The sequence below is a fragment of the Streptomyces sp. NPDC051738 genome (genome assembly GCF_044453205.1).
Classification (GTDB): Bacteria; Actinomycetota; Actinomycetes; order Streptomycetales; family Streptomycetaceae; genus Streptomyces.
On sequence record NZ_JBITCM010000001.1, the window covers coordinates 510562 to 564864 of the forward strand.

The window sequence follows — 54303 nt, forward strand, 5'->3', positions numbered from 1 at the left end:
GCGGTGCCGGGTTCATCGGGTCCCATGTCGTCGAGGCGCTCACGGCGCACGGGCACGAGCCGGTCGTGTACGACGTCCGGGCGGATCCCGCCGCCGATGTGCGGGACCCGGTGGCGGTCGCCCGCGCGCTGGCCGGTGTCGACGCCGTCTGCCACCAGGCGGCGATGGTCGGGCTCGGCAACGGGGTCGCCGACGCGGCGGAGTACGTCTCGCGCAACGACCTCGGCACCGCCGTGCTGCTCTCCGCGATGGCCGACGCCGGGGTACGGCGTCTCGTGCTGGCCGGGTCGATGGTCGTGTACGGGGAGGGACGGTACGAATGCCGGCGGCACGGGGTGGTGCGGCCGGGGCCGCGGACGGTCGCCGATCTGGACGCTGGGCGGTTCGAGCCGCCGTGTCCGGTGTGCGGGGAGGCGCTGGCTCCCGGGCTGGTCGGGGAGGACGCGCCGGTCGATCCGCGGAACGTGTACGCCACGACCAAGCTCGCGCAGGAACACCTGGCCGCCGCGTGGGCCCGGTCGACGGGCTGCTCGGCGGTGTCGCTGCGCTACCACAACGTGTACGGGCCCCGGATGCCCCGCGACACCCCGTACGCAGGGGTCGCCTCCTTCTTCCGGTCCGCACTCGCCCGGGGCGAGGCGCCGCGTGTCTTCGAGGACGGCCGTCAGCGGCGGGACTTCGTGCACGTGCGGGACGTGGCCGCCGCCAACGTGGCCGCGCTGGAGGGGGCCGGGGCGCCGAGCGGGGCGCTGACGGCGTACAACACGGGCAGCGGTGAGCCGCACACCGTGGGCGAGATGGCCCGTGCACTGGCCTCGGCGTGCGAGGGACCCGAGCCCGTCGTCACCGGCGAGTACCGGCTGGGGGACGTCCGGCACATCACCGCGGACTCCTCACGGCTGCGAGCCGAGTTCGGCTGGAAGCCGCAGGTCGGGTTCGCGGAGGGCATGGGGGAGTTCGCGCGTGCCGGGATGCGGCGGGCGTAGGACCGGTGGTGCTGCCCGTGTTCAGGAAGCGGCGGCGGGCAGCACCACCTCGAAGCGGCAGCCGCCCGGGATGTTGCGTACGGTGGCCCGCCCGTGGTGGGCCTCCACGATCCCGCGGACGATGGCCAGCCCCAGCCCCGCGCCCGCCGGTGGGGTCCGGGCGTGCGTGCCGCGCCAGCCGGTGTCGAAGACCCGGGGCAGGTCCTCCTCGGGGATGCCGCCGCAGCCGTCCGTCACGGACACGACCACACCGTCGGGCGAGCGCTCGGCGGCCACCGCGACCGTGCCGTCGGCGGGGGTGCGGCGGATGGCGTTGACCAGGAGGTTGCCCAGGACGCGGCTCATCTCCTTGCCGTCGACCTCGACCGGGACGGCGGCGGCATCCACGTCAACGCCGACCAGTCGTACACCGTGCTCGCGGGCGAGCGGGTCCGCGCCCGCGAGGGCGTCGCCGATCAGGTCGTACAGGGAGATCCTGGCGGGGTTCAGGGGCAGGGTTCCGGCGTGGATGCGGGAGAGTTCGAAGAGGTCGCCGACCATGCCGTTGAGGCGTTCGACCTCGGTGCGGATCTGCCTCAGGTAGCGGTCGGGGTCGGCGGCGACTCCGTCCTCCAGCGCCTCGGACATGGCGCGCAGGCCGGCCAGCGGGGTGCGCAGGTCGTGGGAGATCCAGGCGACCAGTTCGCGTCGGGAAGTCTCCAACGCGCGTTCACGGTCGCGGGATTCGGCGAGCTTCGCGCTGGTGGCCGCCAGCTCCCGGCTGAGCGACTCCAGTTCGGCGGTGGCCGGGCCGTCGGGAGCGGAGAAGTCGCCGCCGTCGCCGAACGAGCGGGCGGCGAGGGCGAGTTCGCGGCTGCGGGCGACGACCCAGCGGCCCAGCAGCAGCGCGGTCGCGAGAGAGACCACGGCCGCCATCGCCACCACGGTCGTCACCACGGTGAGGTCGTGCGGCGACAGGAACATCGCCCAGGCGACGGCGAGCGTGCCCGCGAGCATGGCGACCACTCCGACCGCCGCGACCACGGTGAGCGACGCGGTGAGCGAGCGGCGGCGCAGCAGGCGCAGCGCACCGGCTCCGGCCAGGCCGGTGGCGGCGGCGCCGACGAAGGCGTACAGGGCGATGAGGAGGGTGTCGCGCACGGTCAGTCCTCCTCCCCGCCGTCGGGTTCGAAGCGGTAGCCCACGCCCCACACCGTCTGGATCAGCCGCGGCCGGGCCGGGTCGTCCTCGACCTTGCCGCGCAGCCGGCGGACGTGAACGGTGACCGTGGACAGGTCGCCGAAGTCCCAGCCCCACACCTCGCGCATCAGGTCCTCGCGGCCGTACGCCCGTCCCTGATTGCGCAGGAAGAAGGCGAGAAGGTCGAACTCCCGGAGGGTGAGGGCGAGTTCGGTGCCGCTCTTGGTGGCGCGGCGGGCGGCCGGGTCGACGGTCAGGCCGGCCGCGCTCAGCACCCGCGTACCCGCTTCGGGCCGTGCGCGGCGCAGCACCGACTCCACTCTGAGGACGAGTTCGCGGGGGCTGAACGGCTTGGTGACGTAGTCGTCGGCGCCGACCTCCAGGCCGAGGATGCGGTCGTCCTCGTCGCCGCGCGCGGTGAGCATGATGACGGGCACGGGGCCGTGGCCGCGCATCCGGCGGCAGACCTCCAGGCCGTCCATGCCGGGCAGCATCAGGTCCAGCACCACCAGGTCCGGCCAGTGGGCGGCGGCCCGGGTCAGGGCCGCCGGACCGTCGTCGGCCCGGTCGACGACATATCCGGCCCGGTCCAGGTAACCGGCGACGACCTCCGCGACCGTGGGGTCGTCGTCGACCACCAGGATCCGCCCGGCCTGCCCTGTGACCTCGTACGGCTGCTGCATGCCTCAAGCTTCGCACCGCACGGCACCCGAAGACCCCCACAGCCTTCGACGTCCCTTTTTCGTAAGGAGCCGGAGTCCCATATGTCCCGTTCAGATTCGTAGGGTGAAAGCCGTGACCACCGACACGAACACCGTGGATGTCGTGCTCCCCTGCCTCGACGAGGCCGAGGCCCTCCCCTGGGTCCTGGCCCGCATCCCAGCAGGCTGGCGGGCCATCGTCGTCGACAACGGCTCCTCCGACGGCTCCGCGGACATCGCCCGCGCACTCGGCGCGACCGTCGTGCACGAGCCCCGCCGGGGTTTCGGCGCCGCCTGCCACGCCGGGATCAGCGCGGCGACCGCCGACGTCGTCTGTTTCTGTGACTGCGACGCCTCCCTCGACCCGGCACTGCTCGCGCCCTTCGTGCGGGAAGTGCGTGAGGGCGCCGCCGACCTCGTCCTCGGGCGAAGGCGGCCGAGCGGTCGCGGCGCGTGGCCCGCGCACGCCCGCGCCGGCAACCTCGCGCTCAGCCTGCTGCTGCGCCGCCGCACCGGTCTGCGCCTGCACGACCTCGGCCCCCTGCGCGCCGCCCGCCGAGAGCCCCTGCTCGCCCTCGGCCTCACCGACCGGCGCAGCGGCTACCCGCTCCAGATGGTGGTCCGCGCCGCCGACGCGGGCTGGCGCATCACCGAGCACGACGTCCCCTACCTGCCCCGCACCGGCGCCTCCAAGGTGACGGGCACCTGGCGCGGCACCTGGCAGGCGGTGCGGGACATGAGCCGCGTGCTGAACGAAGCACCCGTACGCGAGAGGACGGCCCGGTGACCACCCTCCTCGTCATCGCCAAGGAACCTGTGCCGGGCCGGGTCAAGACCCGGCTCACCCCGCCGTTCACGCCACCGGAAGCTGCGGCACTCGCGGAAGCCGCGCTCGCCGACACCCTGCTGGCCGTGGCCGCCACGCCCGCCGCCCGCCGCGTCCTCGTGCTTGACGGCGCTCCCGGTCCCTGGCTTCCGCCCGGCTTCGACGTCGTACGGCAGTGCGCGGGCGGTCTCGACGAACGGCTCGCGGCCGCCTTCGCCGGGTGCGACGGCCCCGCCCTGCTGATCGGCATGGACACCCCGCAGGTGACGCCTCAGCTGCTCACCGTCGACTTCGCGGACTGCGACGCGTACTTCGGTCCGGCCGAGGACGGTGGCTTCTGGGCCCTCGGGCTGGCGGAGCCCGATCCCGCCCTGCTCCGGGGCGTGCCCATGTCGACGCCGGTCACCGGCGCCGTACAACGGGAGCGGCTGGTGCGCGCGGGGCTGCGCGTGCGGGACCTGCCGCGGTTGCGGGACGTCGACACGGCCGCCGACGCCCACGCCGTCGCCGCACTCGCCCCGCGCGGGAAGTTCGCGGCACGGCTGGCCCGGTGCCGGGCGGTGACGCGCCCATGACCACGACGCCTTCCGCCTGGGCCGTCGCCGACCCGTACGCCACCGCCCTGCGCGCCGGCCGGGGCCCACTGTTCCTGCGCCGCGCCGACGGCTGGCTGCTGCCGCTCGACGTCGAACGTTGGTGCGCCCATGCCGACCGGGTCGACCTGGACGTACTGGACCGGTGCGAGGGCGCCGTGCTGGACGTCGGCTGCGGACCCGGGCGGCTGGTCGCGGAACTCGCCGCCCGCGGCAGGACCGCCCTCGGCATCGACGTCAGCGAGACCGCCGTCCACCACGCCGTACGGCTCGGGGGCCAGGCACTGCGGCGCTCCGTCTTCGACTCCCTGCCCGGCGAGGGCCGCTGGGGCACCGTCCTGCTCATGGACGGCAACGTCGGCATCGGCGGAGATCCACGGGCCCTGCTGGACCGGGTGGCCGGACTCCTCTCCCCCGGCGGCCTGCTGATCGCCGAGACCGCTCCGGTGGACATCGACGAGCGTGTCGAGGTGCAGGTCGTCGACGTCATCCACAGCTGTGGATCGGACGGCGCGTTCCCCTGGGCGCGGCTCGGTACCCCGGCCCTGCTGCGGCATGCACGCAGGGCGGGGTGGAGGGCTGTCGGTCAGTGGACGGCCGGCGGGCGCTGCTTCGTCGCCCTGCGCAGCCGCAGCGCCAGGAGCAGCGCCGAGGCGCCGAAGAGCACGGCGGTGATCAGCAGCCAGCGGGCCAGGAAGCCCTCCGGAGACAGTCCGGTGCCCAGGCGGTAACGCCGGTCCACCATCCCGCCGATCAGCGGGAACCACACCAACAGGAGCAGGCCGGACAACGCTGCCGGGACACGGACGTACATCACCCACTCCCTGCGTCCGACCGCACCGAGCCCCCGTACGACGGACCGGTCCGCCACCGCGTACAGCGGCAGCAGGACGAGGTCGTGCAGCAGCGCCGCCCCCACGAACCACACCGCCACCCCGAACCAGTCGTCGGCGAGGAGGCGGACGCCCGCGTAGCCGACGAGGGCGAACGAGGCGGCGAGCAGCAGAAGTTGGAACGGGCTGCCGACAGGGATCGGCGATCGGAGCGTCAGTCGAGGCATCGGTCGGGGCATCAGAGGTCTCCGAACGTCATACGGGCCACCCACTTGGTGTTCAGCACGCCGGGCGCCGCGGGCACGATGATCCGCGCCGGGAAGCCGTGGTCGGGGGAGAGCTCCTCGCCGTTGACGTACAGGGCGAGCAGGGAGCGCGGGTCGGCGACCTGGTTGGCCCGCAGGGCGGCACGGCGGAAGGCGCCGCGCCGCTGGAGGGACTCGACGAGCACGTCCGGCGGATCGTCGTCGTACCCGACGAGCGCGGCGAGGTCGCGCAGCCGCACGCCGCGCCACCACTGGTCGGACGTCGACCAGCCCTCGACGCAGGCGATGGGCAACGCCGCGCTGTGCAGGGGAAGCCGGGCCAGCTGGGCGCGGCTCAGGCGGACGGTGCCGGTGCGTCCGGTCACGACGAGGCGCCACGCGTCCTCGGTCGTCTCGGCCGTATCGATTCCGGCGTACCGGGCCGTCTTGTTGATCTGGAAGCCGTTCGGGCCGCTGCCCGGGTCGGCTCCCCCGTGCGGGGCCAGCAGGGCGGTGCGCCGCAGCAGCCCGTCGAAGCTCTGCCCGACCGTGGTCGCGAACAGCAGCAGCGAGCCGCCCCCGACGAACCACAGGGCACCACGCCGGGAGACGGTCGGCGGATCCGGGCGCGGGGACACCAGGTCGTCCTTCTCCTCCCGCAGGTGCCGCAGATTGCGCAGCGCCATGGGCGCCTTCAGGACGGCGTGTGCGACGAACGCGGCGAAGAACACCCACGCCCCGTAGAAGTGCAGGGTGTAGAAGGACCCCGGGAAGATGTAGTCCAGCTGGATGTTGAGCACGCCCGTCACGAACTCGAACAGCGCGCCTCCGACCAGCAACAGCAGCGAGATCCGCTCAAGGGCGTGCGCGAGCGAGCGGGCCGGCGGCAGGGCGAACAGCCTCGGGATCACCGACCACAGCTTGGCCAGCAGCACCGGGATCAGGGTGACGCCGAGCGTGACGTGAACACCCTGGTTCAGCCGGTACAGCCAGTGCGGATCCGTCGGCCAGGAGAACAGGTAGAAGCCGAGGATCCCCTTGTCCGGGGTCTTGTCGTTCACCGGAGCCAGGTTCGGGTTGTAGGCGGCGTAGGACACCAGCCCCGTCACGAACAGCACCGTGATCCCGCCGAGCAGGACGACGCCCAGCACCGATGTCAGCCACGGGCCGCGCAGGGGGCTGCGCCAGAAACCCGGCGAGGAAGGAGACCGTGTCATGGCTCGACCGTAGGTCCGACACACCCCCGCAACGGCTCCGCGACCCATGACGAAACGCTGACGTCCGGCCCGGACGGAGGTACTTCACCCCATCACCCGGCCTAGCGTGCGGATGTGACCCGCCCCCTCCTCCGCGATCTGTACGCCGCCCTGGCCGCCGCCCTCCTCGTCACGGCGGCCGTACTGGTCGGACGGCACATCCAGCACGCCCACCACACCCTGTTCGTCAACTGGCCACCGCTGCTGGCCACTTGGGCCCCACACGTCGGCCCCGGCACCCCGGCCGCCGTCCTCGTGGCGGCGGCCGTGGTGGCATACGGCCCGGTCCTCGCCGCCCGGCTGCCCTGGCGGGCCCTGCTCGCGACGGCCTGGGCGACGGCAACGGCCTGGATCGCCTCCCTCGCCCTGATCGACGGCTGGCAGCGGGGCATCGCGGGCCGGCTCACCACCCCCCACGAGTACCTCCAGGTCATCGACCGCTTCGACGACATCCCGGCCGCCCTGCGGGACTTCACCCACCACATCCTTCTGGAGTCTCCGGACAACTGGCCGGCCCATGTCGCCGGGCACCCCCCGGCGGCGACGCTCACCTTCGTCCTCCTCGACCGGATCGGCCTGAGGGGCGGCGGCTGGGCCGGGGTGTGGTGCATCGCCGTCGGCGCGACGGCATGCGTGGCCGTGCTGGTCGCGGTACGGGCACTGGCCGGTGAGAGCCTCGCGCGACGAGCGGCGCCCTTCCTGGTCCTGGCCCCGGCCGCGGTGTGGATGGGCACCTCGGCCGACGCGTACTTCGCGGCGGTCGCGGCGTGGGCCGTGGCGCTGCTGGCACTCGCGGTCACCGGAAGGTCGTCGATGGGGGTCCCCCCGCTCGGTCGAAGCCGAGAGTGGGGGAGGGCGGTAGCGGCCGGACTCCTCTTCGGGCTCACCTGCTACCTCTCGTACGGCCTCACCCTCGTCGCCCTCATCGGCGCGGCGGTGCTTGTGCTCGGCCGACGGCACGTCCGGGAGCGGCCCATGCTGCTCGCGGCGCTGCTCGCCGGTCTGGCCGTCGTGCCGACCGCCTTCACCCTTGCCGGGTTCGACTGGTGGGAGGCGTACCGGCTTCTGGTCACGCGCTACCACCAGGGCGTGGGCGGCATCCGCCCCTACGGCTACTGGGTGTGGGCGAACCTCGCCTGCGCGGTCCTGATCACGGGCCTGGCGACGGCACCGGGGCTACGGCGGACGGGCGCCGTGCTGCTCCGGCGACGCACCGAACCCCCTGGCCACATCCGCCTCGCCCTTCTCGTGTCCGCCGCCCTCCTCGCTCTCCTGGCGGCCGACCTGTCCGGCATGAGCAAGGCCGAGACGGAACGCATCTGGCTCCCCTTCGCGGTGTGGCTGCTGCCGGCCTGCGCGTTCCTCACCCGACCCCGCGCCTGGCTGGCCGCTCAGGCGGTACTCGCGCTGCTGCTCAACCATCTGCTGCGCACCGGGTGGTGACACCCAAGAGGCAGCGCGGAATCAGGCACAGCATCGGGGCGAACCTGGTGATCGTCGCCGTCACGGCTCAGCGCAGGTCTCCAACTGGCCACCGAGGCATGGAGATCTCGGCCCTCGACTCGGCCGGCAGCGTGCTGCACTTCCTGCGCCGTGCCGGGCCGCCCTCCGCGGTGATCAAGCCCAGTTCGTGCAGTCGGAACAAGTTGTGTCGAAGCTACGGTCGAGTGCCGCCGGCCCGTTCAGCCGCGCGGTCGCGGTGAGCACGCCCAGGGCGGTTCCCGTCGGGATGCGATGTGGTTCCCCTCGTTGGATGGTGGAGTCATGAACCATCACCACCACCAGTCCCAACGGACAATGGAGATCGACACCCGTCTCGTCACAACCGGTGCCGTGCTCACCGCGGTCGGTGCCGTGGTGGCGTGCGCCGGCATGACCATCGCGGCCTTCGCCGTGGTCTCCGCAGGTCGGCGCATGGTCCGTGACATGGACGTGCCCCCGGCCCAGCAGGCGGCCATGAAGTGGCAGCAGGCAAAGGAAGCGTCCCGTGCGGGCCTGCAGGCGTGGCAGTCCGCGTCGCACGCCCAGAACGGGTCACCCGCCCGCTAGGTCGGCCAAAGCCACTCCGCCCACCGGGTCCCTGGCCCGGTGCGGGTGGAGCGATGCTCTTTACCGGGGGACTACCTGGAGTAGTCAACAACTACGTGGAGTAGCGGGGCTACGCCACCGCGAAATCAGAGACCCGGGCCTTTTTGCTGCCCGCCGTGATCAGTCGTCGCATGCCAGATTCGTGCCAGAAGGCTCGTCGGGCTTCGTCCGGGCGCCGGCCTCCCGAGTGGCCCGAGCGGCCCGAGCCCTCCGGACCGTGGCGTCCAGCCAGGCGGCGGCCTCCTCCTGCTGCTCGTCGTAGAACCGGAAGCCCGGATGCGCAGGGTGTCGAGGTCGACATCCCAGCGGCGAGGCCGGCCGGCTCTTCCGGCCGCATCGGGGCGTACGCGCCGAGGTGGGCCATCGGGCGCCGCCACATCCCCACGGCGTCGGCCTGGGCGATGCGTCGCTCAGCCGCCTTCTTCACCGGTCCCGCGGACCAGACCAGAGCGACAAGGTGCGCCCACCCCCAGGACGACTCCGTACTCAACCGCCGGCCGACCTCGTCCCTCCGCGGTCGTCGTTCACTCCCTGTCGGCGAAGACGCTGGAGTCCAGGTGTCCCAACAGGTCGGCGGGGTCCCGGTACACCGCGTGGGCACCGGCCTTCTCCAGGTCCGCGCGCGGGATCCCGCCGGACAGCACCGCTACCGGGACGACTCCGTCCCGTACGGCGGCCTTCATGTCCCAGACGGTGTCGCCGACGAACACGGCTCGTTCGCCCGGTACGCCGGTGAGTTCCCTGGCCTGTCGGACCGGGTCGGGGGCGGGTTTGCCGTCGGCGACGTCGTCCGCGCTGGCCGCTCCGAGGATGACGTCGTCCGCGTCGATGGCTCGCCGTAGCGCGGAGAGTTCCGCGCCGCTCGCCGAGGTCGCCAGTACGATCTCCCAGCCCCGCCCGGCCAGTGCGCGCAGCAGGTCGCCCGCCGCGTCCAGCGCCGGCAGTCGTTCGAAGAACGTGGCGTAGAGGGCGTGGTGGGCTGCGGCGAGTTGTTCGTCCTCATCGGGATCGCGGTCGTTGCCATCGCCGAGCAGGTGGTCCAGCAGGTCGCCGCCGCTGAGGCCCACGGCCCGGTGGATGTCGCGCATCGGGACGTGGCGGCCCGCCTGTCTGAACGCCTCCCACCAGGTGACGACGTGCAGGTGGTTGGTGTCGACCAGCGTTCCGTCGACGTCGAAGATCGCGGCGCGCTTCGTGGTCATCGCGGGTGTCCTCGCCCTCTCACAGTTCTCGGAGGGCGGGCAGCAGCTTCTGTTCGGCCCATTCCAGGTACGGCTCCTGGTGATCGCCGCCGATCTGGACGAGCGCGACCTCGGTGAACCCCGCGTCGACGTAGGGACGTACGGCCTCGACGACCGCCTCCACAGCGTCGCCGCAGGGAATGGACTCGGCCACGTCCTCGGGCCGTACGAACTGTGTCGCACCCGCGAACGCGGCCGGTCCGGGGAGTTCCGAGTTGACCGGCCAGCCGCCGCCGAACCAGCGGAACTGGTCGTGGGCGCGGGCGATCGCCGCGTCGCGGTCGGTGTCGTAGCAGATCGGCAGCTGGCCGACCTTGGGCTTGCCCGTGCCGCCGTGGCGGTCGAACGCGGCGGTCAGTTCCGGCCGGGGCTCGGTGGCGATCAGCAAGTCGGCCAGGTGACCTGCGAGTTCGCACGAGCGGTCGCCGGAGACGGCGACACCGATCGGCGGGGGCGCGTCGGGCAGATCCCACAACGTGGCGTTCTCGACGTCGAAGTGCACACCGTGGTGGTTGACGTTCTTCCCCGCGAAGAGCGAGCGGATGATCTCCACCGCCTCCTCCAGCATCCCGAGCCGGACGTGCGCGGCGGGCCAGCCTCCGCCCACCACATGCTCGTTGAGGTTCTCGCCGGAACCGAGTCCCAGACGGAACCGCCCCTGGGAGAGGAGTTGCATGGTGGCCGCCTTCTGGGCGACGACCGCCGGGTGGTAGCGGGTCGTCGGGCACGTCACGTACGTCATCAGGGGAATGCGTTCGGTGGCCTGCGCGGCGGCACCGAGCACGCTCCACGCGTAGGAGGCGTGGCCCTGGGACTCCAGCCAGGGGAAGTAGTGGTCGGACGTGACCGAGAAGTCGAAGCCGGCGCGCTCGGCGCCGACGACATGTCCCACCAGCTCCCGCGGACCGGCCTGCTCGGTCATCATCGTGTACCCGATCTGCACCATGCCGCTCATCTCCTCGTGGGTTACCTACGTGCGTACGGCCTTCCGCCTCGTCACCGCCTCGTCCCGCGGTGGAGGTCTACCTCCTGCTGGTGAGAGACACGGTGGCCATCAGGCTCACTCTCCCTGCGTACGACGGAACATGGATGAGCCCTGGTGACGGTCACGGGGCGTCCCTTACAGCGTCGCCCGTCTCGGCTCCCACGGCGCGCGGAGCGTCAGCCGGGAGGTTCGTCGGGGACGGGGCCGGGGGCTTCCGGACGGCGCTCGCGCACGGCTTTCTCGCTTCCTCGGGGCTGGTACTGCCCGGCCGCAGCGAAAGCGGGCACCGGCACAACGCCGGCGCCCGCCCCTGTGTGCTGCGGAATGACGGTCAGGCTCGGAGGTCTCCGTAATAGCCGCCGACCTGCTCGTGGTAGCCGGGGTCACCGACGTGCTTGTCCTTGTCGAACTCGGGGGAGTTCTTGATCTCGTCCTTGGTACGGCCGACGTGGATCGTCCGCCCCGCGATGTCGATGGACGAGATGACACCCGCAGGGAGCAGAACCTGCTTGCCGAAGATCCACACTCCGGTGTCGACGACGATGTACGCGGCTCCGACGTCCTCGGAGTGCTTGTCGACCTTGCCGATCGAGCCGTCGCTCGCCTCGACCTTGAAGCCGGTCAGGTCCGTCCCCGTCTGGTGACCCGACTCGGCCGGGTAACCCCATATGTTGTCCGTCATGCAAATCCTCCCCTTGTAGCGCCCTTGTAGCGCGTTGAATACCGAGGAGGCCCGTCCGGAATTTTCGGTGGGCGCCCCTCGACAGGCCGGGTGCCCACCGTTTTCCGTCCCACACCACTTTTAATTTCGACTATGCGCCACGTGACGTCTTCAGGCGCCGCCAAATATCACGGCATGGAGAAGTACAAGAATCAACACAACCATGTCGATTCGCCTTTCCGAAAAGCCGTAGTGCCCGAGTGCCCGAGTGGCCGGCGTGGTACTTCGTCGAGCGGAACTTCGACGGGCCGCTTCGGCTCGCTGTCGGCCAATGCCGTTCTGGCGCTCAAGCCGGCCGGGTGATCGACGCCGCTTGACGGCACACGGAGGCGAAAACTCTTCCAACCGGCCCCGACCGCTCAAGGTCGCTACTCGACGTCCTTCACCGAGGTCGGCCCCAACTGCTTGGCGCTGGCGTATTCCGGCATCGTCATGGGCTTGTCGAACAGGAAGAACGACTGGTTCGTGCCGACTGTGAACTCCATGTACGCGCCCGTGGTGGCGTCGAAACCGTAGTAGGCGTTGCAGGTGGAACCCGACGAGTACGTGCCGTCCATGCCGGGCTGCGCGAGGACCGCGACGCCGTTGGAGGAGGACTCCACCCGCTCCGTCGGAGTGAGCATTTTGCAGCGCGGCACCGGCAGGCCCTTCATGATGAAGTACCCGTACTCGCCCTTGGCGTTCTGGATGTAGACGTACGAGAGTTTGCCCCGCTTCCCCCACGTCTTGACCCACTGATTGATCGCCTCGCGGGTCGGCGAGTACTCCATGCGGCCCGCCGGCTGCCGGGCCACGAGGTAGTCGTAGTTCTCCTGCTTGGCCTTGTTCTCCTTGTCCTGACTGGAGTCGTCGGTGCAGGACGTCAGGGCAAGGCCCACAGCGAGCGCGACGACGGTGGCCTGGGCCATGCGTGCGAAGTTCTTCATGCGGTGCTGCCCTCTTCCCGGGATGAGATGGGGATCAGTTGGTGCACGTCGTGCGCTCGGCGCCGGCATCCAGCCGGTACGGCAGATCCTTGTCGCGGAAGGGTGCGCGGTGCTCCTGGGCGGCCTTGGAGTTGTAGGCGTTGACCGACTCGATCCGCGTGGCCTTCAGCGCGGTGATCGACTGGTCGATCTGCGTCGTACGGGTCTCCGAAGCGGCCTTCCGCTCCTCCTGGAGCGCCTGGATCGTCCCTTCGGCGTTCTGCACGGCTTCGCACAGATCGAAGAACTCCTCGTACGTGGTCTGACGGAACTCGCCCGAGCCGACGGTGTTCTCGCGCTTGTCCGCCTCACCGCGGAACGGGGCGGTGATCCACCCCGCGCCGCCGAAGGCGAACACCCCGATCACGTACAACACCGCCAGGCCGATGACCCCGCTGACGGCCCAAGCCCCTAGCCGTGCCCCCTCGCGTACCTGGGCCATGACCATCCCCCTTCACAGGAGCCTTCAGCACGCGCGGCACTTGACTCCCCTTGAGGCCGGTCGTGGGTGCCGCATGCGGCTGCTGTCGTCGGCCGATGCTAGGGACGAGCATCCGGGACCGGTCCCGGTACGGCGCCGCTACCGTGCCGATATGCCGCGATTCGATCTTGATCAGCGTCCCCGGGGCGGGCGCTCCCGCCGAAAAGCCGGACTTGTGCTCGTACTTGCGGTGAGCCTGCCCAGCGCCGGGTGTTCGAGCGGGCAAGGCGCGCCGCAGCCATCGTCCTCCTCCCATCCAGCGCCCTCGGCCTCCTCCCCGTCCTCCGCCTCCCCCTCCTCCTCGTCCTCCGCCTCCGCCTCACAGCAGCCGAGCAAATACACCCAGGCGCAGCTGGCGGCGCGGCCCTGCCTCGCCCTCGACGGGCGCGACCTCGCCGCCCTCGAAATCAGCGGCCGGGGGAAACAGGAGTCCGGCAAGCACGGGCCCACGTGCCACTGGAAGTTGGCAGGCCAGAACGTCAGCCTCGCACTGGACCTACCCCTGTCCTACGCGAAGACCATGACCAAGAACGGGCGCGTCACGCAGGTGCCGGTGGGGCAGCACCAGGCCATCCAGGCCGAGTTTCAGAGGATCTGCTTCATCTTCGTCGCGGTGCACGATGTCGATCGCTTGATCGGCACCACGACCATTCCGGAACCCGGGGTATCGCAGGATGCAACGTGCCCCGCAGGGGCGTCCGTCGCGGCCGCTGCCCTGACCCATATTCGATGAGTCGTGAGCGGGCCCGCCCTGCAACGGACCGCTCATCGGTCCGATCGCGCGGTGCGTGCCGCCGGGCGGTGGCGGAAGGCCGGGCGGGTCAGCAGCCAGGCCCAGGTGGCCGCCAGCAGCGGCCGGATGTGTTCGGCGGCGCAGTGGGTGGCGCCCGGCACGATCCATACCTTGGTGTTCGGGAGGGCGGCCAGGCGGGTGGTGTCGCCGCGCGGGATGAACTGGTCGTGCGCGCCGTTCGCGGCGAGCAGGGGTACGTCGTTGTCCGCGGCAGGGTCCAGCAGTCCCTGTCGCCGCAGCGTCGGCCAGTACGGCGTCGGTTCGCGGCGCCTCCGGGAGGGCTGGTGCAGACCCTGGCCGACCTGCACCTGGCCCGCCCCCGGATGCACCGGCTGCTGTACGACCAGGCCCCGCGCCCGGCGGAGGCCGCCGCCCAACTGCGCGAGGTTCAACGCGGCATCGCCGCCGAGGTCGAGTTCCACCTACGCCGACTGGGAGTGGGCGGCCCCGACACGGGCCTCACGGCGATCCTTCTGGTGCAGGGCGTGGAAGCGCAGCTGCACGGGGCACTGCTCGAACCGCAGCCGGGGCGCACGGTCGAGGAAGTGACGCAGACCGTGGAGGCGTTGTGTCTGAAGGCCCTCACACCATGACGCTCCTTGCGCAGCCCGTCACAGGCGTTCCTCAAGTCGGGCTCGCAAATCCGTGTAGTCGTGATCGGGGAAGAGCCGGGGCAGGACGTCGAGCATTTCCGTGAGCGCGTCCCCGCAAGGGAAGAACCCCTCACCGCAGAGCTCCGGCTCGCAGTACAGGTACTGCCAGCCGATCACGCCCTTGGTGACGAGCAACGTCTCCAAATAGGCCGGGTAGTCCAGCTCCATGGGCATCGCGCCCTGGCGCATGTCGAAGAACCAGACCTCGGGATCGGTCGTGCCCGGGGTCGCGCGCAGCAGGGCCATGCGGCCGCTGCCGGTCTGGGGTGTGTCGTCGAAGATCCGCAGCTCGCTGTACAGGGCGCGCTCCGAGTCGTCCTCGCCCTTCCAGATCTTGTCCATGCGATTGCTGAGAGCGCTCGTGATGTGGTGGAGCTTGAACTCGCCCACGAGCCCCGTATCAGGGCGCCGGGACCGCCAGGCCGCCTCGATCGCACCGTAGCGGAAAAAGCACTCCCGAACCCGCGGGCTGAACGGCAGGCCATCATCCTCGGCGAGGTCCTCGAAGACGTGCTCGGCGACGTCCAAGAGATGGACGATCTCGTCGAATTGCGCCAGGTGAACCTCGAACTCTGCGGTTTGTCCGATCTGTTGAAGGATATTGGCGCAGCGCGCCTCGAAGGGGTACCGGAATTCGTCGTCACCGAAGTCAGTCATGCCACATCCTAGGAGTTGTCCAGGTAGGGAAGTTGGCCCGAGTTGGCCCTCAGTCGATGTCTCCACCAACCCAAGGAGAAGGCCAGGTTAAGCAATGGGGCGGTTCGGCAATGTTGCACAACCCCCCACACTCCCCCTCTGTCTGACGCAGGTGAAGTCACCACCCAATTCATCAAGCGTGGGGGAAACCACACCATGCGCATACGCGCCACCGTCGCCACCGCCATCGCCGCTGCCCTCAGCGCCGCCCTGGCCGTCACCGCTCTCGCCGCTCCGGCCGCCGGGGCCGAGCAGGACGACACGCCCACAGAGATCAGGGACATCGAGGTCAACCAGAACCGCGACTACACCGTTGTCGTCGAGGCCGCACGGAAGGTCAAGTTCCCGATCTCCGCGATGTTCCACGACTCGTCGGGCATCCAGAGCGTGTCGTTCGAGCTGCAGCACGGAGCGACCGAGGCGGAAGTCGACGGGCGCATCGCGCAGGTCGGTTCCAGCCACTGCGTGAAGGTCGACGAGTACTGGTCCAAGTGCGAGGCCGTCATGTACGCCGACCCGTACACGAACCTCAAGAGCAACGCCCTCGCCGGTGCCTGGGGCATCAACTTCAAGGCCGTCGACGGCGAGGGCAACGTCACCCGCGAGGAATACCTGCCCCTGGCACGCATCAAGCGCAAGACCCACCTGTCGCTGGCCAACGCCACCCCGGAGCCGGTGAAGAAGGGCAAGGACGTCACGGTCAAGGCGCGGATGATCGTCGCCAGCTGGGAGAAGCACAAGGACGTGCCCCTCATCGGGCACCAGGTGCTGCTCCAGTTCCGCAAGGGCACGAGCGGCGCCTGGACCACGCTGAAGAAGGTCAAGACCGACCGCAACGGCTGGGCCACGGCCACCGTGAAGGCGACGGTGGACGGCCAGTACCGCTACGACTTCGCGGGTACGTCCCTCACCCAGGCCAGGTCCGGACTGGCCGACTTCGTCGATGTGAGGTGAGCCCGGAGCGGGGGTTCCCCGCTCGGTCACGTCACCTCTCCGGCTGTCGCTACTCCGGCTGTCGCTTCGCGATGTTCCGTACGACGTCTTCCGCCAACTCCTCGGCGGCGCCGCACAGTTGCCCGGTCGGCCATGGGGCGTACACGGTCAGTTGGAAGAGTTCCGTGATGCGGTCGCCGGTCGAGGCCGTGTAGGTGCGGTGCGGGGTCCGTACGGTGCAGCTGTCGGGCTCCGCCTCGTCCGCGATGACGTAGCTCTTCGTGCCGGCGACGTTCACCGGCGTTCCGTCGTCGGCGTCCAGCGAGTCGTCCCGGCTGAACTGGATCTCCACCTCGCGGTGACCGTCGTCGCTCGACCAGTCGCAGTCCCAGGAGCCGAAGCCGCGGTCCCGGTTGTCCACCTGGACGCCGGGAAGCCGCTTGAGTTCGGTGGCGTCGAGCAGCGTGCAGGTGTCGAGGCGGGCCAGGGAGTTCGGCGCCGGTGAGGACGAACGCCGAGGGACCGGGCCCCCGGCCAGCACGCCGACCACGTGATCGGTCGCGGAGTCGGCCATCTGGCAGGGGTCGGGCGCCAGTTCGGCGAGCTGCTTACCGATGACGCGGATCTGCTTGCCGTCGGTGGTCAGGACGGCCCGTTCGCAGGTCCTCCCGTCGCGCTTGAGCGTCACGACCGTGAGGCCGTCGACCAGGCGGGCGGACCCGATGTCGTCGAAGTCGTCCTGGTCCGAGTCGAGGTTGACCTGGATGTCCGCGTTGTCGTCACCGCTGTTGTTGCGCAGCACCACGTCACACCGGTCGATCTCCCCGTGGTCGGGGTCCAGTGCGGTGTCGCCGAAGCGGCTCAGCGAGGCGGCGTCGAGCAGCCCGCAGGGGTCCGCCGTACGCTCGTCGCCGATGGCGCCGGCCTGCCTCGTGGCCGAGGACTTCGCGTCGGTCGCGTCGGTCGTGCCCGTCGCGCCGGTACGGCCGCCCTTGGCGCCCTCGTCTCCCCCGTCCTTCGAGGCCCACGGGCCGAAGAGAACGAGCCCGGCCGTGAGCGCGCCCGCCGCGGCCAGCGCCGCCCCCGTGATCACCAAGGGGTGGCGGCGTCGGCGTACGGGCCGTGGCGAATGAAGCATGAAGGGCGTCGAGTCCTGCGGACGGCGGACGAGTCTCAGCAACCGGGGCGGCGTTCGGGAACTGAGGGCCCGCATACGGCTGTCGTGCGACTGCTCCTCGCGGGACTGCTTCTCGTGTAGCTGCTCCTGTATGTGCGGGGGCGGAGGTGCCGCGCGCGTCAGCAGCTTCTGCGCCCTGGCGGCGTCGGGCCGGCTCCGGGGCTCCACCTCCAGCAGGGCGGTGAGCGGGCCCTCCAGCGGACCGGCCCGCAGCATCGGCTCGATGTGTCCCCCGACGGCCCGGGCCAGGTACGCCATGAGGTGTTCGGCCTCCCCGTACGGCGACCGGCCCTCGACCGCCGAGAACAGGGAGGCGCCCAGGGAGAACACGTCGGACTTCTCGCTCGCGGGCTGCCCCTTGGCCAACTCCGGTGCCAGATACCGGGGTTTGCCGGGCACACCGCCCGTCGCGCTCTGTGTGACGTCACTCCACAGGGCCCGCGAGATCCCGAAGTCGGTCAGCCTCGCGACACCGTCGTCGGTGACGAGGATGTTCTCCGGCGTCACATCGCCGTGCACCACGCCCTCGCGGTGGGACTTCGCCAACGCGGCCGCGATCTGGCAGCCGATCGACCCGGCCTCCTCGGGCGTGAGCGGGCCGCTCTCCGTCACGATCTGCGCCAGGCTGCGCGAGGGGACGTACTCCATGACGATCCAGCAGCCGGTGCCCTCCTCGACGAAGTCGAAGACGCCCACGATGTTCGGGTGGTGCAGCCGTCCGGCGTTGCGCGCCTCGCCCATGAGCCGTCGCGTGGCCCGTTCGTCGGCCAGGCGCGCGCATTTGACCGCGACCCGCCGGTCGAGCCGCTCGTCCCAGGCCAGCCAGACGACGCCCATCCCGCCTGTCCCGATGGGCTCCTGCAAGAGATACCGGTCGGCGATCCTGTCCCCGGCCTCCGGCGTCACCAGCACCGCCCACCCCTCGCCTCACCCGCCCGCCCCGCCGCGCCGCGCCGCGCCGCGCTGCCGACGGTCCCGCCAGGCGACGGAGTGTACTCAGCCCGCCCAACGACCGGGCACTGGCGGACCGCTCCGCTCGTCGCCGGTCACGAGCGGAGGTACGTGAGGACGGCGAGGACGCGGCGGTGTCCCTGGCCGTCGAGGTGCAGTTCCAGTTTCTGGAGGATGCTGCTGACGTGCTTGTTCACCGCCGCTTCGGTGACGTACAGCTCCCGGGCGATGGCGGCGTTGGCGCGACGACGTTCTCCCGTGCGCACCCCCGCTGGTTCACCGCCGGCGGCCACGGTGTCGTCACCACCGCAGACGACCTCTCCCAGTGGCTGATCGCCCAGAACAACCAGGGCGTGTCCGCCGACGGGCGCCGCATCGCCACCGCACGCACCATCCGGCTCACACACACCCCGCCAAAGGTGCCGGGCGACACGGACTACGCGATGGGCTGGACGCGGTACCGGCACGACGACGGGACCGAGGAGATCCAGCACACCGGCCTGATCTCCGGAGACGACGCCGCCCAGATCTCGATGGGCCTCGTCGAGCTCGCACGGGGCAAGAGCCCCGAGGTGGCCGAGCCCTTCTCGATGACGGCGGACTGGGTCCTGGCCGCGCTGACCCTGCTGGCGGCGGGTCTCGGCATCCGCGGCGTCCTGCGGGCGGGTCGATGGGCGCGGCACACCGCCCGGCGACCCTGGTGGCGTACGGCCCTTCGGTTGCTGCCCCAGGCGCTCCCGGTTCCCTTCCTCACCCAACTCGCCTCGCTGCTGGGCCTGTTGATGAACCGCTCCGGAACCCTGGCGCAGACGACGTACGCCTGGCCTGCCCTGGTCGTCTGCGCGGCGGCCGGTGGCCTCGCCTCCACCTCGGTCGTCACCGCCCGGGCCGTCGCCCTGTTCCGCCACCGCCGACGCGCCCGGAACGGGGCCGGGGGCGACGAGCGCGTCGAACCCCTCGGCAGCATCGCTCGCTTCAGCCCGCGTCCGAGGACGCCAAGCCCACGGTGATGTGTCCTGCCCGGCGATCCGCGCGGAGCACGGCGCGGGCCGTCCCGAGGATCTCCTCGTCCATCTCCATGCCGGCGGCGAGGACCTGCAGCAGCCGGGTCCGCCACACGTCGGGGTCCGTCTTGTACGCGTCCAGCACCCGTACGCCGTAGGCGCCCCGTACCCCGTCGCCGCCACCGGCGAGCCGCCTGCGGACGGCCTCTCTCAGTGCGGTGTGGAGGTCGTGGACGACTCCACGGGAGGTGCCGGTGAGGTCGGTCGCCGCTCCTGTGGCCAACGCGGTGGCCACCAACTCCACTTCGGTCATGCGGGCCCCCTTTGGGCTGTGCGGATTGTGCGGGTTGTGCGATGCCGTGTCCCTCACCGTGGCCGGGCGTGCTGCAATGCCGATGAACTTTCAATGATGCGGATGGCGCGGATGGCGCGGACGACGTGGGAAGCGGAGGCTTCGGGGTGTACGGGGGATCTCCTCAGCAGCTTCGGATCGAGGTGCTCGGGCCGTTGCGGGCCTGGCGGGGCGGGACGCCACTGGAGCTGGGGCCCGCCAAGAGGCTGGCCGTGCTGGCCGCGCTGCTGCTGCGCCAAGGAGCCGTGGTGAGTCATGAGCGGCTGCTCGACGCGGTGTGGGGGCAGGAGCCGCCCGCGGGCGGTCGCAAAGTGCTGCCCACGCATGTCAACTCGCTGCGCAGAGTGCTCGATCCGGACGGCACCCCGCCCGCGGAGTCGGTGATCCGCAGCGGCAAGGGCTGGTACCGCTTCGCCGTCGAGGGCGTCCTGCTCGACACGGCGGATCTGCGGGAGCGGGGCGGCCAGGCGATGCGGACCGTCGCGTCCGGCGATCTGGCCACCGCGGCCGATCAGCTCTCCGCGGCCGTCGAGTTGTTCCGGGGCGAGCCGCTGGCCGGCCTGCCGGGACCGTTCGCGCAGGAGGAGAGGCGGCGATGGGAGGAGCGTCGGCGAACGCTCCGGCTGGAGTGGCTCAAGTGCCTGCTTCTGCTGGGCCGTTACGGGGATGCCCTCGACGACCTCGGTGGGGTGCCGGCCTCCTCGACGGCCGACCGCTACGACGAGTCGGTGGCGGCTCTGCGGATTCGGGCCCTGTACGGCTGCGGCCGTCAGGCGGAGGCACTGAACGCCTTCGAGGACATGCGCGTACGCCTGCGGGACGAGCTCGGCGCCGACCCCGGTGAGGAACTGCGCGCGGTCCACAAAGCGGTGCTGCACCAGGAGGACGCCTTCCTGCTGCGTTCGCCGGCGTCGTCCGGGCCGCGCGAGAGCGCCGTGCCCGCCGAACTCCCCCATGACGCGGCAGGATTCGCCGGCCGCACCGGCGAACTCGCCCGGCTCCACGCCCTGCTCCCGCCCGAGCAGGAGCAGAATCACGGCGCGGCGAACACCGTCGTCATCTCCGCCATCGGCGGCGCCGCCGGCATCGGCAAGACCGCGCTCGCCGTGCACTGGGCGCATCGGGTGCGTGACCGGTTCCCGGACGGCCAGCTGTACGTCAACCTGCACGGCTTCGACCACGACCGGCAGCCCCTCGAACCCGGCGAGGCACTCGAACTGCTGCTGCGCAGCCTGGGGCTCGCGGCATCGGAGATCCCCCCGCACCACGAGGCCCAGGGCCGCGTGTTCCGGACTTTGCTGGCCGGCCGGCGCATGCTCGTCCTGCTGGACAACGCCGCCTCCGCGGAGCAGGTGCGTCCGCTGCTGCCGTCCGGCCCGACCTGCTGCGTCGTGGTGACCAGCCGCAACCGGCTCGGCGACCTCGTCGTCCGCGACGGTGCGCACGCCCTCCCGCTGGACCTCCTCCAGCCGGACGAGGCCCGTGCCCTGCTCGGCCGGGCACTCGGCGCGGACCGGGTCGTCGCCGACGAGAGCGCGGTCGACGAGCTGATCGGCCTGTGCGGCGCCCTTCCGCTGGCTCTGCGCGTGGCCGCCGCCCGGCTGGCGGGCGACCCGGGCCTGCGGACGGCCGACCTGGTCGCCGAGATGACCGAGGGAAACAGGCTGGAGGCGCTTGAGTCGGACGGATCGTACGGTTCGGACGGTGGCGCCAACTCGCCTTTGCGTACGGCGTTTTCGGTGTCGTACGGCGTCTTGGCGCCCGGCGCGCGCAGGCTGTTTCGCCTGCTCGGCCTGTTCCCCGGAGCGGATTTCACCGCCGAGGCGGCGGCGGCCTTGCTGGACGCGCCACTGCCGCGGGCCCGCCGACTGCTCGGCGCCCTGTCCACGGCGCATCTGATCGAACCCGCGATGGCGGGCCGTTACCGCTTCCACGATCTCCTCCGCGAGTACGCGCAGGAACGGGCGCTGGCGGAGGAGACCGCCTCGGACCGGGACGCCGCACTGGAACGGCTGCTGATCTGGTACCTGGACGCGACGCGTGCCGCCGCGGGGACCGGACTCTTCCCTGAACTGCCCGGCGGCCTCCGCCCCGGCGAGGGCCCGGGCCTACCGTCGACCGCCGAACCCGAACAGTGGCTGGACGCGGAACGGGCGAATCTGCTGGCCGTCATCCACCATGCCGGCCGCCACGGTCCCCGCCCCGTCGCCTGGTACCTGACCTCCGCACTGTTCAGTCAGTTCTGGATCCATCTGTCGCGCAAGACGTGGCAGACCACCGCACAGACGGCTCTGGACGCCGCCGAGGCCGAGGGCGACCTGTACGGCCAGTCGGCGATGCACTCTTGCCTGGCGGCGGCACGGTGGGACCGGGGGCATGTCCGGCAGGCGATGGAGCACGCCGCACACGCACTGGACATCAGCCGGGAACTCGGCTGGGCGGCGGGCGAGGCGTCGGGTCTCGGCCTCAGAGGCTTCACGCGGTGGAGCATGGCGCGCCTCGAAGCAGCGCACGACGATTTCAGCCTCGGCCTGCGCATCTTCCGGGAGGCCGGGCATCGCTACTTCGTGGGGTTCGGGATGGTCGGCCTCGGTATGGCCTGCCGGGATCTGGGCCGGCTGCACGAGGCCGCCGACCACCTCGAACGCGCCGTCGGCCTGGAGGCAGAGGTCAGCTGGTGGGACGCCGGCTCGTCCCTGCAGGCTCTGGGCGCGGTCTACTGGGAGCTCGGCCGTCTCACCGAGGGGCTCGACCTCCTCGGCGCGGAGGTGGCCTCCGACAAAAGGGCCGGTTACCGCAACGGCCACGCGATGATGCTCGACGCCATGGCGAAGATCAACCTCGAACTCGGCTGCCACGAAGAGGGGTTGGAGCAGGCCGAGCGATCCTTCGCCATGGTCAGGGACACGAAGCGGTACTGGGTCCAGTCCGGCATCCTCAATACCGTCGCCGCGGCCCACCGAAAACTGGCCCGTCCGGACCTGGCCCTGCGGAGCGACGAGCGGGCTCTCGCCCTGGCTCGCGAGGCACGATTCAAACGCGCCGAAGCGGACAGCCTCGTCAGCCTCTCGCTCACTTACAAGGAAGTAGGCCGCCACGACGAGGCCCGCAGCCACGCCGAACAGGCACTGGCCCTCGCCCGCGAAAGCTCCTTCCGCGTCGTGGAAGGTCAGGCCCTGACCGCCCTGACCGCCCTGCGCTCGACAGCGGAGTCCGAGTCGGCCCATGCCACGGCCGTCTCCCTCGGCCGACAGGCCCTCGCCCTGCACCGCGAGACCGGCCACCGCCTCGGCGAGGCCCGCACCCTCCTGGCACTCGCCGACGCCCACCGGAAGACCGACGGCGCCGCCGCGGCGCTGATGAGGCAGCAGGCATGGGACATCTTCACGGACGTGGGCGTGCCCGAGCAGGAGTACCGGGATCTCTGCCGGTGACTCGTCACCCACGTCCCGCACTCCTGGTCGTCAGTCGGGCCGTTGGGTGCGGTTCTCGTGAGCGAGGCCGTCCGGGCGGGCCGCCGTGCGGGAGCCGAGGGGAAGGACCAGGGCCCGCAGCGGCACAGGGGCCGACGACCGGACGGCCGTGGGATCCGACTGCCGACGGATCGTTCCGATGTCCTGCCACCCCCACGACAGGAGGGCGTCGCGGGCCGGAGCGTCGGCCTGGTCGACCAGTGTCGCCCCGAGCGAGGCGTGGTGGTCGGCGAGCAGGCGTTGTGGGAGTCGGCGGGCGAGGTCCTGGTCGTCCGTGTGGGGATGCACCACGATCTCGGTGATCGCGAAGACGTGGCCGGACGCGGTGAGCTGTTCGACGCTCTGCGGAAGGGGCCCGTCGAACCCCCTCCACCACATCCCCTCGCGCGGTACGGGGAATCCGTAGGCACACCCGACGAAGGCCGTGTCCTCTGCGATCAGCAGGGCGAATCCCGCCCGCCGGATGTCACCGGTGAGCCGGCGCAGAAACGCCTCCCGGCCCCGGTACTCCTGGCCGGCCTGCGCGCGGGAGGACTCCACGTACAGATCGGCCAGGTCCTCCCGCAGGGTCTCGGCCTGCCAGCGGTTCAGCCTGCGCAGGCGTACCGCGCTGTCGGTGGTCGGTGCGCTTCCCCGACCGCCTGCCGGCTCGCGGCGCGGCGGGGCCGTCACCGCGCACCGTCCAGGGCAGCGGGAACCCGAGGTGGCAGGGGTCGAACGGCGTGCAGCTCGTGGAGCAGGAAGCCGCACCCGGTGATCTTGATCATGCGGGCCAAGGCCGGTGGCGGGTAGTGCAGTTGGAGAGTCGTTCCGGCATCGATGGCGAGCGCGGACGCCGTTAGGAAGGCGTTGAGTCCGCTGGCGTCGCAGAAGGTGACCGCCGTGAGATCGACGTCGGCGGTGCGGATGCCGTCACGCAGGCATGCGGCCAGCGCGGCGCGCACGAGCGGGGCGGTGGCCAGGTCGATCTCTCCCGCGAGGGTGATCAGCGCACGGGTGGCGTGGTCGTGCCGGTGGACGTTCAGTTGTGGAAGGGGCATGGCTCCTCGGTTCGAGGTACGGAGTACTCGTCGGAGAGTGGCGCATGGCTCGGCCGGGCTGAGGGAGGGCACAGGACACGGGAAGACCCCGGCCTGTCAGGTGCGGTGCTGCGGCCGGGGTCTTGGGCTGCGGGCGTGCTGTCAGATCGGGCGGTGCCGTTGGTCCGCTCGGCTCCGTCGGCCGGACCCGTCGTCGGGACGGTCACGGCTGCCCGCGGTGCCGCTCGCTCTCGCCCAGCCGCGGGCCTTCCGCCGGGCCGACGGGGCCGGGCCCTGCACAGGTGTCCCGGAGCGGCCGTAGTGGAAGGCGGCCATGCGGTCACTGTGCTGGGAGTTGAGCCGGTGGATGAGGAGCACCCCGAGGGCGATCATCGCCAGGATCACGATCACGGTCACGAACGTCTCCACGGTCCTCACCTGCCCATCGGCTGATGCGGCACCGCGTGCTGCGGCGTCGCGACGGTCACGGTCGGGATCCGGGGACGTGCAGCCGGATCGCGGGCCTCATGGCCTCCTTCGGAGTCCCAGACCGCTTCCACGGCCCGGTCGGCCTCGTGCACCGTGCGCAGGCGCGCCGCCTCCTCCATCAACCGGCTCGCGGTCGACATGCCCAGGGGGTCGCTCGCGGCGGCCATCAGCCAGGCGGCCGAGGCGGGAGCCGTCTGTGGCGGGATCACCAGGAGGTTCCAGCGGCCGCTGCGGTAGGAGAGCAACAGCAGTTCGTGCGGGTCCTGCTCGGCCAGGAACCAGCCCACCTTCACCACGTGCCCGGCGACGGGCACCTTGCGCGGAACGACCGGCCAGTGGGTGGGATTGACCGTGACCCGGGTGATCCGCCCCCACAACGGCTCCAGTACGGCCGTCAGGGAGGGGAGTTCGGCTCCGAGATCGCGGGAGCGGGGCCACCATGCGCCGTCCAGTAGAGCCGGTGCGGGGCCGGCGGGAGCCAGCGACAGGCGGAGGGAGGACGACGAGTACGACGCGCACGAGCGGTCATCGGCTTCGGCTGTCGGCGGGAGGGAAATGGTCGCAGTCATGACGCGAACCCTGCCCCGGGCCGACCGCAACCGGCCCGGCGTATTCAATCGCCGAAAACGACACGAGCATGGAAGCCGGTGCGCGAAATATCCTCGGTGATGCCAGCGTACTCCGCGGGCAGGCCCAACGGACCGTACAGCCAACGGAGAAACGGCCCCATGCGCCCCTGCCCAGGACCCTCGTCCCAGAGGCAACAGGACACGCACGGCGAGCTGTCGGGGAGTAGCGTGAACTCATCGGGAGCACTTCGCACATCGGCTCCGATGCCGGTGTCGTTCCCTTTGAGCGACGACACCGGGCCGTGCTGCTCTCGCGCAGAAGTCCGGAGACGGGTTAGCGCGATGTCCGCGACCGAGTCTCACCCCCTGCTACGGGCCGTTCCCTTCCGGGCCCCGACCGCGCGCCTCGCGCTGAGAACCCAGAGCCCTTCCGCCGGGCCCGCCGAACTGGACGGCGCCTGGTGGCCCCGTTCACGTGATCTGCAGAGCGAGCTCTCCGCCCTGGCGGAGGTGCTGGATCCGCTGTGGGGGCGGATCACCCGTATCGGGGTCAACCCCCGCAACTGGCCGATACTCCCGCCCAGGATCTTCGTCAACGGCCATGTGGTGAAGGTCGGTTGGTTCACCACCGAGCTGGATCCGCACGGGATCGTTCTGCTCTCCTACACCGCGGGCCGCTGGGACCTCCTGGTGATCCCCCCGGAGACCGACGCCCCCTCGGCCGCCCGCCTGATGGCCACCGCGAGCGCGGACACCGACCCGCCGATGACCGCGACCGCCCTCATCGCGGCGGAACAGGCCCGGCACGGAAGCGGCGGCGCCCTCTCGTCACACGGCCGGCATCAGCAGCGTGCTGTGGGGATGTGAGGACGAGGGCCCGGAGTAGAGTGAAACGCGGGAGTCAGTCGGTGACCTGTGGCCTTCTCCTTGCCGGGGGCGACGGGTTCGGAGCCCGGCACGAGTGGCGGCGACCATGGCGACACTGCACCAGCGGAAGAACCACCGCACAGCGATCATGAAGACCCTGTACGAGGGCATGGAAGGCAACGGCCTCCCTGACGTCTCCGGGGCCAAACTGCGTGACGATCTGGCGATCCCCGAGCAGGATCTGGCCGCGGCCTGCACCTATCTGGTGGAGGAAGGGCTCGTCACGGTCCGCTGGGCCCATGGGGACACACCCGCGACCGTCATGCTGACGCATCAGGGCATTCGGCTCATGGAGGCCGAGGAGGAGGATCGCGGCTGACCGGTGTGGGTACGCCGGAGGCGGCCGGCGGGGAGGGCGCGCGGCCCGGCGCAGGTGGGCGGGCAGGTCCTCGTGGCGGCCATGCGAGCGGGTTCCGGTCGGGAGACCATCGGTTGACGGAGACCATCGGTTACCGGTGTGAAGGTCCCCCTGACGCGCCCGCGGTCTTCGGTGGGTGGCTGCCATGACTGGAGGGCGGCGTGGTGGAGGATGCGGTGCCCGGTGCGGGAGGTGAGGGGCGGTCGTGGCCGGCGCCCGAGCCGGGTTTCTGGTGGCAGGTCGTCGAGCAGCTGAGCACAGCCCTGATGGTCCTGGATCCGGCCGGACGGATCCTCGCCGTCAATCCCGCCGCCGAACGGCTGCTGGGCCGACCCGCGGCCGCGATGCGCGGGCAGGACGCGCACGAGCGGCTGCACCGGGACACGGACGGCGGCATGCTCCTGCGGGAGCAGTGCCCGCTGCTCCAGGCGCTGGCCGAGGGAGCCCCCGCACGCGGGGAGGGCGACAGCTATCTGTGCGGTGACGGTCGCCTGGTCACGATCTCCTGGTCCGCTTCTCCCCTGACGGACGGCGGCTCCTTCAAGGGCATGGCCGTGCTGTTCACCGACATCACGGGCGACCGTAGCGCGCGCCGGGAGCGTGCGGCCTACACGAGTGCTCTGGAGGACCTCAATGAGCGGCTGACACTGGTCGCGGAGATCACCGACGTACTGGGGCAGACCCTGGAGACCGACGAGGCCCTCGCCCGGCTGGGCCGCCTACTGGTACCCCGCCTGGCCGACTGGGCGGCGGTGGACCTGCTGACGGGTTCCGGGCAGGTCCACCGGGTGGCGGTGACCGGTCCCGCGGGCCGGGCCGCCGGGCTGGAGGGCGGGCGCGAGCGCCTTCCCGAGGCCGGGGAGGCAGAGCGCTCACCTCTTGTCCGGGTGCTGAACGGAGGTGATGCCGTGCTGCAGCGCCGGCAGGACGAGCAGGACGACGCGAAAGAGCAGGACGACGCCGAGACGGCCGTACCGCCCGTCTCTCCCCTTGCCGCCGTCCACAGCGACTTCCTGCGGACGGTGCACGCGACGTCCGCCATCACGGTGCCGCTGGGAACCCGGCAGCAGATCACCGGCGCGCTGACGCTGGTGCGTACCGACCCGATGCACCCCTTCGGCGCCGAGGACCTGGTGGTGGTGACCGACATCGGCCGCCGGGTCGGGCTGGTCATCGACAACGCACGGCGGTTCGGCCGTCAGCGCGCCGTCGCCGAGGCCATGCAGCGCAACCTGCTGGCCCCGCTGCCCCAGCCCGGCCGCCTGCGGCTGGCCGCCCGCTACCAGCCCGCCCCGGCCGGCTCGCAGGTCGGCGGTGACTGGTACGACGCGTTCGAACTGAAAGACGGCACGCTCGCGCTGGTCATCGGCGACGTCGTCGGCCATGACCTGACCGCGGCGGCCGGGATGGCCCAACTGCACGGCATCCTGCGGTCCCTGGCCTGGGACCGCACCGGAGCGCCCGGCGCCGTCGTCGACCGCCTCGACGACGCCATGCCCGCCATCACCACCGTCCCCATGGCGACCCTCGTCCTCGCCCGGGTCGAAGGCGACCCGCACACCGGACCGTGGACGCTGCGGTGGACCAGCGCCGGGCACCCGCCGCCCCTGCTCCTGACCCCCGGCGGACAGGGGCAGTACCTCGAAGCCGGACAGGGAGTGGTCCTCGGCGCCCCCGTGGACACCGGCCACCCGGGCAGGCCGAACGCCACACAGCCCCTGCCGCCGGGTTCCACCCTGCTGCTCTACACCGACGGCCTGATCGAGATCCCCGGCAGCGACCTCGACACCGGCCTGGACCGGCTGCGCCGCCACGCCCTCGCGCTCGCCCAGGCACCGCTGGACACGCTGTGCGACCAACTGCTCGCCCGCATGCCGCCCGGCAGCACCGACGACGTGGCCCTGCTCGCCGTACGGCTGCCGACGCTCATCAGCCAGTAGGTCAGCCAGCCCGTCAGCCGCCCCACTGGACAGGGCGTCCGTACGCCGGGCCGGCGCCGGAGGGGCGCATAGGGGGCGCGGCGTGGCAGGTGAAGCCGAGCCGGGTCAGTGCCCTGGTCACCTCGCCGATGGTGAAGTCACGGCGATCCTGGCCCGTGATCACCTCGCCCACCTGCTTGACCGGAAACAGGCGGCTCCCGATGACGACGCAGGCCCCCGTGACGGGCTCGGGGCGGGCACCGCCCATCGCTGTCTCCACGTCGGTCTTGAAGAGGTCGAAGGGATAACGGGCGATCACGCAGCGCATGGTGCCTCACCAGGAGTCGGAGGGGTCGAGGGGCGGGTGTAACAGCGGCGGGTTTCTTCGGAGGATCCGGGCCCGGGAAACAGAAAAGGGGCCCGCACCCAAGGTGCGGGCCCCTGTTCCGTCGTATGCGCGTGCGAAATTACGTCAGACGCGTCAGACAGGTTCAGACCGGTTCGGTCGCGGGTGTCAGGCGGGAACGATGTTCTCCGCCTGCGGGCCCTTCTGGCCCTGCACCACGTCGAACGTCACCTTCTGGCCTTCCTGCAGCTCGCGGAAGCCCTGGGTGGCGATGTTCGAGTAGTGAGCGAAGACGTCGGCGCCGCCGCCGTCCTGCTCGATGAAGCCGAAGCCCTTTTCCGCGTTGAACCACTTAACGGTACCGCTGGCCATGCTAATTCTCCTGAGGCAGTGCTGGAGACCCGCACCTCGCGGGCCCCCTCATCGCCGTGATGATCGCCCGCCCGGGAATCCCGAAAAATGGCAACCACAACTGCAATTAAAGTTCAGCATAGCACCGGAAATAATCAGCAACAAGGGGAAATGAAAACAACCCGGAAAAGCAGACGGAACGATTGGAAAAGACCGCTGATGGCACCGGTTAAATTTATGCTCCGGCGCCGTCAGATTTTCACTCGCCGCCACCGTCGGGCCGCTCTTCCGGACGGCGCGGCGCGGCGTTGGCGCGCAGGGCCGCCTCCAGCCGGTCCTCGAGATCGATGATCCGGCAGGCGGCCTCGATCGGGGTCCCCTGGTCGACCATCTCGCGGGCCCGTGCGGCAAGGCGCAGCTGGTGACGCGAGTAGCGGCGGTGGCCGCCCTCCGACCTCGTCGGCGTGATCAGACCCGTCTCTCCGAGGGCCCGGAGGAAACCGGGCGTCGCACCGATCACCTCGGCGGCACGGCCCATGGTGTACGCCGGGTGATAGTCGTCGTCGAGCCGGTCGGCGGCATGCGGCCGGTCCTGCGCTGGCATCTGCGCCTTCCCGCGGACCGCCGAAGTCACGGCCCGCCCAGGGGAGCGGCTTCCCCATACGGGAACTCTAGTCGCCCGGGCGGAAATCCTGCCGTCGCCGACACAGATGTCCTCTGCTGCTCGGCTCCCGGTCAGCCGCCCGTCACCGGAGGACCAGGACTCGGCAGGGAGGAGCGCACAGAGGCATCCCGCGGGCGTCCGCCGTGTCCGCCACGTCCGTCAGGAGGTACTGCCACCCCCAGGACCGCAGCGCCTCAAGCATCCGGGCGTCGCCGCGGTTCACCAGCATGACGCCGAGCGCGGCGGCGTGGTCGGTCAGCAGTCGTCTCTGCAGGCGCCGGGCGAGGTTCCAGTCGCGGCTCTGGTTCTGGGTGCGCACCCGGTGTCCGACGAGGATCTCGGAGATCGCGAAGAGTCTCCCGGACGCGGCGACCCGGAGCAGGCTCTGCGGAAGGTATCCGTCGAGGCCCTCCCACCGGGGCCCGTCGCCGCGCACGGGGAAACCGTGGGCGCATCCCGTCAGCAGCGTGGCGCCCGAGGAGACGCTGGTCTCCGCGACCAGCAGGGCGAACCCCGGCCGCCGTACGTCGGTCGCGAGCCGCCGCAGGAAGGCGGAGCGTTCCCGGTTCCATGCGCACGGGTCACCGCCGGAGGTCTGCGCGTACAGGTCACCGAGTTCCGGCGTGAGGTCCTCCACCTGGCAGCGGGTCAGCGGGCGGAGGCATTCGCCCGCCAGGGGCGACGGGGCCCGCCGGCCCTTGGACCGGGCGGGGCGTTCCGGACGCCTGGGGTCCGGGACAGGGGGTGGCCCCAGGGTCGAGGTCGTCGGCCGGTCCGGCACGTTCTCTGTCATGGGACGAGCCCTGCCCCGGGCCCGGACGCATCCGGCCCCGGCGTCGTCGTTCACCGAGAACGGCACCGGCCTGCGGCCGACGCGCGGGGAACCCTCGGTGCCTTCAACCCTACGCCCGGGGCGTAGGGCGCCATCTGCTCGGCGGTTCAGTCTCCGCACGCGTACACCACATCGGACCCACGACGGCACGCGGGAACCTGGGAGCTGGGAGCTGGGAGCTGGGAGCTGGGAGCTGGGAGCTGGGAGCTGGGAGCTGGGAGCGGCGGCCAACTGTCCTGCGGCGGCGGCGAAACGGTCCTTGCCCGGAGTGCCGGGGAGCGAGCAGGCCCATGGGCTGCCGAAACAGTGGACGCTCCGGCGGAATCCTGCGCACGGCCGGACGGCGTCAGCCTGGGCGCCCGTGGACCGGTCCGGGAACCCTCGGGGCGGAGTAGCGTGGCGGGCGCCGGGAGTTCTCCGTACGCCCGCTGCCCGTTGGCGTCGTTCCTGGCGCACCACGCCACCGGTCCGTCGCACGGCGGCCGGGGACAGGACCGCGACATGACATCGCGCGCCGATGAACGTGCGACTCCCGAGCAGGAACTGCCCTCCCCGCCCTTGCCCGCCCGGCTCACGCTGCGCCCGCCGACCTTTCCACCCGGGCCCGTGTGCGGTGCCTGGTGGCCCCGTTCCCACGATCTGACGGCCGAACTGCCCCTCCTCACCGAGGCGTTCGACGCGCTGCGGGCGAAGGTGACGAGTATCGCCGCTCGCCGCGGCACCTGGCCCGAGGCGCCGTACGACCTGCCCGCCCCCGGTCACACGGTGAAGGCCGCGTGGTTCGCGTCCGGGTTCGACCTGTACACGATCCGGCTCTACTCCTACGGCGTCGGCCGCTGGGACCTGCTGGTCGTGCCGCCCCGGACCGAGGCGGGCGCGGCGGCCCGGCTGATGACGGCGGCGTCCGACCCCGCGCTCCACCTCACCGCGAGCGCGCTCGTCGCGGCCGAACGGCGCCGCCTCGACACGGACGGCACCCGGTGCGAGCGGGAGCGGGTGGAGCAGTGGGAAGGCGAGGGCGGTACGACGGGCCGCCCGCCGGCCGATCTTTCCTTCTTCCGCAACTGTTACGGTCCGTGATCCCCATATCGCTCTGCGCCCGGTAGGGTGAAAGGACCGAGGGCCCAACGCATACCGGTGACAGAACCGGTTTCGCTCCCGGCGCACGACGACACCGGGCGGCTCGTCGCCCGGGACAGGTGGCGCATCATGACAGCCCCCGCCGGCCGCCCTCGACGCCCTCGATCCGGACGCGGCCCCATCTGACGCACGCCGCAGGTCGACGACCACGTATGCCGCCGTCCGCGTCCCAGCAGCCGAGCGCCCCGGCCGGGCCGACCCGTCGGCCACCGTGATGCGCCTCCTTCGAACGCCTCGTCGGGGTGTACGCCGTGCCCACCCAAGGAAACGCATGCCCACCACGGTCCCGCCCGCACCACCCGCCCACCCCCTCCTCCGGCTGCGCCTCGCACCCCACAGCGTCCTGCCGCGCCGCCTCGACGGAGTGTGGTGGCCCCGCTCCTACGATCTCCTGGCGGAGCTTCCCCAGTTGCTCGCCGCGCTGCCGCGCGCCTGGGGACACATCGCCGGCGTCACGGTGAACTCGGCGGCCTGGTCCGCGGCACCGGGCCGGATGTTCGTGTGCAACCAGGTCGTACGGCTGCGCAGGACCGTCGCGTCGCATGCGCAGCACACCGTGATCCTGCTCGCCCCCGGCCACGGTCGCTGGGATCTGCTGGTCGTGCCGCCCGACACCACCGCGGAGGCGGCCGAGGCGCTGATGGCCGCGGCGCTGAAGGACCGGTGACTCCTGCGGCACCCTGCTGCCCGACGCCCCCGCACGCGCACGCGCACGGTACTGCCGTCGCTTCCGGTGGAACGCGATCCGCCCGTCCTGTCGTCTCACACGGGACTCCCGCAGTCCCGGCGGGTGGCGCGAAGTTCGCGGCCGAACACGTCCTCGCGGTCAGGAACTGATCTCGACGGTCGTCGGCCCGCCAACTCCTGCCGCGCCGACGGCCGTTGCGCACGGAAACACCGAACCGTGCCAGGCGCGGCTCCGCTTCCGGGACGGCAGGCCCTACGCTGATCTCCGTGACGCAGGCAGGCGCTGGGAAGGGTGATCGGCGATGACGGCCCTGAGCACCGGGGACCCGGAGTCCATAGGCGAGTACACCCTTCTCGGTCGGCTCGGGGCAGGCGGCATGGGAGTCGTCTATCTGGGGGTCTCCGCCTCGGGGCGGCACGTCGCGGTCAAGCTCGTGCACGGGTCGTACGCGCAGGAAGAGGAGTTCCGGACGCGCTTCCGGCAGGAGATCACGGCGGCGCGCAGGGTGAGCGGCGCCTTCACCGCGCCCGTCGTGGACGCCGACCCGGACGCCGACCAACCGTGGATGGCGACGCTCTACGTGCCGGGGCTCAACCTCGCCGAAGTCGTGAAGAAGGACGGCCCGTTGAGCGGGCGGGAACTGCGCGCGCTGGGACTGGGGCTGACCGAGGCGCTGCGCGACATCCACCGGGTGGGCCTGGTGCACCGGGACCTCAAACCGGCCAACGTCCTGATGACCGAGGACGGGCCGCGCGTCATCGACTTCGGTATATCGCGCGCCGCCGACAACCAGAGCCTCACCATGACGGGGCGGGTGATCGGCACTCCGCCCTTCATGTCGCCGGAACAGCTCGCCTCTCCCCGGGACGTCACCCCGGCCTCGGACGTGTTCTCGCTGGGGTCGCTGATGGTGTTCGCGGCCGTCGGCACGGGACCGTTCGACGCCGACAGCCCGTACATGACCGGCTATCAGGTGATGTACGAGTCCCCGGACCTCGACGGGGTGCCCGAACCGCTCCTGCGCATCGTCGAGCGCTGCCTCGACAAGGATCCGGCCGCACGGCCGGAACCGGCGGATCTGCATCGCATGCTCCAGGCGCTGCCGGAATCCGACGCCGCCGCGCCCACGAAGGCCGGGCGGTCCGCGAAACCCCGGCCCCGGCCTGCTCTCCAGGGCGCGCCCACCACCCCTGCGGGCGCCGCGACCGACACCAGCACCAGCACGGGCACCCGCAAGGGGCGCCTGGCCCGGCTGTCGCTCACCGGCCTCGGCGCGGCGCTGGCCATCACGGGGCTGAGTGTCGGGGCGGGTGTCTTCGTGTCGGGCCGGGACACGGCCACCACCTCCACCGCCAGTGCCACGCCCACCGCCCGTGCCGCGTCCCTGCCCGACGGCTGGCGGCCGTGGCGCACGGCCCTGCGACGCGACGTGAAGGGTGTCCCTCTCGACTACCAGGCCCTCGGGTGCGTGACGGACGAAGTGGCGGACAAGAGCGCCCTGTTCTGCGGCGGGACGGGCTTCACGGTCGCCAGGATCGACCCGGCCTCCGGCCGCACCCTGTGGCGGACCGGCACCCGTCCTCAAGGGGTGCAGCCGATCGGCGTACGCGACGGGCTGGTCTATGTGTACCAGGACCCGGACGACACGACCAGGCGCGTGCTGGCCCTCGACGCCGATACCGGCCACCGGCGGTGGCAGCGCGACATCAACAAGTCCGCGGATCCGGTCCTGTTCAACGGCGGACTGCTGACCCTGTCCCCGGACTACTCGCGGTTCGTCGCCTACGGGCCGTCCGGCAAGGAACTGTGGCAGGCGCCCTCGCTGGACGAGGTCTGCCTTCCGTCGGCGCTGGGAGGCGTCCCCTACGCCCTGTGCTCGGCCGGCCGCGAGCCCGGCCAGGCCCCGGTCGGCCTGATGAGGCTCAAGCCCGGCAGCCTGACCGAGACCGCCACACTGCCCCGGAAGGCGGAGGCGCTCGGCGCCGTCGGCGGGCAACCCCTGTTCCTCGCCCCTCAGACCGCGAAGGACGTGTACGAAGCCGGGTACGAACGGCCGTACAACGCGCTGCTGCGCGTGGTCCCGAAAACCGGGCAGATCAAACGGACACCGCTGGCACGTCCGCTGACCGGCGTTGCCACCCTCGTGAACGGCGTCGTCTACTTCGTCCGGTCCGACGGGTCGGTCACCGCGGTGTCGGCGGACAGCGGCAAACAGCTCTGGCAGAAGACGACGGACATGGAGAGCCTGTCCGCGCCCGTGGTGTCGGCGACGTACAAGCGGGTCTACTTCTCCAACCGCTTCGGCCGTCTGCTGGCACTGGACAGCCGTACCGGAGCTGAGGTGTGGCGCACCTCCGCGCTGGACAACCCCGGGGACAAGGCGCAGGAGACCCCGCCGCGCGTGCTGCTCGTCAAGGACGCGATCGTCGCGACCGCCGGCGACACGGCCTTCTCCCGGAGCCCGAACGGGCCCACCTGACCGAGCCCGGGTCAACCGGCCCGCTCCCGGCCGCTGTTCGCCGAGTTGTCCGTGAACTCCCCCGGGATTGTCCGTGATCGGTAACGGACGGATCCGGTGGCCGCCGTCCCTCGTCCTGCCAGGTGGTCGCAAGTCGACCGAGGATCGGTGCGGAACTGCGCGAAGGCGGGGCGGACATGGCACGGCACGGCGGCGGATGGGGCTGGTACGGCAAGCTGGTCGGGGCGGCGCTCGGGGTGACGGTGCTGTCCACCGGTGCCGCGGTGTGGACCGCGCAGGCCGGTGCCGTGGTCGGATCGTCGCCGAAGGCGACCGCGTCGGCCACGCCGGGCGGTGACGTCAAGCCGGTCGACGTGACCATCGTGCACGCGTCGGACGCGGGGGCGCGCGGCGTCAACATCACCATCGACGACGGGCCCGACCCCGTGTGGACGCCCCAAGTGCTCGACGTGCTGCGGGAGTACGGGGTGAAGGCCACGTTCTGCATGGTGGGGACGCAGGCCCAGGCCCACCCGGACCTGGTGAAGAAGGTGGTCGCGGACGGGCACCGGCTGTGCGACCACTCGGTGTCGCACGACACCACCATGGACAGGCAGTCCCAGGCCTACCAGTCGCAGCAGATCCTCGACGCCGAACGCATGATCACCGAGGCGTCCGGGGGCGTACGGCCGATGTACTACCGGGCACCCGGCGGAGCCTTCACCCCCTACAGCCGCACGCTCGCCGCCTCCCGGGGCATGCGGCCGCTGGGCTGGAACGTGGACACCAAGGACTTCGAGCGGCCGGGCACGGACGCCATCGTCGCCACCGTGGAACGGGAGCTGCCGGGCGGGCCGACGCTCCTCTTCCACGACGCGGGAGGCGACCGCTCCCAGACCGTCGAGGCCCTGCGCCGGATCCTCCCCGAACTCAAGGAGCAGGGCTACTCCTTCGGCTTCCCGGTGCGCTGAGCCTCGGCCAGCAGCCGCTCCGCCCGCCCGCGGGCCATCCCCTCGCCCTGCGGCTGCTGAGCTGCCTCCAGCACGTCCGCGCCCACCATCGCCTCGTAGTTGCCCTCCAGCAGGGCGAGGTCGAAGAGATGGGCGTGGCAGTTCATCCGGAACCGCTCCGCCATCGAGCCGACGGGGCGCGAACGGTCGCGGCGGCGATCAGTGGCGCATGTCAACCAGGGGGCTAGGGCGCGCTGTTCGTGGCGACTTTCGGGGTGCTGCCGGGGGCGAGTCCGCACGTGCCCGACCTCGACGCCCCGTCCTGTCCGGTCAGGTGCACGACGATCTGGCCGTCGGCGTCCTGGCTGTAGGCGATCGTGCAGGTCAGCTGACGGAGCGCCGTGCCGGACAGTCCCTCCAGGGCGAGGGGGACGCGAGTGGTGACCTTGCCGCCCGCGGAGCGCTCGACCTCGACGGTCCCGCCGGGGCGGGCGGCGGGGAGGGCGGTGCTCAGGCCGGCGGCCCGGTCTTCCTTGCGCGGACCGCCGAGCAGCGCCAGGACGACCTTCTCCGTCGGCACCGGGCCGGTCGTGTCGCCGGGGTTCTGGTCTGCGGAGCCCGACTCGGCCAATCCGTCGCTGAACTCGACCGGGGGCTCGGTCGTGCGGATCACGGTGCTCAGCCCTCCGTCGGGGGAACGGAAGAAGAGCAGCATGTCGCGGTCGCGGTCGAGGAAGGCCTGGAAGCTGGCGGGGCCGCCCGCCTCGATGACGTCGGTCTCCTGGATGCCGCAGCCGGTGAGCAGGGGCACGGCCGCGAAGGCGACCGCCGCCGCAGGTCCGCGCGTCCGCGCACGCCTCATCCGCCGGCCTCCTCCGCGTGGAGCGGTATCTCGACGGTGAAGACGGCACCGGCCCCGGGCAGGTTCCCGGCGCGGATCGTTCCGCCGTGCAGCTTCACGTTCTCCAGGGTGATCGCCAGGCCGAGGCCGCTGCCCGCCGAGCGGGTGCGGGCCGCGTCGGCCTTGTAGAAGCGGTCGAAGATGTGCGGGAGCGATGCGGGGCGGATGCCGGGTCCGCTGTCCGCGACCTCGGTGATCAGCACGCGCGTGCCCGGGGAGCGTGCCTCGGTGCGCAGGCGTACCGTGACCGGCTCGCTGCCGTGGCGCAGGGCGTTGCCCACGAGGTTGGCGATGACGAGGTCGAAGCGGCGCGGGTCGAGCCGGGCGCGGATACCGTCGGGGAGTTCGGTGCGGACCCGGCCGTCCCCGGCCGGCCCGCCGTCGGTCCAGTGCCGGTTGTGGAGGGTCTTGCGGATGGTCTCGGCCACGTCGACCTCGTCGGCGTTCAGCTCGGCCGCGCGGGCGTCGAAGCGGGAGATCTCCATCAGGTCCTCGACGAGCACGGCGAGCTTTCCGGTCTCCGCGCTGACCAGCCGGACCGCACGGGCGGTGTCGGCGTCCAGGTGATCGGCGTCCTCGTCGAGGACCTCGGTGACGGCGAGCATTCCGGCGAGGGGGGTGCGCAGTTCGTGCGAGACGTCGGAGGCGAAGCGGCGGGCGCGGGCCTCGGCCTCGCGCAGTTCCCTTACGGTGTTCTCGAGTTCGCCCGCCGACTCGTTGAACGTGCGTGCCAGGTCCGCCAGTTCGTCGCTGCCGCGTACCGGGATCCGGGTGTCGAGCCTGCCGCTGCCCATGTTCCGGGCCGCCTCGCGCAGTTCCCGCACCGGGCGCAGCACGCTGCGGGCGGCGATCAGGCCGGGGATCAGCGCGACGGCGAGGCCGGGCAGGGCACCGTCCCGGGCGGCCATGAGGAGGGCGTCGACGTTGACCTGTTCGTCGGTCATCCGCATGACGGCGTAGAGGACGAGTCCGCTGGGCAGCAGGCTGTCCGGGTCTGTCTTGAAGACCATGGGCATGGCGATGGTCAGGTAGGGAACGCCGTCCTTGACGACCCGCTCGAAGCTGCCGTGGGGGTTGGCCCGCGCGGCGCGGCGCAGTTCGGGTGTGATGACCGTGGAGACGGGGTTCTCGCCCGAGGAGGCGCGGACCGAACCGTATTCGGCGAACACCACCCAGGGGTGCGGCTTGCCCCTGCGGGCGATGTCCCGCAGGAGTGACTCCAGGTCCTCCCCGCCCTGGATGGGCAGGCCGAAGGCCGTCTGCTGGACCTGGTCGCGGAACGACGTGACCGCCGTGTCCTGGGCGGTCTGCAGCACCGCGCTGCGGGCCTCACGGTAGGTCAGCGCGGCGGTGGTGCCGGCGCTGACGGCGGCGACCAGCAGGAAGGCGAGCAACAGCCGCGTACGCAGCCCGAACGCCCTGAACCGCGACCGGCGAGGACCGGTGGTCACAGCGGCCCGAAGCGGTAGCCGAAGCCCCGCAGTGTCTGGACGTAGCGGGGGCTGCCGGCCTCGTCCTCGATCTTGCCGCGCAGCCGGCGGACGCACGCGTCGACCAGCCGGGCGTCGGCGTGGTAGCTGTGTTCCCAGACGTGCTCCAGCAGTTGCTGTCTGCTGAACACCTGCTCGGGGGCGGCGCACAGGTGCAGCAAGAGCTTGAGCTCCGAGGGAGCGAGCGCGAGCGACCGGCCGGCCTTGGTGACGGTCAGCCCGACCCGGTCGATGGTGAGTTCGCCGTGGACCTCGATGGCCGGGCGGCCCGCGCCGCCGTCGTCGAGGCGGCGCAGTACGGCACGGATGCGGGCCTCGATCACATCGGTGCGGGCGGGCTTGACGATGTAGTCGTCGGCACCGGCCTCCAGGCCGACGACCACGTCGAAGTCGTCGCCGCGCGCGGTGAGCATGATGATCGGCAGCTGGCTGTGCTCGCGGACCCGGCGGCAGACCTGTACGCCGTTCATGCCGGGCAGCATCAGGTCCAACAGCAGCAGATCGGGGTGGAATTCGGCCAGCGCGGCCAGGCCGGTCTCGCCGGTCGCGACCGCCCGTACCTCGTGGCCTCGGCGGCACAGACCGAGTTCGACCCCCTCGCGTACGGAAGGGTCGTCCTCGATGAGGAGCACGCGGGGCATCGGAAGTTCTCCCTCGATGGTGGTCAGGTCCGGTTCCGGGGCCGTCTCGGGCGTACGCGGGAAAGCAGCGCGTCGAGTTCGGCGAGCCGCAGCGGACGGGCGAGCAGGGCGAAGGTGAGGACGATGGCGGCGGCGCCGGCACCCGTGGAGACCACCGCCCCCGCCCGTGCGGTTCCCAGGACCGCGAAGTGGCCCAGCGCGGTGGCGGGGACGGCGGCGAGGAGCAGTCGTCCGTGAGCGCCGACGGCGGACGAGCGCAGGGGGCGGGCGACGGCGAGCCGGCGGCTCAGCACCCGGGCGGTCACCGCCCAGCCCGCGCACAGCGCCAGCGAGTACGCCGCCGCCATGCCCGTCACGGCCCAGCGGGCCGGCAGCAGGTGGGCGGCGGCCACGGACAGTCCCGCGTTGAGGGCGACGATCACGAGGTTGAGCAGGAACGGCGTACGGGTGTCGGAGAGCGCGTAGAAGGTGCGGGACAGGACGTACTGGCCCGACAGGGCGATCAGTCCCGGCGCGAAGGCCATCAGGATCCCGGCCATGGCGGCCGTGTCGGCGGCGCTGGTCCTGCCGTGTCCGAAGACGAGGGCCATCATCGGCTGGGCGAGGGCGAACAGCGCGCAGGCGGCGGGTACGACGGCGGCGGCGGAGACGCGCAGGGCGTGCGAGACGTCGTGCCGCAGCGCGGCGGTGTCCCCGTCGGCGGCGGCCGCGCTCATCCGGGGCAGCAGCGCGGTCACCACGGAGACCGTGACGATGCCGTGCGGTACGACCCACAGGGCATAGGCGTTGTTGTACGCGCCGTATCCGGGGCCGCCGTCGAGGCCCGCGGTCGTGGCCAGCCGGGTGGTCACCCAGTAGGCGGCCTGGTTGGCCAGGACCAGCAGCACCAGCCAGCCGGCCGCGCGCAGGGGGCGGGTCAGTCCGCTGCCGCGCCAGTCGAAGCGGGGCCGCCAGCGGAAGCGGGCCGCGCACAGTGCGGGGACGAGGGCGAGGGCCTGGGCGGCAATACCGGCGGTGGTGCCCCAGCCGAGGATGGCGGTCTCGGTCGGGGTGAGCGTGTTCGCCGCGGTGGGTGTGTCCGCGCCGCCCAGGGCCAGCGCCAGGTACAGCCCGAACACGGCTATGACGACGACATTGTTCAGGACCGGCGCCCACATCATCGCGCCGAACCGGCCGCGCGCGTTGAGCACCTGTCCGAGCAGCGTGAACAGGCCGAGGAAGAAGATCTGGGGCAGGCAGTAGCGGGCGAACGCGGTCGTCATGGCCGCCTGTTCGCCCGTGTAGTCGGTGTACGCGTCGACGATCGCGGGGGCCGCCCATACGGCGGTCGCGGTGATCGCCAGCAGGGCGACGACGCAGACGGTGACGAGCCGGTCGGTGTACGCGGCTCCCCCGTCGTCGTGCTCCTTGGCGGCCTTGACCAGCTCGGGAACGAAGACGGCGTTCAGGGCGCCGCCGAGGAGCAGCATGTAGACGATGGTGGGCAGCGCGTTGCCGACCGCGTAGCCGTCGGGGACCGGCCCGATGGTGCCCAGCGCCGCCGCGACCACGGCGGAACGGGCGAAGCCGGTGGCCCGGCCGACGATGGATCCGGCGGCCATGACGGCGGTGCCGCGCGCTGCGGAGGAGGCCGTCGCGGAGGAGGCCGGAGAGTCCGGGGAGTCCGGAGAGGAAGCCTTCGTCAGCTGATTCATCGGCGGTTCAGGTACGCCTGGAAGGCGCGGTGAAGCGTGTGGTTGGCGCTGCCGCCCAAGGGTTTCTCCCATTCCCCCAACGTCTCGACGACCTGTCCCCCGGTGCCGAGCTTCCACCGCAGCAGTCCGTACGCACGTTCGCTTGGATCGAGAGTGGAGGGTACCCCGCGCATGTCGTACACGTCGGCGCCGAGCGCGTGGGCGTCCTGCAGCATCCGCCACTGCAGGGCGTTGGAGGGGCGGACCTCGCGGCGGTGGTCGGCCGAGGCACCCGTCTGGTACCAGGCCCGGCGGCCCACCGTGATCATCGTGTGGGCGGCCAGGATCTCCCCTCGGTGACGGGCGAGGTACAGCTTCATCCGCCCCGGTTCCTCGGCGTTGAGCGCCACGTACTGACGCTCGTAGTAGGCGAGCGAGCGGCCGAGCCGGAAGCCGTCGCGTCGTTCGGTGATGCCGAGCAGCCGGTAGAACTCCGGGAGTTCCGCGGCACTGCCCACGACCACCTCAACGCCCTCCTTCTGGGCGCGGCGCACATTGCGTCGCCACTCCTGGTTGAGCCCGGACCACAGGTCCTTCGTGGTGCGTCCGGCGAGCGGCACGTGGAAGACGTGGCGGGGCTGGGCGTCCCCGTCCCCGCCGGTCCCGTCCCCGCCGGTCCCGGCCGCTCCGGTCCCGTCACCACCGCAGCGGCGCCAGCCCCGGGCCCGCAGGCGTTCGGCCACGGCGGTGCCGAGCGGGTCGACCTCGCTGGCGAGGACGTCGCCCAGGCGGCGGCCCGGACCGGTGAGCGGCTTGAGCAGGGCGGCGTCCCAGCGCCGGTAGGCGGGCGACGGGCCGATGCGCACGGCGAAGGCGCCCGCGCGGCGCAGGTGTTCCAGCAGCGGACCGAGCCAGCCGTCGATGTCGGGGTCGTTCCAGTCGGCGACGGGCCCTTCGGGCAGGTAGGCGAAGTACTTGCGGGTGCCCGGGAGTTGCCGCAGCAGCACCAGGGCCACGCCCGTCAGCGCGCCCGCCTCCGGATCCGGCCCCCAGCCGAGCAGTTGGGCCCGCCAGCCCTCCTTGACCTCGGCCCAGGACGGGCACTGGAGGAAACCGGCGCCGAGGGCCGCGCCGTCGGGGGTCGCGAGGAAGGTGCGGTACGTCTCCGCGGTGATGGTTCGCAGGGCCATGCCCCGGTCCCGTGCTTGGCACACGCGGCTGGGCGGCACGAGCAGCGCTGACACAGTCTGAGCCTCTCCTTCTCCCCGGACCTGTCGCGGGGACACACAGGAGGCTCACAGCGGCCCATGACTGCTCCGCGCGCCGAATGTGACCGGACCATGACCGTTCCTCACCAGTCGCCGTCACACAGCCCCATAGCGGCTGACCTCGGGTTTTCCGGTCCTACAGTCACGACATCGCCGAATCGCCCACCCCCTTCCCGTCCTTCCCGGAGGTCCTGTTGTCGCGCACCCGTGTACCCGTCCATGCCCGCGTCCGGGCCGCCGTCGTGGCCGCCGCCATGGCCGCCCTGCTGGCGCCGCTCGCCGCCTGCTCGTCGAGCGGCTCCCCCAGCGCCCCGGACGGCGAGGTGAAGCCGAGGGCCGAGGACCGCCCTGTCACGGTCACCGTCACTCCCACGGGAGAACGGGTCCCGGCGGGTGAGCCCGTGAAGGTCACGGCCGCGGGCGGCCGACTCACCTCGGTGACCGTCACCGACGCCGAGGGCCACCGGCTGGCCGGCAAGGTCGCCGCCGACGGCCGGTCGTGGCTCTCCGACCGCAAGGCCGTACCCGGCGCGGCGTACACGGTGACGGCGGCGACCCGGACCGAGGGCGGAACCGCCAAGAGCACCAAGGCCGCCTTCACCACGGCCGAGGCGGACAAGGTCAACAAGGTCGACTGGCGGCCGGGCGCCGACGCCACCGTCGGCATCGCCCAGCCGATCTCCCTGGTCTTCGACAACCCGGTCAGGAACAAGGCCGAGGTCGAGAAGCAGCTCAGGATCACCACCTCGAACGACACCGAGGGCTCCTGGGGCTGGATACGCGACTGGTCGGGCCGGGACCGGGTGGACTGGCGGCCCAGGACGTACTGGAAGCCGGGGACGAAAGTCACGCTGAACGCCGAGTTGAACGGCACCGACTCCGGCGCGGACGGCGGCTGGTTCGTCCGGGACTACACGACCGCCTTCACCGTCGGCTCCCGGCAGATCGTCAAGGTCGACCTCGACAGCCACCAACTCACCCTGGTCCGCGACGGCGAGACGGTCCGCCGCATACCCGTCTCCGGCGGCACGCCCGGTGGCGACAAGCGCTCCTGGCGCGGAACGGCCGTACTCATGGCCAAGGAGGGCACGATCAACATGAACTCCGAGACGGTGGGCCTGGGCGACGCCTACGACAAGATGGTCGACCACTCGATGCGGCTGACCTGGTCGGGCATGTACGCCCACGCCGCCCCGTGGAACGCCCGCTACTTCGGCAACGCCAACCAGAGTTCCGGCTGCATAGGAATGAGCGACGCGAACGCGGCCTGGTTCTACGCACAGGTGCGGCCGGGCGACCCGTTCGAGATCACCGGCAAGGACACCAAGGGCGTGGTCGAGCCCGGTAACGGGTTCGGCGCGTGGAACCTCTCGTGGGGCGAGTGGCAGGAGAAGAGCGCGTTGCGCTGAGAGTTGCGCCGAGCAGCGGTCCCCCAGGGGGCTGGGCCGCCGCCGGGACCGGTCCCGGGAGCGAACCGTACAGTCCGGAACCGAGTGGGGCGGGAACGTGGGGCGCGGCGGTACGAATCGAGGATCTCGTGAGCAGGAAGACGATCATCCCCCTGGCCATGGTGCTGGCGCTCGCCCTGGCGGGTTGCGCGGACCAGTCCTCCGACCGAGGCGGACAAGAGGGAACGCCGCGGACGAACGCCCCGTCTCCCTCCGGTTCCACCGGTTCCACGGCGGCGACAACCGCCTCCCCCAGCGTTGAGGCCACACCCGAGGCCTGCCGGACGGTGGACACCCTGGCGTACAACCAGTTGGTTGCCATGGCCTTGGCCATCGGCGACGAGAACAAGAACGACTCCGAGTTGCGGGCCGATGCCGCGAAGAGCTACGAGGACTTCGCCGACCGTGTGTCCCTGATCGCACCGCAGGCCCCCGAGAACCTGCGGCCGGCACTGACGGAGTGGGCGTCCGCCGGCACTGCCGTAGCGCGTTACATCGCCGGGAAGAAGCCCCGGGCCGGCCTGGTCATCGACTACGGGCCGACGCAAAAGCGATGGAACGCGGCGCAGAAGGCCGCCGAGAAGATCTGCGGGCAGGACCTTCCCGACCTCGATCAGTAGGAGAAGTCCAGATCAGGCCGGTCTTGGCCGCACGCACGGCGTGACGGGGATCACACCGAGGGGAAAACCTGGCGTCGGGGGCGGGCGTCTAGTGGGTGTGAGATCAGTCAGGAAGGCACCGGGCGAGTTGGACGAGGAGCGTCTCGTCCGGCTGGTGGCACGAGGCGACCGTGTCGCGTTCGAGGAGCTGTACCGGCGTACGTCGCCGTGGATGGCGGTGCGGCTGCGGCGGCGCTGCGCGGACGAGCAGATCGTCGCCGAGGTCATGCAGGAGACGTATCTCGCGGCGTGGCGCGCGGCGGGTGCGTTCGCGGGGGCCTCGGTGGGCGGGACGGCCGTCGGCTGGCTGTGGACGATCGCGGCGCGCCGCCTCGTCGACGCCTTCAGGCGCAGGGCCCACCATGCCGAGCCGCCGGCGGCGGCCGCACTCCCCGACGCGGCGCCCGCCGCCGAGGACGAGGTGCTCGCGGCGACCGTCGGCGGTGACGTCGGCGACGCGCTGCGGCGCCTCGCGCCGGAGCTCAGGCAGGTACTGCAGGCCATGGTGCTCGACGGGTTGTCCGTCCGGGAGACCGCGGTCCTGCTCGGGCTGCCCGAAGGCACGGTCAAGACCCGGGCCCGGCGGGCCCGGCACGCGATGCGGAAGGCGCTGGCATGAGTGGGGAGCACGCGTCGATGCGGATCATCGACGGTTACGCGCGCGGTGACGACACGGACCTCGCCGCCGACGAAGTGTGGGCCCTGGAGGCCCACTTGGAGGCGTGCGCGGTGTGCCGGGAGCGGCTGGCGGCCGTCGTCGCCGCCGAGGTGCCCGGCGTGGCGGCGCTGGTCGACACCGTGTGGTCGGGCCTGGAGCCACAGCTGGACACGGCCGTTCCGGCGCCGGTCCGCCGGCGCTGGTCGGCGCGGCTGTCGGTGTGGATGACGCCGGTGATGGTGCCCTGGCTGGCCATGGTCGTGAGCGTGACGCTGCTCGCGCTGCTGCTGGACGTGGTCGACACCGGTACCGGCGAGGTGTCGCTGGTGCTGCTGCTCGCGCCGGTCCTGCCCGTGCTCGGCGTCGCGGCGTCGTGGTCGCGCGGTCTGGACCCGGCGTACGAACTGACGGCCTCCGTGCCCCGCGCCGGGCTCCACCTGGTGCTGCGGCGCACCGCGTCCGTGCTCGTCGTGGTCGTTCCCGTGCTGCTGGCGGGCGGTTGGGCGACGGGGGTGACGGCCGCGCAGTGGCTGCTGCCCTGTCTGGCCTTCACCTCGACGACCCTGGCGCTCGGCGGTGTCGTCGGCGTGACCCGCGCCGCCGTCGCGCTGGTGGCCGTATGGGCCGCCGTGGTCGTGGCGCCGAGCCTGGCCGCCAGCCGTACGACCTTCGCCCTGCAGCCGGACGGTCTGCCCGTGTGGGGCCTGATCCTCGCGCTCGGCGTCGGTGTCGTGATCGTCCGCAGGGACGCGTACTCCGTGCTGGGAGCCCATCGATGACCATCGGAAAGGTCGGAAAGGACCACCACATGACGTCCGTCGTGAGCTCGGCCGACATCGCGCCGACGCCCTACGCCTGGGAGATCCGGGCCACCGGACTGAAGGTCAGGGTCGGCAGGAACCGGATGGCCGTCGACGGGCTCGACCTGTCGCTGGGCACCGGCGTACACGGCCTGCTCGGGCCCAACGGGGCGGGCAAGACCACCCTCATCCGGGCACTGGCCACCGTGCTCCGTCCCACCGAGGGCACCCTGGAACTGCTCGGCGAGGCGGCGGGCGGCATGGGCGAGCACCGTGCGCTGCGCCGCCGGATCGGCTATCTGCCGCAGGAGTTCGGCTACTACAAGCGCTTCACGGTGCGCGAGTTCGTCGAGTACATGGCGTGGCTGAAGGAGGTGCCCAAGGCCGACATCCCCGCCGCGGTGCAGCGCGCCGTGGAGCGGGTGGGGCTCGCGGACCGTGCCGACGACAGGATGAAGACCCTGTCGGGCGGCATGGTGCGACGGGTCGGCATCGCCCAGGCCATCGTCAACGACCCGGCGATCCTGCTCCTCGACGAGCCGACGGTCGGCCTGGACCCGGCGCAGCGGCTGCGTTTTCGCGGGCTGCTGCAGGAACTGGGCACGGACACCTGCGTGGTCGTCTCGACCCACCTGGTGGAGGACGTCGCCGCCGCCTGCACCGACGTGGTGCTCTTCGCCGAGGGCCGGCTGGTCTTCCAGGGCCCGCCGGACGAACTGGCCTCCGTGGGCGGCCCGGAGCACGTGGGCGACAGCCCGCTGGAGCGCGGCTACTCGGCCATGCTCCTCACCCCCAAGCAGGGAAAGGGAACTTGGTGAACTTCCGCGTCCTGCGCATCGAACTGAGGCGTTCCGTCGCCCCGTGGGCCGGGGCGGTGGTCCTGACGACCGCGTCGGCGTTCCTGTACCTGCTGCACGGTCCCTGGTGGAACGGCACCGTCAGCTGGACGGCCCAGTGGACGTCCACAGCCCTGTGGACGCGCGCCCTGCTGGTCTATCTGTGGCCGCTGGCCGTGGGCCTCGGCGCACTCCAGGGGCTGCGCGACCACCGCTCGAAGATGTCCGAGCTGCTGACGAGCACACCGCGGCCCGCCTGGCACCGCGCGGCCACCCTGGCGGGCACCGTCGCGGTCACACTGGCCTCGGCCTTCGCTCTCCTGGTCCTCCAGGGCGCGGTCCAGGTGATGCTCGGCGACACCGCGTACACGCACCTCGGATGGCTTCCGATCTCGCTGGTGGGCGCGCTCGCCCTGGTCGCGGGCGCCGTGCTGGGCATGGGGATGGGGCGGACCCTGCCGTCCCCGCTCACCCCGCCCGCGCTGGCCGTGACGGCCTTCGTGTTCATCAACCTGCTGCGGATGTCGACGGAGTCGGGCACGCCGACGTCCATGGTGCCGAACCGGATCTCGCTGCTGTCACCCGCGGTGACAGAGGTGCGCGACGTGTTCCTCACGCTCTCCGCCTCCGTGCACCTCGGGCAGACGCTCTGGCTGCTCGGCATGGCCGCGACGGGCTTCGCGCTGCTGGCCGCCGCGACCTGGCGGGCCCGGCTGCTCGCCCTGACGCCCGTCCTGGCGGGCGCGGTGCTCGCCCTGCTCGTCCTGCCCGCCGACCCGCGTCGGACGTACGTCGTCGACAGGGCCGCCGCGGCGATGGTGTGCGACGGCCCGGTGTGTGTGACCAAGGCGCACCAGGCACGGCTCGACGACCTCGCGGGCCCCGGCCGCAGGGCGCTGATCCTGCTGCACGACACCCTGGGCGACCGGGCGCCGAACTCGATCCGTGAGAGCACCGCCGTACGGGGAATCGGCGATACGCCGCAGCGGCCCCACGGCGCCGTCCTCGTCGACTTCGACGACCGGGTGATCGCCGACGCCGAGGGCGAGGAGCTGACCCGGGCCCTGCTCGCCCAGGGCCTGGCTCCGATCTGCTTCGCCCGCAGCGACAGCGAGAGCGGCACGCTCGGCGAGATCGCCGGGCAGAGCGTCGCGGCGGGCTGGGTCCTCGGGGACCTCAAGCCGCTCGGTGGCAGCGCCCACTCCGCACGCGACCAGCTCGACGTGGCCCGCCCGGTGTGGAAGGAACTCAAGGCGCTGCCGCGGTCCGAACAGCTCGCGCGGATCAACGCGGTGCACACCGCGGCGCTCTCCTGCGAGGGCGACCCGCTCGACATCCTGGACGGCGGTGCGTCCCGGTGAGATGGCTGACGCTGTACGCACGCTCGCGACAGGTGCCCGCGTCGTTCGCCGTCGTGGTGATCAGCGCGGTGGCGGTGTGGGCCCTCGCCCGGGACGGCGACGCGGAGCCCGCCGATCCGCGACTGCCCACGCTCGTCCTCGCCGCGGGGGCGATGGCGGCCTCGATCGGGCTCGGCGGGCAGGACCTCGCACTGGACCGCACGGCCGCGATCCGCTGGGCGCCCCGCAGGGCCGTACACGTCCTGCTCATCGGCGCGGTCGTCGGGGCGGTGCTGCTGGCGGTGCAGACGCTGGGCGAGGACCTGGCCAGCACCGCGTTCGTCGCCCGCAACTGCGCGGGCCTGACGGGCCTTTGCGCCATCGGGGCGACGATCTGCGGGGCGCCGTACGCGTGGACGCCGCCGATCAGCTGGCTGGCGTTGTCGTTCATCGCCCCGTCCCCCACGGATGTGCCGACGCAGGTGATGGCCTGGATGCTGCTGCCGCCCGGCACGGCCACGGGCACCTGGACGGCCCTGGCCCTCGCGGTCGCCGGCACCGCGGCCTACGCGGTCGCGGGACCGAGACCTCGATGACGGCCGGCGGCGCGTGGGACGCGTGGGAGACGACGGGTCAGGGTGCCGGAAAGAACACCGTCAGGCGTCCCCAAGCGGCCAGCGTGATCACCAGACACGGCACCATCCACCACGGCCGCAGCCAGCGGCGTACGACAGCCAGCACGGCGACGGGCGCGGTGAGCAGGGCGAACGCCAGGCCGAGCCGTCCGAACAGCCGAATGTGGTCGAGAGCCTGGTGGTCCCAGGGGCCGAGCGGATTCGACAGGTAGGCGACAGCGGTCGCGGCTCCCGCCACAAGACAGCCGATGGCCAACAGGACCGCGCACGCGACGCCTTTGGCCCGCGACACGGTCATGATTCGAGGGCCCGCTTCGCCTCGTCGACGTTGCTGTCGAATCCGCGGCCGTAGATCTGAGCGTCCTCGCTCCGCCAGTAGGGGCCGCCGTTGTAGCGTGCCGCGAGTTCCCGCATCTGCTCCCTGGTCATCCGCTCCGGCGGCACGTCGGCGAACTCGCTCTCGGCCTTGAGCTGGGCGAGGTACTCCGAGGCGATGTAGATGTTCTGCCCCGGGTCCTTGGACGCGTTGACCACCTCGTCGCGCTGTGCGTCGGTGAGGTTCTCCGGGTCGTAGCCGAGCACTTCGGCGGACCGGCGCACCTGGATGGCGATCGGCCCCATGGAGGTCTGGTCCGCCTCTCCCATGCCGGGAAGGTGACGGCGCACACCGTAGGCGGCCTCGTCGATCCAGGACGGATCGCCTTCGACCTCCTGCCAGGCGATGCCCGCCAGCATCTCGGGCGGCAGCCCGGAGCTGCGCGCCGCGTCATGGATCAGCGCCTTGTTCCCCGAGATGTACGTGCGGCGGCCGGCGTCGTCGTTGGACGGCAGATACAGATAGTGGTCCTGGGCACCCGGCAGCCGTGCCAGCCGCTCCCGTATGCGCCGCAGCGACGGCGAGACCGCGGTGTCGCCGGACACCCCGGAGATCGAGTCGACCTTCGTGCCGGTGCCGGGAAGTTGTGTGTTCGGGTTGCGGCTCGCGGCGGACGCCTCACGGCGCAACGCGTCCACGGCGCTGATCAGCAGGGCGGGATAGTCGCCGTCCCCACCACGGAAGTCCGGCAGGGACCGCAGGGCCGCCCGTATCTCGTGCACGCAGTCCTCTCGGGCCGCGGACTCCACCCGCTCGGCGTCGCCGTAGTGGCCCCGGGTGGCGTCGTAGTAGCGCTCGGCCTCTTCGCGGATCGCGTCCACGTCGGCGGTGAGTTCCGCCACCCAGTCGAGGAAACCGGACGTGCCTCGCAGGTCTTCCCACTGGTGCAGCGGTTCCGCGGCACGCGCGGTGGGAGTGATCGCGTGAGCTTCCCGGGACATCACCTCCACCAGCCGGTCTTCCGTGATCTGCCCGCTCTTGAAGTGCCCCTTGGCCCGCTCGACAGCCGTGGCGTAGACGTCCAGCGCTCTGCCGACCCGCCTGAACGCCGCGGACAGATACTCCGCCAGGTCGAGCGCTTCCTTCAGCCGCTTGGTGTACCGCTCCCTCTGTACGCTCTCCCACTCGACCTTCCCGGCCTTGCGGAAGTCGTCCTCGCACGAGGCGAGGAGGGTGTGCAGGCGGCCGTATTCGGCTGCGGTCCGTTCGATCAGCTGGGGGTTCGAGTCTTCGAGGAACGCCACGTCCGCGCGGTAGGTCATGGTGCTCACCGGTCCTCGGGCGCGACGTAACGCCCGTTGTCGAGCAGGTCGTCCATCGCGCGCCGCGCGTCGCCGTCGGCCTGGACATAGGCGTGTCCCGTCGACTGCAGCTTCGTCGACAGGGCCGACAGCAACGTCACGAGGTCCCCGTACTGATCCTGCGCGAACCGCGCGAAGTCCTCTACGGCTTCGGCCACTTGGGGATGCACGCGTGGCACGCGGCACTGCGTGGCGTTCTCCCCGTCCATGCGCCCGGCGTACAGCAGTCCGGCCAGCTCGTTCAGCAGATGCGAACTGCTGTCAATGGACTCGGGCCGCGCCGAGAACCCTCCCGGTCCCGTGGTCATCGTTCCCCCGACGTTGATGGTGATCGCGGCCGTGAGCATGCCAGTTGCGGCTGCAATCTGTCACGTCGTGGGAACAGCGTCAGCGGCGGACGTGTGCCAGTTGGTGACGATCGGCTTGTCGACGACGAACGAGCCGACCTTCAGGGACACCGGGTTCGGGTCGTCGTTGGAAACGGAGACGATGAGGCTGTCCAGCTCCTTGCCGCCGTCCTCGTTGACCGTCTTCGGGTTCACACCGGCGTAGGCGGTGACGCCCTCGCGCAGCGTGATCTGCTCACCCACGGACTGCTCCGCGGGCCCGGCCTCCGTTCCGTCCGATCCGAACGCCACGACCGGCAGCGCGGCGGGCAGGACGCAGGTGATGCCGGGGTTGGCCTTGGCCTTGATCAGGTAGTAGCCGCCCGCCTGGCTCTCGGAACTCACGCTCCAGGAGATGTCGTTGGTACCGCAGCTCTGCCCGTAGCCGGTCTTGTCCCCGGACGTGTCGTCGCCGTCCGTACCGGACTTGTCCGACGAGTTGCTCCCCGCGGCCGCGCCACCGGAGGACTTCGACGTACCGGAACCGTTGCTCCCGCTGCTTCCGGTGTTCTCGTCCCCACCCGAGCCGCCGGTGGACGCCTTCGCGCTCGACTTGCCGGACGCCGCCGAGGAGTCCGACGCCGACGACTTGTCGCCGCCCCCACACGCTGTCATCAGCAGACCCGCGCCCAGCACGGCGGTGACGGCGAAGGCGGTGCGCAGACGACGGTTCATCAGGGATGTCCCTTCCAGGGCGACAGTCGCGGGGCGCCAGGTGATCGATACCGCGCGCTTACGATCACCAAGACGATCACTCCTGACCGCCGGTTCACGCCGTCGCACGCCGTCGCACGCCCAGGACGCTGCCGTCACGTGCCTCTGAACGACAACATCGCCTCCCACAAGTGGGTCGCCGACTGCTGAGCCCCGACCCCTGATCGCCGTGACCGCCGCTTCCCGCGAAGCGGCGGTCACGTACGCAACAACTGACACCTCATCGATCGTCAATTACCCTTCCTGCAAGCAGAGTTGGGCATCATCACTGGGGGGCAGGGATGCCGGACCGGGGGACAGAGACGCCTGCGCAGACCAGGGCGTCAGGCCCGCAGCTCCGACAACGTTGTACGGCGCCGGCCACCGCCGCCTGGGCCAGGCTGCGGCCGACCGGCAACCGCGTCACCGGCTACATCGCCGTCGGTGCGGTCGGGGCGCTCATCGGTACCTCGGTCGCCGTCGGAACCGGTGCGTCCGGTACCCGGCCCCGGCTCGCCGACATCGGGGCCTGGCTGGCGAGCAGCGAGAAGGGCGAGGTCACTCACGCCCACGGGCTGACCGGTGCCGTGGACGGCAAGGTCGTCCTGCCGGCGGGGATGGCGGGCCACCCCGTCTCGGTCGCGCAGCACGGCAGGAGCGCCCTGGTGCTGGACCAGCAGACCGGCCGGGTGGTCCGGATCGACGCCTCGCAGCTGACCGCCGGACAGTCCGCGGACTACGGTGCGGCGGGGCTGCAACTGGTCTCTGGCGGCGCGTACGCGTACGTCGTCGATCCCGTGCGGGGCACCGTGCGGCGGATCGACCCGGCGCTGACGACGGCCGAGGGCCCTGCCACAGAACTGGGCGGGAAGCCCGGAGCCGCGGTGGTGGACCAGGAAGGCACCCTGTGGGTGCCGTTGCCCGACCAGGGCACGGTGGTTCCCTTCGTCAAGGGCAGGAAGAGCACGGCGGTCAAGGTCGCCGACGCGGGCCACGATCTGGTGCTGACCCTGGCCGACGGCCGTCCCGTGGTGACCGACCGGACCGCCGCCGTGATGAAGGCGCTGACGGCCACGGGCGTGCGGGGCACCTTGGAACTCGGCGGCGCGAACACCGGGGCGAACGCCTCGGCGGCGGACGCGTCCGACACCCTGGTGCCGACGACCACCGACGGCTCCGTGGTCCCGGTGCTGGCCGGCGGCAGCGGGGATCTGGTGCTGCTGGACGTCCACAGCAGGCACACCGTGCGCGCCCGCGTGCCCGTGCAGGGCCAGGGGCGAGGGCTGGGACCGGCCGCACCCCAACTGCTCGGCAAACGGGTCTACATACCGGACGAGTCCACCGGCCGACTGCTGGTGTACGACACCTCCCTCTCCGCGCCCGCCGAACCGGTACGGATCACCGAAGGGGCGGGCGACCTCGAACTGGCCATACGCGACGGCCTGTTGTGGGTGAACGCCCCGGACAGTGCCCACGCCGCGGTGATCGACGCCGACGGCGAGGTCAGGCGTATCGGCAAGTACGGGACGGATGTGCCGTCCGCGCGGAAGCCGGGGGAGAGGTGGATCGAGGGCCGCGTCCCGACGGGCATTCCCGTGGCGGGGGTTCCGCCTCGGACGGTTGCCCCGCGCCCTGACGGCCCCGCCGAAGGGGCGCCGGTGCCAGGAGCGGACCCGCAGGCGCCGGGACGCGAGCCGACGGAGACGGTGCCCGCACCGCCGCCGGCCCAGGAGCCCGGGGCGCCGGGAGCACCGCAGGCGGAGTCGCGGATGGGCGCCATCCGGATCACCTTCGCCGAGGCGTTGGGGGCGACCCCGCGGCGCTACGTCCTCAAGGGGCGGGCGTCGGACCAGACCGTCACCCCGGACGGGATCGGACCCGACGGCCCGTTCGCCTTCGAGGTCCGGGGCGGCTCGTGCGAGGAGCAGTACAGCTTCACCGTGGTCGCGGAGTACGCCGGGGGCAAGCCGAGCAAGGAGTCGGCGCCGTCGGCACTCGCGCGGCCGTGCGTCGCGCCGGGGGCGCCGCGGGAGTTCACCGCCACTCCCGCCGAGGGCGGTCACGGCGGCACGGTGACCTGGCGGCCGCCGGACGGCGCCGACGGCTCGATGACATACACGGTGACCGGGCCCAGCGGGACGGCGCAGACCACGGAAGCCACGTACACGTACGAGCATCTGAAGAACGGCTACCTCAACCCTGTGTCGGTGACGGCGAGCAACGCCGCAGGATCGGGTCCGGCGGCGTTCGGCACTCTCGACCTGATCCCGCCCGCTCAGCAGATGCACATCATCAACAACAGCAACCCCGGCACCATCGGGATCCGGGACAGGCCCAGCCACTTGGAAGGCGAGCGGGTCGGCCAGATCCCCGGCAAGTCGAACCCCGAGGTCACCGTCCACTGCAAGAAGAAGGGCGCCTCAGTGCCATTCGGAGGCGAGGTCACTGACGTCTGGAGTTACCTCACTTACGACGGCACCACCGGACACGTCTCCGACCACTTTGTGAACTCCCGCTCCAACCCCAAAGTCTGGGACTGCACATGACCTCTCCCCCCACCCGCGTAGCGAAGTGCTTCCACGCCCTCGCCGACAACGTCGAACGAGTCGTCAAGGGCAAGCGCGACACCATCGAACTCTCCCTCACCTGCCTCTTCTCCGAAGGCCACCTGCTCATCGAGGACGTCCCCGGCACCGGCAAGACCACCCTCGCCCGCTGCCTCGCCGCTTCCATCGAGGCCGACTTCGCGCGCGTCCAGTTCACCCCGGACCTGCTGCCCTCCGACATCACCGGCGTCACCGTCTACCGGCAGAACACCGGCGCGTTCGAGTTCCTGCCGGGCCCGGTCTTCGCCAACATCGTGCTCGGCGACGAGATCAACCGTGCCTCGCCCAGGACGCAGTCCGCGCTGCTGGAGGTGATGGAGGAGCGCCGTGTGACCGCCGACGGCACCACTCACCCGGTGCCCCGCCCGTTCATGGTGCTGGCCACCCAGAACTCGGTCGACATGGGCGGCACTTACCCGCTGCCCGAGGCCCAACTCGACCGCTTCCTGATGCGGATCACCGTCGGCTACCCCGACCACGCCTCCGAGGTCGCGGTCCTCACCGGGTCGGGCACAGGCACCACCCCCGAGTCGCTGACCCCCGTCACCACCGCCCAGGAGATCGCGGAGCTCGTCGAGGCCGCCGCCGAGGTGCAGGTGGCCGACGCGCTCTACGACTACCTGGTGCGGGTGGTGGCGGCGACCCGCACCCTTCCCGACGTACGCCTCGGCGCCTCGCCGCGCGGCTCCGTCGCGTTGCTGCGGGCGGTGCGGGTGCGTGCGGCCTCGCAGTCCCGGCCGTACGCGTTCC

59 protein-coding genes and 1 pseudogene (2 of these 60 cut by a window edge) are annotated in these 54303 nt (G+C 71.5%); 29 read left to right on the top strand and 31 right to left on the bottom strand.

The window, feature by feature from the left end:
• Positions 1-986, top strand: the 3' portion of a protein-coding gene (locus ACIA8X_RS02250; RefSeq protein WP_399457589.1) for an NAD-dependent epimerase/dehydratase family protein. Its footprint begins 19 nt before the window's first position; the window shows 986 of its 1005 coding nt (coding positions 20-1005); its start codon lies beyond the left edge, outside the window; its stop codon occupies positions 984-986.
• 21 nt (positions 987-1007) lie between these two features.
• Here the strand turns inward: ACIA8X_RS02250 and ACIA8X_RS02255 are convergent, their stop codons facing one another.
• Positions 1008-2126 carry a sensor histidine kinase gene (locus ACIA8X_RS02255; RefSeq protein ID WP_393454638.1) on the bottom strand — a complete coding sequence of 373 codons (1119 nt, stop codon included), beginning with the start codon at positions 2124-2126 and terminating at the stop codon, positions 1008-1010.
• A 2-nt stretch (positions 2127-2128) separates the two neighbouring features.
• Positions 2129-2848, bottom strand: coding sequence for a response regulator transcription factor (locus tag ACIA8X_RS02260; protein WP_393454635.1), 720 nt, complete (start codon positions 2846-2848; stop codon positions 2129-2131).
• 103 nt (positions 2849-2951) lie between these two features.
• Between ACIA8X_RS02260 and ACIA8X_RS02265 the strand changes: the two genes are divergently transcribed.
• The 3 genes from ACIA8X_RS02265 to ACIA8X_RS02275 are packed head-to-tail and all read left to right on the top strand — an operon-like array spanning position 2952 to position 5016.
• Complete coding sequence (locus ACIA8X_RS02265) at positions 2952-3653, top strand: glycosyltransferase family 2 protein (RefSeq protein WP_399457590.1); 702 nt, start codon at positions 2952-2954, stop codon at positions 3651-3653.
• A complete protein-coding gene (locus ACIA8X_RS02270) occupies positions 3650-4267 on the top strand; it encodes a DUF2064 domain-containing protein (protein ID WP_393454629.1) in 618 nt (205 codons plus the stop codon). Before ACIA8X_RS02265 ends, ACIA8X_RS02270 begins: the two co-directional genes overlap by 4 nt.
• Positions 4264-5016, top strand: a complete 753-nt coding sequence (locus ACIA8X_RS02275; protein WP_393454626.1) for a class I SAM-dependent methyltransferase — start codon at positions 4264-4266, stop codon at positions 5014-5016. Before ACIA8X_RS02270 ends, ACIA8X_RS02275 begins: the two co-directional genes overlap by 4 nt.
• Positions 5017-5356: 340 nt before the next feature.
• On the opposite strand, the gene ACIA8X_RS02280 is transcribed toward ACIA8X_RS02275, so the two are convergent.
• The gene (locus ACIA8X_RS02280; protein ID WP_393454623.1) at positions 5357-6580 is read right to left on the bottom strand and encodes a molybdopterin-dependent oxidoreductase; all 1224 of its coding nucleotides are present in this window, start codon (positions 6578-6580) and stop codon (positions 5357-5359) included.
• 114 nt (positions 6581-6694) lie between these two features.
• On the opposite strand from ACIA8X_RS02280, the gene ACIA8X_RS02285 reads away from it, so the two are divergent.
• Together ACIA8X_RS02285 and ACIA8X_RS02290 are read left to right on the top strand one after the other, a co-directional pair.
• On the top strand, positions 6695-8062 hold the full coding sequence (locus tag ACIA8X_RS02285; RefSeq protein WP_399457591.1) for a hypothetical protein: 1368 nt from the start codon (positions 6695-6697) through the stop codon (positions 8060-8062).
• A 321-nt stretch (positions 8063-8383) separates the two neighbouring features.
• The gene (locus ACIA8X_RS02290) at positions 8384-8668 is read left to right on the top strand and encodes a hypothetical protein (protein WP_393454617.1); all 285 of its coding nucleotides are present in this window, start codon (positions 8384-8386) and stop codon (positions 8666-8668) included.
• Between the two features lie 563 nt (positions 8669-9231).
• On the opposite strand, the gene ACIA8X_RS02295 is transcribed toward ACIA8X_RS02290, so the two are convergent.
• From ACIA8X_RS02295 to ACIA8X_RS02305, 3 genes are all read right to left on the bottom strand, one after another.
• Complete coding sequence (locus tag ACIA8X_RS02295; protein WP_399457592.1) at positions 9232-9909, bottom strand: HAD family hydrolase; 678 nt, start codon at positions 9907-9909, stop codon at positions 9232-9234.
• 19 nt (positions 9910-9928) lie between these two features.
• A complete protein-coding gene (locus ACIA8X_RS02300; protein WP_399457593.1) occupies positions 9929-10894 on the bottom strand; it encodes an LLM class F420-dependent oxidoreductase in 966 nt (321 codons plus the stop codon).
• Between the two features lie 370 nt (positions 10895-11264).
• Positions 11265-11615, bottom strand: a complete 351-nt coding sequence (locus ACIA8X_RS02305) for a PRC-barrel domain containing protein (protein WP_393454609.1) — start codon at positions 11613-11615, stop codon at positions 11265-11267.
• Positions 11616-11789: 174 nt separating this feature from the next.
• Between ACIA8X_RS02305 and ACIA8X_RS02310 the strand changes: the two genes are divergently transcribed.
• The gene (locus ACIA8X_RS02310) at positions 11790-11957 is read left to right on the top strand and encodes a hypothetical protein (protein WP_399457594.1); all 168 of its coding nucleotides are present in this window, start codon (positions 11790-11792) and stop codon (positions 11955-11957) included.
• 65 nt (positions 11958-12022) lie between these two features.
• Here the strand turns inward: ACIA8X_RS02310 and ACIA8X_RS02315 are convergent, their stop codons facing one another.
• A complete protein-coding gene (locus ACIA8X_RS02315) occupies positions 12023-12580 on the bottom strand; it encodes a hypothetical protein (RefSeq protein WP_393454603.1) in 558 nt (185 codons plus the stop codon).
• Positions 12581-12614: 34 nt separating this feature from the next.
• Positions 12615-13067, bottom strand: a complete 453-nt coding sequence (locus ACIA8X_RS02320) for a hypothetical protein (RefSeq protein ID WP_393454600.1) — start codon at positions 13065-13067, stop codon at positions 12615-12617.
• 145 nt (positions 13068-13212) lie between these two features.
• Between ACIA8X_RS02320 and ACIA8X_RS02325 the strand changes: the two genes are divergently transcribed.
• Positions 13213-13833 (top strand): DUF3558 family protein, encoded by a 621-nt coding sequence (locus ACIA8X_RS02325; RefSeq protein WP_399457595.1) that lies wholly within the window; start codon positions 13213-13215, stop codon positions 13831-13833.
• Positions 13834-13865: 32 nt separating this feature from the next.
• Here ACIA8X_RS02325 and ACIA8X_RS02330 read toward each other — a convergent pair whose 3' ends face one another.
• Positions 13866-14201, bottom strand: a complete 336-nt coding sequence (locus ACIA8X_RS02330) for a hypothetical protein (RefSeq protein WP_393454594.1) — start codon at positions 14199-14201, stop codon at positions 13866-13868.
• Between ACIA8X_RS02330 and ACIA8X_RS02335 the strand changes: the two genes are divergently transcribed.
• On the top strand, positions 14178-14486 hold the full coding sequence (locus ACIA8X_RS02335; RefSeq protein WP_393454591.1) for a hypothetical protein: 309 nt from the start codon (positions 14178-14180) through the stop codon (positions 14484-14486). The genes ACIA8X_RS02330 and ACIA8X_RS02335 overlap by 24 nt on opposite strands.
• A gap of 18 nt (positions 14487-14504) precedes the next feature.
• Here ACIA8X_RS02335 and ACIA8X_RS02340 read toward each other — a convergent pair whose 3' ends face one another.
• Complete coding sequence (locus ACIA8X_RS02340; protein ID WP_393454588.1) at positions 14505-14888, bottom strand: hypothetical protein; 384 nt, start codon at positions 14886-14888, stop codon at positions 14505-14507.
• Between the two features lie 24 nt (positions 14889-14912).
• Between ACIA8X_RS02340 and ACIA8X_RS02345 the strand changes: the two genes are divergently transcribed.
• Both ACIA8X_RS02345 and ACIA8X_RS02350 read left to right on the top strand, forming a co-directional pair.
• A complete protein-coding gene (locus ACIA8X_RS02345; RefSeq protein ID WP_393454585.1) occupies positions 14913-15215 on the top strand; it encodes a hypothetical protein in 303 nt (100 codons plus the stop codon).
• A 183-nt stretch (positions 15216-15398) separates the two neighbouring features.
• Positions 15399-16196 (top strand): hypothetical protein, encoded by a 798-nt coding sequence (locus tag ACIA8X_RS02350; RefSeq protein WP_393454582.1) that lies wholly within the window; start codon positions 15399-15401, stop codon positions 16194-16196.
• Between the two features lie 49 nt (positions 16197-16245).
• Here ACIA8X_RS02350 and ACIA8X_RS02355 read toward each other — a convergent pair whose 3' ends face one another.
• Together ACIA8X_RS02355 and ACIA8X_RS02360 are read right to left on the bottom strand one after the other, a co-directional pair.
• Positions 16246-18264: a protein kinase gene (locus ACIA8X_RS02355; RefSeq protein WP_393454579.1), complete on the bottom strand. Its 2019-nt coding sequence runs from the start codon at positions 18262-18264 to the stop codon at positions 16246-16248.
• 134 nt (positions 18265-18398) lie between these two features.
• Positions 18399-18548: pseudogene (locus ACIA8X_RS02360) on the bottom strand (LuxR C-terminal-related transcriptional regulator); the annotation flags it as partial.
• Here ACIA8X_RS02360 and ACIA8X_RS02365 point away from each other — a divergent pair.
• Positions 18489-19313 carry a hypothetical protein gene (locus ACIA8X_RS02365; RefSeq protein ID WP_393454788.1) on the top strand — a complete coding sequence of 275 codons (825 nt, stop codon included), beginning with the start codon at positions 18489-18491 and terminating at the stop codon, positions 19311-19313. The pseudogene ACIA8X_RS02360 and the gene ACIA8X_RS02365 overlap by 60 nt on opposite strands.
• Here ACIA8X_RS02365 and ACIA8X_RS02370 read toward each other — a convergent pair.
• Positions 19279-19620: a hypothetical protein gene (locus ACIA8X_RS02370; protein ID WP_399457596.1), complete on the bottom strand. Its 342-nt coding sequence runs from the start codon at positions 19618-19620 to the stop codon at positions 19279-19281. The genes ACIA8X_RS02365 and ACIA8X_RS02370 overlap by 35 nt on opposite strands.
• A gap of 125 nt (positions 19621-19745) precedes the next feature.
• Here ACIA8X_RS02370 and ACIA8X_RS02375 point away from each other — a divergent pair, with 125 nt between their 5' ends.
• Positions 19746-23093: a BTAD domain-containing putative transcriptional regulator gene (locus ACIA8X_RS02375; protein ID WP_399457597.1), complete on the top strand. Its 3348-nt coding sequence runs from the start codon at positions 19746-19748 to the stop codon at positions 23091-23093.
• A gap of 30 nt (positions 23094-23123) precedes the next feature.
• On the opposite strand, the gene ACIA8X_RS02380 is transcribed toward ACIA8X_RS02375, so the two are convergent.
• The 4 genes from ACIA8X_RS02380 to ACIA8X_RS02395 all read right to left on the bottom strand — a co-directional run bounded on the left by ACIA8X_RS02380 (position 23124) and on the right by ACIA8X_RS02395 (position 25209).
• The gene (locus tag ACIA8X_RS02380; RefSeq protein ID WP_393454570.1) at positions 23124-23804 is read right to left on the bottom strand and encodes a hypothetical protein; all 681 of its coding nucleotides are present in this window, start codon (positions 23802-23804) and stop codon (positions 23124-23126) included.
• Positions 23801-24172, bottom strand: a complete 372-nt coding sequence (locus ACIA8X_RS02385; RefSeq protein ID WP_393454567.1) for an STAS domain-containing protein — start codon at positions 24170-24172, stop codon at positions 23801-23803. The genes ACIA8X_RS02380 and ACIA8X_RS02385 overlap by 4 nt, the downstream gene beginning before the upstream one ends.
• A 141-nt stretch (positions 24173-24313) precedes the next feature.
• A complete protein-coding gene (locus ACIA8X_RS02390) occupies positions 24314-24580 on the bottom strand; it encodes a hypothetical protein (protein ID WP_393454564.1) in 267 nt (88 codons plus the stop codon).
• A gap of 5 nt (positions 24581-24585) precedes the next feature.
• Positions 24586-25209 (bottom strand): DUF5994 family protein, encoded by a 624-nt coding sequence (locus ACIA8X_RS02395; RefSeq protein ID WP_393454562.1) that lies wholly within the window; start codon positions 25207-25209, stop codon positions 24586-24588.
• A gap of 342 nt (positions 25210-25551) precedes the next feature.
• On the opposite strand from ACIA8X_RS02395, the gene ACIA8X_RS02400 reads away from it, so the two are divergent.
• The 3 genes from ACIA8X_RS02400 to ACIA8X_RS02410 all read left to right on the top strand — a co-directional run bounded on the left by ACIA8X_RS02400 (position 25552) and on the right by ACIA8X_RS02410 (position 28434).
• The gene (locus tag ACIA8X_RS02400; protein WP_399457598.1) at positions 25552-26076 is read left to right on the top strand and encodes a DUF5994 family protein; all 525 of its coding nucleotides are present in this window, start codon (positions 25552-25554) and stop codon (positions 26074-26076) included.
• A gap of 106 nt (positions 26077-26182) precedes the next feature.
• Positions 26183-26455, top strand: coding sequence for a hypothetical protein (locus ACIA8X_RS02405; RefSeq protein WP_399457599.1), 273 nt, complete (start codon positions 26183-26185; stop codon positions 26453-26455).
• 200 nt (positions 26456-26655) lie between these two features.
• Positions 26656-28434 carry a SpoIIE family protein phosphatase gene (locus tag ACIA8X_RS02410; protein WP_399457600.1) on the top strand — a complete coding sequence of 593 codons (1779 nt, stop codon included), beginning with the start codon at positions 26656-26658 and terminating at the stop codon, positions 28432-28434.
• 13 nt (positions 28435-28447) lie between these two features.
• Here the strand turns inward: ACIA8X_RS02410 and ACIA8X_RS02415 are convergent, their stop codons facing one another.
• The 4 genes from ACIA8X_RS02415 to ACIA8X_RS02430 all read right to left on the bottom strand — a co-directional run bounded on the left by ACIA8X_RS02415 (position 28448) and on the right by ACIA8X_RS02430 (position 30567).
• The gene (locus ACIA8X_RS02415) at positions 28448-28741 is read right to left on the bottom strand and encodes an SCO5918 family protein (RefSeq protein WP_393454550.1); all 294 of its coding nucleotides are present in this window, start codon (positions 28739-28741) and stop codon (positions 28448-28450) included.
• 186 nt (positions 28742-28927) lie between these two features.
• Entirely contained in the window at positions 28928-29131 is a 204-nt protein-coding gene (locus ACIA8X_RS02420) for a cold-shock protein (RefSeq protein WP_393454547.1), read from the bottom strand.
• Between the two features lie 238 nt (positions 29132-29369).
• Positions 29370-29714, bottom strand: a complete 345-nt coding sequence (locus ACIA8X_RS02425; protein WP_393454544.1) for a MerR family transcriptional regulator — start codon at positions 29712-29714, stop codon at positions 29370-29372.
• Between the two features lie 142 nt (positions 29715-29856).
• Positions 29857-30567, bottom strand: coding sequence for a hypothetical protein (locus tag ACIA8X_RS02430; protein ID WP_393454541.1), 711 nt, complete (start codon positions 30565-30567; stop codon positions 29857-29859).
• A gap of 540 nt (positions 30568-31107) precedes the next feature.
• Here ACIA8X_RS02430 and ACIA8X_RS02435 point away from each other — a divergent pair.
• The 4 genes from ACIA8X_RS02435 to ACIA8X_RS02450 all read left to right on the top strand — a co-directional run bounded on the left by ACIA8X_RS02435 (position 31108) and on the right by ACIA8X_RS02450 (position 35863).
• Complete coding sequence (locus ACIA8X_RS02435; protein ID WP_393454538.1) at positions 31108-31686, top strand: DUF5994 family protein; 579 nt, start codon at positions 31108-31110, stop codon at positions 31684-31686.
• A 331-nt stretch (positions 31687-32017) separates the two neighbouring features.
• Positions 32018-32413, top strand: a complete 396-nt coding sequence (locus tag ACIA8X_RS02440; protein ID WP_393454535.1) for a DUF5994 family protein — start codon at positions 32018-32020, stop codon at positions 32411-32413.
• Between the two features lie 322 nt (positions 32414-32735).
• On the top strand, positions 32736-34913 hold the full coding sequence (locus ACIA8X_RS02445; protein WP_399457601.1) for a PQQ-binding-like beta-propeller repeat protein: 2178 nt from the start codon (positions 32736-32738) through the stop codon (positions 34911-34913).
• Between the two features lie 176 nt (positions 34914-35089).
• Entirely contained in the window at positions 35090-35863 is a 774-nt protein-coding gene (locus tag ACIA8X_RS02450; RefSeq protein WP_399457602.1) for a polysaccharide deacetylase family protein, read from the top strand.
• On the opposite strand, the gene ACIA8X_RS02455 is transcribed toward ACIA8X_RS02450, so the two are convergent.
• Genes ACIA8X_RS02455 through ACIA8X_RS02480 form a run of 6 tightly spaced genes read right to left on the bottom strand, consistent with a single transcriptional unit; the run spans position 35836 to position 41791 of the window.
• A complete protein-coding gene (locus ACIA8X_RS02455; RefSeq protein ID WP_399457603.1) occupies positions 35836-36027 on the bottom strand; it encodes a hypothetical protein in 192 nt (63 codons plus the stop codon). The two genes, ACIA8X_RS02450 and ACIA8X_RS02455, sit on opposite strands and share 28 nt — an antisense overlap.
• Positions 36028-36086: 59 nt before the next feature.
• On the bottom strand, positions 36087-36704 hold the full coding sequence (locus tag ACIA8X_RS02460; RefSeq protein ID WP_399457604.1) for a hypothetical protein: 618 nt from the start codon (positions 36702-36704) through the stop codon (positions 36087-36089).
• Positions 36701-38194: an ATP-binding protein gene (locus ACIA8X_RS02465; RefSeq protein ID WP_399457605.1), complete on the bottom strand. Its 1494-nt coding sequence runs from the start codon at positions 38192-38194 to the stop codon at positions 36701-36703. Before ACIA8X_RS02465 ends, ACIA8X_RS02460 begins: the two co-directional genes overlap by 4 nt.
• Positions 38191-38874, bottom strand: coding sequence for a response regulator (locus tag ACIA8X_RS02470; protein ID WP_399457606.1), 684 nt, complete (start codon positions 38872-38874; stop codon positions 38191-38193). Before ACIA8X_RS02470 ends, ACIA8X_RS02465 begins: the two co-directional genes overlap by 4 nt.
• A 23-nt stretch (positions 38875-38897) precedes the next feature.
• A complete protein-coding gene (gene murJ / locus ACIA8X_RS02475) occupies positions 38898-40568 on the bottom strand; it encodes a murein biosynthesis integral membrane protein MurJ (RefSeq protein WP_399457607.1) in 1671 nt (556 codons plus the stop codon).
• Complete coding sequence (locus ACIA8X_RS02480; RefSeq protein WP_399457608.1) at positions 40565-41791, bottom strand: lipid II:glycine glycyltransferase FemX; 1227 nt, start codon at positions 41789-41791, stop codon at positions 40565-40567. The genes murJ and ACIA8X_RS02480 overlap by 4 nt, the downstream gene beginning before the upstream one ends.
• Before the next feature lie 278 nt (positions 41792-42069).
• Between ACIA8X_RS02480 and ACIA8X_RS02485 the strand changes: the two genes are divergently transcribed.
• The 7 genes from ACIA8X_RS02485 to ACIA8X_RS02515 all read left to right on the top strand — a co-directional run bounded on the left by ACIA8X_RS02485 (position 42070) and on the right by ACIA8X_RS02515 (position 48152).
• Positions 42070-43224: an Ig-like domain-containing protein gene (locus ACIA8X_RS02485; protein ID WP_399457762.1), complete on the top strand. Its 1155-nt coding sequence runs from the start codon at positions 42070-42072 to the stop codon at positions 43222-43224.
• Positions 43225-43352: 128 nt separating this feature from the next.
• Positions 43353-43883 carry a hypothetical protein gene (locus ACIA8X_RS02490; RefSeq protein ID WP_399457609.1) on the top strand — a complete coding sequence of 177 codons (531 nt, stop codon included), beginning with the start codon at positions 43353-43355 and terminating at the stop codon, positions 43881-43883.
• A gap of 97 nt (positions 43884-43980) precedes the next feature.
• Positions 43981-44541: an RNA polymerase sigma factor gene (locus ACIA8X_RS02495; RefSeq protein ID WP_393454508.1), complete on the top strand. Its 561-nt coding sequence runs from the start codon at positions 43981-43983 to the stop codon at positions 44539-44541.
• Complete coding sequence (locus ACIA8X_RS02500; RefSeq protein ID WP_393454505.1) at positions 44538-45359, top strand: zf-HC2 domain-containing protein; 822 nt, start codon at positions 44538-44540, stop codon at positions 45357-45359. The genes ACIA8X_RS02495 and ACIA8X_RS02500 overlap by 4 nt, the downstream gene beginning before the upstream one ends.
• A gap of 29 nt (positions 45360-45388) precedes the next feature.
• Positions 45389-46198 carry an ABC transporter ATP-binding protein gene (locus tag ACIA8X_RS02505; RefSeq protein WP_393454502.1) on the top strand — a complete coding sequence of 270 codons (810 nt, stop codon included), beginning with the start codon at positions 45389-45391 and terminating at the stop codon, positions 46196-46198.
• Positions 46195-47577 (top strand): hypothetical protein, encoded by a 1383-nt coding sequence (locus tag ACIA8X_RS02510; RefSeq protein ID WP_399457610.1) that lies wholly within the window; start codon positions 46195-46197, stop codon positions 47575-47577. The genes ACIA8X_RS02505 and ACIA8X_RS02510 overlap by 4 nt, the downstream gene beginning before the upstream one ends.
• Positions 47574-48152 carry a hypothetical protein gene (locus tag ACIA8X_RS02515; RefSeq protein WP_399457611.1) on the top strand — a complete coding sequence of 193 codons (579 nt, stop codon included), beginning with the start codon at positions 47574-47576 and terminating at the stop codon, positions 48150-48152. The genes ACIA8X_RS02510 and ACIA8X_RS02515 overlap by 4 nt, the downstream gene beginning before the upstream one ends.
• A gap of 37 nt (positions 48153-48189) precedes the next feature.
• Here the strand turns inward: ACIA8X_RS02515 and ACIA8X_RS02520 are convergent, their stop codons facing one another.
• Genes ACIA8X_RS02520 through ACIA8X_RS02535 form a run of 4 tightly spaced genes read right to left on the bottom strand, consistent with a single transcriptional unit; the run spans position 48190 to position 50929 of the window.
• Complete coding sequence (locus ACIA8X_RS02520; protein WP_399457612.1) at positions 48190-48489, bottom strand: hypothetical protein; 300 nt, start codon at positions 48487-48489, stop codon at positions 48190-48192.
• The gene (locus ACIA8X_RS02525; protein ID WP_399457763.1) at positions 48486-49829 is read right to left on the bottom strand and encodes a hypothetical protein; all 1344 of its coding nucleotides are present in this window, start codon (positions 49827-49829) and stop codon (positions 48486-48488) included. The genes ACIA8X_RS02520 and ACIA8X_RS02525 overlap by 4 nt, the downstream gene beginning before the upstream one ends.
• 5 nt (positions 49830-49834) lie before the next feature.
• Positions 49835-50215 (bottom strand): hypothetical protein, encoded by a 381-nt coding sequence (locus ACIA8X_RS02530; RefSeq protein WP_399457613.1) that lies wholly within the window; start codon positions 50213-50215, stop codon positions 49835-49837.
• Between the two features lie 21 nt (positions 50216-50236).
• On the bottom strand, positions 50237-50929 hold the full coding sequence (locus ACIA8X_RS02535) for a DUF4232 domain-containing protein (RefSeq protein WP_399457614.1): 693 nt from the start codon (positions 50927-50929) through the stop codon (positions 50237-50239).
• A gap of 320 nt (positions 50930-51249) precedes the next feature.
• On the opposite strand from ACIA8X_RS02535, the gene ACIA8X_RS02540 reads away from it, so the two are divergent.
• Together ACIA8X_RS02540 and ACIA8X_RS02545 are read left to right on the top strand one after the other, a co-directional pair.
• Positions 51250-53493, top strand: a complete 2244-nt coding sequence (locus ACIA8X_RS02540; protein WP_399457615.1) for a hypothetical protein — start codon at positions 51250-51252, stop codon at positions 53491-53493.
• Positions 53490-54303, top strand: partial view of an AAA family ATPase gene (locus tag ACIA8X_RS02545; protein ID WP_399457616.1) — the 5' portion only. Its footprint extends 146 nt past the window's final position; 814 of the gene's 960 nt are visible here — the first part of the coding sequence; its start codon is at positions 53490-53492; its stop codon lies beyond the right edge, outside the window. The genes ACIA8X_RS02540 and ACIA8X_RS02545 overlap by 4 nt, the downstream gene beginning before the upstream one ends.

Bases quoted from the DNA above. Each gene is read 5' to 3' on its own strand.
- ACIA8X_RS02260 (WP_393454635.1), bottom strand. From the start codon at position 2,848: ATGCAGCAGCCGTACGAGGTCACAGGGCAGGCCGGGCGGATCCTGGTG.
- ACIA8X_RS02275 (WP_393454626.1), top strand. From the start codon at position 4,264: ATGACCACGACGCCTTCCGCCTGGGCCGTCGCCGACCCGTACGCCACC.
- ACIA8X_RS02280 (WP_393454623.1), bottom strand. From the start codon at position 6,580: ATGACACGGTCTCCTTCCTCGCCGGGTTTCTGGCGCAGCCCCCTGCGC.
- ACIA8X_RS02290 (WP_393454617.1), top strand. From the start codon at position 8,384: ATGAACCATCACCACCACCAGTCCCAACGGACAATGGAGATCGACACC.
- ACIA8X_RS02295 (WP_399457592.1), bottom strand. From the start codon at position 9,909: ATGACCACGAAGCGCGCCGCGATCTTCGACGTCGACGGAACGCTGGTC.
- ACIA8X_RS02300 (WP_399457593.1), bottom strand. From the start codon at position 10,894: ATGGTGCAGATCGGGTACACGATGATGACCGAGCAGGCCGGTCCGCGG.
- ACIA8X_RS02305 (WP_393454609.1), bottom strand. From the start codon at position 11,615: ATGACGGACAACATATGGGGTTACCCGGCCGAGTCGGGTCACCAGACG.
- ACIA8X_RS02310 (WP_399457594.1), top strand. From the start codon at position 11,790: ATGGAGAAGTACAAGAATCAACACAACCATGTCGATTCGCCTTTCCGA.
- ACIA8X_RS02315 (WP_393454603.1), bottom strand. From the start codon at position 12,580: ATGAAGAACTTCGCACGCATGGCCCAGGCCACCGTCGTCGCGCTCGCT.
- ACIA8X_RS02320 (WP_393454600.1), bottom strand. From the start codon at position 13,067: ATGGTCATGGCCCAGGTACGCGAGGGGGCACGGCTAGGGGCTTGGGCC.
- ACIA8X_RS02325 (WP_399457595.1), top strand. From the start codon at position 13,213: ATGCCGCGATTCGATCTTGATCAGCGTCCCCGGGGCGGGCGCTCCCGC.
- ACIA8X_RS02340 (WP_393454588.1), bottom strand. From the start codon at position 14,888: ATGGACAAGATCTGGAAGGGCGAGGACGACTCGGAGCGCGCCCTGTAC.
- ACIA8X_RS02350 (WP_393454582.1), top strand. From the start codon at position 15,399: ATGCGCATACGCGCCACCGTCGCCACCGCCATCGCCGCTGCCCTCAGC.
- ACIA8X_RS02370 (WP_399457596.1), bottom strand. From the start codon at position 19,620: ATGACCGAAGTGGAGTTGGTGGCCACCGCGTTGGCCACAGGAGCGGCG.
- ACIA8X_RS02385 (WP_393454567.1), bottom strand. From the start codon at position 24,172: ATGCCCCTTCCACAACTGAACGTCCACCGGCACGACCACGCCACCCGT.
- ACIA8X_RS02395 (WP_393454562.1), bottom strand. From the start codon at position 25,209: ATGACTGCGACCATTTCCCTCCCGCCGACAGCCGAAGCCGATGACCGC.
- ACIA8X_RS02400 (WP_399457598.1), top strand. From the start codon at position 25,552: ATGTCCGCGACCGAGTCTCACCCCCTGCTACGGGCCGTTCCCTTCCGG.
- ACIA8X_RS02405 (WP_399457599.1), top strand. From the start codon at position 26,183: ATGGCGACACTGCACCAGCGGAAGAACCACCGCACAGCGATCATGAAG.
- ACIA8X_RS02415 (WP_393454550.1), bottom strand. From the start codon at position 28,741: ATGCGCTGCGTGATCGCCCGTTATCCCTTCGACCTCTTCAAGACCGAC.
- ACIA8X_RS02420 (WP_393454547.1), bottom strand. From the start codon at position 29,131: ATGGCCAGCGGTACCGTTAAGTGGTTCAACGCGGAAAAGGGCTTCGGC.
- ACIA8X_RS02425 (WP_393454544.1), bottom strand. From the start codon at position 29,714: ATGCCAGCGCAGGACCGGCCGCATGCCGCCGACCGGCTCGACGACGAC.
- ACIA8X_RS02430 (WP_393454541.1), bottom strand. From the start codon at position 30,567: ATGACAGAGAACGTGCCGGACCGGCCGACGACCTCGACCCTGGGGCCA.
- ACIA8X_RS02435 (WP_393454538.1), top strand. From the start codon at position 31,108: ATGACATCGCGCGCCGATGAACGTGCGACTCCCGAGCAGGAACTGCCC.
- ACIA8X_RS02440 (WP_393454535.1), top strand. From the start codon at position 32,018: ATGCCCACCACGGTCCCGCCCGCACCACCCGCCCACCCCCTCCTCCGG.
- ACIA8X_RS02445 (WP_399457601.1), top strand. From the start codon at position 32,736: ATGACGGCCCTGAGCACCGGGGACCCGGAGTCCATAGGCGAGTACACC.
- ACIA8X_RS02450 (WP_399457602.1), top strand. From the start codon at position 35,090: ATGGCACGGCACGGCGGCGGATGGGGCTGGTACGGCAAGCTGGTCGGG.
- ACIA8X_RS02455 (WP_399457603.1), bottom strand. From the start codon at position 36,027: ATGGCGGAGCGGTTCCGGATGAACTGCCACGCCCATCTCTTCGACCTC.
- ACIA8X_RS02460 (WP_399457604.1), bottom strand. From the start codon at position 36,704: ATGAGGCGTGCGCGGACGCGCGGACCTGCGGCGGCGGTCGCCTTCGCG.
- ACIA8X_RS02470 (WP_399457606.1), bottom strand. From the start codon at position 38,874: ATGCCCCGCGTGCTCCTCATCGAGGACGACCCTTCCGTACGCGAGGGG.
- murJ (WP_399457607.1), bottom strand. From the start codon at position 40,568: ATGAATCAGCTGACGAAGGCTTCCTCTCCGGACTCCCCGGACTCTCCG.
- ACIA8X_RS02485 (WP_399457762.1), top strand. From the start codon at position 42,070: ATGGCCGCCCTGCTGGCGCCGCTCGCCGCCTGCTCGTCGAGCGGCTCC.
- ACIA8X_RS02500 (WP_393454505.1), top strand. From the start codon at position 44,538: ATGAGTGGGGAGCACGCGTCGATGCGGATCATCGACGGTTACGCGCGC.
- ACIA8X_RS02505 (WP_393454502.1), top strand. From the start codon at position 45,389: ATGACGTCCGTCGTGAGCTCGGCCGACATCGCGCCGACGCCCTACGCC.
- ACIA8X_RS02520 (WP_399457612.1), bottom strand. From the start codon at position 48,489: ATGACCGTGTCGCGGGCCAAAGGCGTCGCGTGCGCGGTCCTGTTGGCC.
- ACIA8X_RS02525 (WP_399457763.1), bottom strand. From the start codon at position 49,829: ATGACCTACCGCGCGGACGTGGCGTTCCTCGAAGACTCGAACCCCCAG.
- ACIA8X_RS02530 (WP_399457613.1), bottom strand. From the start codon at position 50,215: ATGCTCACGGCCGCGATCACCATCAACGTCGGGGGAACGATGACCACG.
- ACIA8X_RS02535 (WP_399457614.1), bottom strand. From the start codon at position 50,929: ATGAACCGTCGTCTGCGCACCGCCTTCGCCGTCACCGCCGTGCTGGGC.
- ACIA8X_RS02540 (WP_399457615.1), top strand. From the start codon at position 51,250: ATGCCGGACCGGGGGACAGAGACGCCTGCGCAGACCAGGGCGTCAGGC.